General features: G+C 70.8%; 50 protein-coding genes, 1 tRNA gene and 2 rRNA genes. 35 read left to right on the forward strand and 18 right to left on the reverse strand.

Annotated features, from left to right (window positions below; genetic code table 11):
- The 21 genes from AC5L3X_RS35565 to AC5L3X_RS35665 form a co-directional block, all read left to right on the forward strand.
- A 23S ribosomal RNA gene (locus AC5L3X_RS35565) occupies positions 1-79 on the forward strand; the annotation flags it as partial.
- Positions 80-235: 156 nt separating this feature from the next.
- A 5S ribosomal RNA gene (gene rrf, locus AC5L3X_RS35570) occupies positions 236-352 on the forward strand.
- A gap of 272 nt (positions 353-624) precedes the next feature.
- Entirely contained in the window at positions 625-1,914 is a 1,290-nt protein-coding gene (locus AC5L3X_RS35575) for a bifunctional folylpolyglutamate synthase/dihydrofolate synthase (protein WP_494863022.1), read from the forward strand.
- Positions 1,911-2,255 carry a DUF4233 domain-containing protein gene (locus AC5L3X_RS35580; protein WP_494862934.1) on the forward strand — a complete coding sequence of 115 codons (345 nt, stop codon included), beginning with the start codon at positions 1,911-1,913 and terminating at the stop codon, positions 2,253-2,255. Before AC5L3X_RS35575 ends, AC5L3X_RS35580 begins: the two co-directional genes overlap by 4 nt.
- Positions 2,256-2,341: 86 nt before the next feature.
- Entirely contained in the window at positions 2,342-4,411 is a 2,070-nt protein-coding gene (locus tag AC5L3X_RS35585; protein ID WP_494862936.1) for an ICP22 family protein, read from the forward strand.
- Between the two features lie 242 nt (positions 4,412-4,653).
- The gene (gene ndk / locus AC5L3X_RS35590; RefSeq protein ID WP_189129154.1) at positions 4,654-5,064 is read left to right on the forward strand and encodes a nucleoside-diphosphate kinase; all 411 of its coding nucleotides are present in this window, start codon (positions 4,654-4,656) and stop codon (positions 5,062-5,064) included.
- 257 nt (positions 5,065-5,321) lie between these two features.
- A complete protein-coding gene (locus AC5L3X_RS35595; RefSeq protein ID WP_189129155.1) occupies positions 5,322-6,353 on the forward strand; it encodes a rod shape-determining protein in 1,032 nt (343 codons plus the stop codon).
- Positions 6,353-7,240, forward strand: coding sequence for a rod shape-determining protein MreC (mreC, locus tag AC5L3X_RS35600; protein WP_494862937.1), 888 nt, complete (start codon positions 6,353-6,355; stop codon positions 7,238-7,240). Before AC5L3X_RS35595 ends, mreC begins: the two co-directional genes overlap by 1 nt.
- Positions 7,237-7,701, forward strand: a complete 465-nt coding sequence (gene mreD, locus AC5L3X_RS35605) for a rod shape-determining protein MreD (RefSeq protein ID WP_189129157.1) — start codon at positions 7,237-7,239, stop codon at positions 7,699-7,701. Before mreC ends, mreD begins: the two co-directional genes overlap by 4 nt.
- Positions 7,698-9,743, forward strand: a complete 2,046-nt coding sequence (gene mrdA / locus AC5L3X_RS35610; RefSeq protein WP_189129158.1) for a penicillin-binding protein 2 — start codon at positions 7,698-7,700, stop codon at positions 9,741-9,743. Before mreD ends, mrdA begins: the two co-directional genes overlap by 4 nt.
- Positions 9,740-10,906 carry a rod shape-determining protein RodA gene (gene rodA, locus AC5L3X_RS35615; protein ID WP_494862938.1) on the forward strand — a complete coding sequence of 389 codons (1,167 nt, stop codon included), beginning with the start codon at positions 9,740-9,742 and terminating at the stop codon, positions 10,904-10,906. The genes mrdA and rodA overlap by 4 nt, the downstream gene beginning before the upstream one ends.
- 54 nt (positions 10,907-10,960) lie before the next feature.
- Positions 10,961-12,871, forward strand: coding sequence for a TIGR03960 family B12-binding radical SAM protein (locus tag AC5L3X_RS35620; protein ID WP_494862940.1), 1,911 nt, complete (start codon positions 10,961-10,963; stop codon positions 12,869-12,871).
- A 151-nt stretch (positions 12,872-13,022) separates the two neighbouring features.
- Positions 13,023-13,799 (forward strand): TIGR03936 family radical SAM-associated protein, encoded by a 777-nt coding sequence (locus AC5L3X_RS35625; protein ID WP_494863024.1) that lies wholly within the window; start codon positions 13,023-13,025, stop codon positions 13,797-13,799.
- Between the two features lie 144 nt (positions 13,800-13,943).
- Positions 13,944-16,664, forward strand: coding sequence for an Rne/Rng family ribonuclease (locus AC5L3X_RS35630; RefSeq protein WP_494862941.1), 2,721 nt, complete (start codon positions 13,944-13,946; stop codon positions 16,662-16,664).
- A 227-nt stretch (positions 16,665-16,891) separates the two neighbouring features.
- Complete coding sequence (gene rplU / locus AC5L3X_RS35635; protein ID WP_049575732.1) at positions 16,892-17,194, forward strand: 50S ribosomal protein L21; 303 nt, start codon at positions 16,892-16,894, stop codon at positions 17,192-17,194.
- A gap of 15 nt (positions 17,195-17,209) precedes the next feature.
- The gene (gene rpmA / locus AC5L3X_RS35640; protein ID WP_012893687.1) at positions 17,210-17,467 is read left to right on the forward strand and encodes a 50S ribosomal protein L27; all 258 of its coding nucleotides are present in this window, start codon (positions 17,210-17,212) and stop codon (positions 17,465-17,467) included.
- Positions 17,468-17,640: 173 nt separating this feature from the next.
- Positions 17,641-18,993, forward strand: coding sequence for a GTPase ObgE (obgE, locus tag AC5L3X_RS35645; protein WP_494862943.1), 1,353 nt, complete (start codon positions 17,641-17,643; stop codon positions 18,991-18,993).
- 30 nt (positions 18,994-19,023) lie between these two features.
- On the forward strand, positions 19,024-20,142 hold the full coding sequence (gene proB / locus AC5L3X_RS35650; RefSeq protein ID WP_225264254.1) for a glutamate 5-kinase: 1,119 nt from the start codon (positions 19,024-19,026) through the stop codon (positions 20,140-20,142).
- Between the two features lie 124 nt (positions 20,143-20,266).
- Positions 20,267-21,547 (forward strand): glutamate-5-semialdehyde dehydrogenase, encoded by a 1,281-nt coding sequence (locus tag AC5L3X_RS35655; RefSeq protein WP_494862945.1) that lies wholly within the window; start codon positions 20,267-20,269, stop codon positions 21,545-21,547.
- A gap of 67 nt (positions 21,548-21,614) precedes the next feature.
- Positions 21,615-21,791 carry a hypothetical protein gene (locus AC5L3X_RS35660; RefSeq protein WP_494862947.1) on the forward strand — a complete coding sequence of 59 codons (177 nt, stop codon included), beginning with the start codon at positions 21,615-21,617 and terminating at the stop codon, positions 21,789-21,791.
- An 81-nt stretch (positions 21,792-21,872) separates the two neighbouring features.
- Complete coding sequence (locus AC5L3X_RS35665) at positions 21,873-23,825, forward strand: serine/threonine-protein kinase (protein WP_494862949.1); 1,953 nt, start codon at positions 21,873-21,875, stop codon at positions 23,823-23,825.
- Between the two features lie 19 nt (positions 23,826-23,844).
- Here AC5L3X_RS35665 and AC5L3X_RS35670 read toward each other — a convergent pair whose 3' ends face one another.
- Entirely contained in the window at positions 23,845-24,876 is a 1,032-nt protein-coding gene (locus AC5L3X_RS35670) for a M48 family metallopeptidase (protein ID WP_372459761.1), read from the reverse strand.
- Between the two features lie 87 nt (positions 24,877-24,963).
- Here AC5L3X_RS35670 and nadD point away from each other — a divergent pair, with 87 nt between their 5' ends.
- The 4 genes from nadD to AC5L3X_RS35690 all read left to right on the forward strand — a co-directional run bounded on the left by nadD (position 24,964) and on the right by AC5L3X_RS35690 (position 26,882).
- The gene (nadD, locus tag AC5L3X_RS35675; protein ID WP_189128906.1) at positions 24,964-25,584 is read left to right on the forward strand and encodes a nicotinate-nucleotide adenylyltransferase; all 621 of its coding nucleotides are present in this window, start codon (positions 24,964-24,966) and stop codon (positions 25,582-25,584) included.
- A gap of 91 nt (positions 25,585-25,675) precedes the next feature.
- The gene (rsfS, locus tag AC5L3X_RS35680) at positions 25,676-26,071 is read left to right on the forward strand and encodes a ribosome silencing factor (protein WP_494862952.1); all 396 of its coding nucleotides are present in this window, start codon (positions 25,676-25,678) and stop codon (positions 26,069-26,071) included.
- The gene (locus AC5L3X_RS35685; protein ID WP_189128908.1) at positions 26,068-26,697 is read left to right on the forward strand and encodes a histidine phosphatase family protein; all 630 of its coding nucleotides are present in this window, start codon (positions 26,068-26,070) and stop codon (positions 26,695-26,697) included. Before rsfS ends, AC5L3X_RS35685 begins: the two co-directional genes overlap by 4 nt.
- 112 nt (positions 26,698-26,809) lie before the next feature.
- A tRNA-Ala gene (locus AC5L3X_RS35690) sits at positions 26,810-26,882 on the forward strand.
- 160 nt (positions 26,883-27,042) lie between these two features.
- Here the strand turns inward: AC5L3X_RS35690 and AC5L3X_RS35695 are convergent.
- Positions 27,043-27,450, reverse strand: coding sequence for a MerR family transcriptional regulator (locus AC5L3X_RS35695; protein WP_494862954.1), 408 nt, complete (start codon positions 27,448-27,450; stop codon positions 27,043-27,045).
- A 49-nt stretch (positions 27,451-27,499) separates the two neighbouring features.
- Here AC5L3X_RS35695 and AC5L3X_RS35700 point away from each other — a divergent pair, with 49 nt between their 5' ends.
- Entirely contained in the window at positions 27,500-28,384 is an 885-nt protein-coding gene (locus AC5L3X_RS35700; protein ID WP_494862956.1) for an NAD(P)-dependent oxidoreductase, read from the forward strand.
- Positions 28,385-28,444: 60 nt separating this feature from the next.
- On the opposite strand, the gene AC5L3X_RS35705 is transcribed toward AC5L3X_RS35700, so the two are convergent.
- Positions 28,445-29,077 carry a pyridoxamine 5'-phosphate oxidase family protein gene (locus tag AC5L3X_RS35705; RefSeq protein WP_494862958.1) on the reverse strand — a complete coding sequence of 211 codons (633 nt, stop codon included), beginning with the start codon at positions 29,075-29,077 and terminating at the stop codon, positions 28,445-28,447.
- 131 nt (positions 29,078-29,208) lie between these two features.
- On the opposite strand from AC5L3X_RS35705, the gene AC5L3X_RS35710 reads away from it, so the two are divergent.
- The 5 genes from AC5L3X_RS35710 to AC5L3X_RS35730 all read left to right on the forward strand — a co-directional run bounded on the left by AC5L3X_RS35710 (position 29,209) and on the right by AC5L3X_RS35730 (position 34,249).
- Positions 29,209-29,982 carry an AraC family transcriptional regulator gene (locus AC5L3X_RS35710; RefSeq protein WP_494862960.1) on the forward strand — a complete coding sequence of 258 codons (774 nt, stop codon included), beginning with the start codon at positions 29,209-29,211 and terminating at the stop codon, positions 29,980-29,982.
- A gap of 260 nt (positions 29,983-30,242) precedes the next feature.
- On the forward strand, positions 30,243-31,256 hold the full coding sequence (locus AC5L3X_RS35715) for an iron-siderophore ABC transporter substrate-binding protein (protein ID WP_494862962.1): 1,014 nt from the start codon (positions 30,243-30,245) through the stop codon (positions 31,254-31,256).
- Entirely contained in the window at positions 31,253-32,296 is a 1,044-nt protein-coding gene (locus tag AC5L3X_RS35720; protein ID WP_494862964.1) for a FecCD family ABC transporter permease, read from the forward strand. The genes AC5L3X_RS35715 and AC5L3X_RS35720 overlap by 4 nt, the downstream gene beginning before the upstream one ends.
- Before the next feature lie 46 nt (positions 32,297-32,342).
- The gene (locus AC5L3X_RS35725; RefSeq protein WP_494862966.1) at positions 32,343-33,395 is read left to right on the forward strand and encodes a FecCD family ABC transporter permease; all 1,053 of its coding nucleotides are present in this window, start codon (positions 32,343-32,345) and stop codon (positions 33,393-33,395) included.
- On the forward strand, positions 33,392-34,249 hold the full coding sequence (locus AC5L3X_RS35730; RefSeq protein ID WP_494862968.1) for an ABC transporter ATP-binding protein: 858 nt from the start codon (positions 33,392-33,394) through the stop codon (positions 34,247-34,249). The genes AC5L3X_RS35725 and AC5L3X_RS35730 overlap by 4 nt, the downstream gene beginning before the upstream one ends.
- Positions 34,250-34,304: 55 nt before the next feature.
- Here AC5L3X_RS35730 and AC5L3X_RS35735 read toward each other — a convergent pair whose 3' ends face one another.
- The 12 genes from AC5L3X_RS35735 to AC5L3X_RS35790 form a co-directional block, all read right to left on the reverse strand.
- Positions 34,305-35,351 carry an agmatinase family protein gene (locus AC5L3X_RS35735; RefSeq protein WP_189128912.1) on the reverse strand — a complete coding sequence of 349 codons (1,047 nt, stop codon included), beginning with the start codon at positions 35,349-35,351 and terminating at the stop codon, positions 34,305-34,307.
- A gap of 25 nt (positions 35,352-35,376) precedes the next feature.
- Complete coding sequence (locus AC5L3X_RS35740; RefSeq protein ID WP_189128913.1) at positions 35,377-36,162, reverse strand: amino acid ABC transporter ATP-binding protein; 786 nt, start codon at positions 36,160-36,162, stop codon at positions 35,377-35,379.
- Entirely contained in the window at positions 36,159-37,130 is a 972-nt protein-coding gene (locus AC5L3X_RS35745) for an amino acid ABC transporter permease (RefSeq protein ID WP_494862971.1), read from the reverse strand. The genes AC5L3X_RS35740 and AC5L3X_RS35745 overlap by 4 nt, the downstream gene beginning before the upstream one ends.
- On the reverse strand, positions 37,117-38,022 hold the full coding sequence (locus tag AC5L3X_RS35750) for an ABC transporter substrate-binding protein (RefSeq protein WP_494862973.1): 906 nt from the start codon (positions 38,020-38,022) through the stop codon (positions 37,117-37,119). Before AC5L3X_RS35750 ends, AC5L3X_RS35745 begins: the two co-directional genes overlap by 14 nt.
- A gap of 260 nt (positions 38,023-38,282) precedes the next feature.
- Entirely contained in the window at positions 38,283-39,578 is a 1,296-nt protein-coding gene (locus AC5L3X_RS35755; RefSeq protein ID WP_494862975.1) for a PucR family transcriptional regulator, read from the reverse strand.
- A 57-nt stretch (positions 39,579-39,635) separates the two neighbouring features.
- Positions 39,636-40,745 (reverse strand): L-2-amino-thiazoline-4-carboxylic acid hydrolase, encoded by a 1,110-nt coding sequence (locus tag AC5L3X_RS35760; protein ID WP_189128917.1) that lies wholly within the window; start codon positions 40,743-40,745, stop codon positions 39,636-39,638.
- Positions 40,742-41,980 carry a metal-dependent hydrolase family protein gene (locus AC5L3X_RS35765; protein WP_494862977.1) on the reverse strand — a complete coding sequence of 413 codons (1,239 nt, stop codon included), beginning with the start codon at positions 41,978-41,980 and terminating at the stop codon, positions 40,742-40,744. Before AC5L3X_RS35765 ends, AC5L3X_RS35760 begins: the two co-directional genes overlap by 4 nt.
- Positions 41,980-42,855 (reverse strand): dimethylsulfonioproprionate lyase family protein, encoded by an 876-nt coding sequence (locus AC5L3X_RS35770; protein ID WP_494862979.1) that lies wholly within the window; start codon positions 42,853-42,855, stop codon positions 41,980-41,982. Before AC5L3X_RS35770 ends, AC5L3X_RS35765 begins: the two co-directional genes overlap by 1 nt.
- 178 nt (positions 42,856-43,033) lie before the next feature.
- Entirely contained in the window at positions 43,034-43,624 is a 591-nt protein-coding gene (locus AC5L3X_RS35775) for a TetR/AcrR family transcriptional regulator (RefSeq protein WP_494862981.1), read from the reverse strand.
- A gap of 24 nt (positions 43,625-43,648) precedes the next feature.
- Positions 43,649-44,374 carry an ABC transporter ATP-binding protein gene (locus AC5L3X_RS35780; protein ID WP_189128921.1) on the reverse strand — a complete coding sequence of 242 codons (726 nt, stop codon included), beginning with the start codon at positions 44,372-44,374 and terminating at the stop codon, positions 43,649-43,651.
- The gene (locus AC5L3X_RS35785) at positions 44,371-45,513 is read right to left on the reverse strand and encodes an ABC transporter permease (protein WP_494862983.1); all 1,143 of its coding nucleotides are present in this window, start codon (positions 45,511-45,513) and stop codon (positions 44,371-44,373) included. Before AC5L3X_RS35785 ends, AC5L3X_RS35780 begins: the two co-directional genes overlap by 4 nt.
- A 67-nt stretch (positions 45,514-45,580) precedes the next feature.
- On the reverse strand, positions 45,581-46,597 hold the full coding sequence (locus AC5L3X_RS35790; protein ID WP_494862985.1) for a helix-turn-helix transcriptional regulator: 1,017 nt from the start codon (positions 46,595-46,597) through the stop codon (positions 45,581-45,583).
- A gap of 34 nt (positions 46,598-46,631) precedes the next feature.
- Between AC5L3X_RS35790 and AC5L3X_RS35795 the strand changes: the two genes are divergently transcribed.
- The gene (locus AC5L3X_RS35795; RefSeq protein WP_494862987.1) at positions 46,632-47,084 is read left to right on the forward strand and encodes a hypothetical protein; all 453 of its coding nucleotides are present in this window, start codon (positions 46,632-46,634) and stop codon (positions 47,082-47,084) included.
- Here the strand turns inward: AC5L3X_RS35795 and AC5L3X_RS35800 are convergent.
- The gene (locus tag AC5L3X_RS35800) at positions 47,062-47,814 is read right to left on the reverse strand and encodes a hypothetical protein (RefSeq protein WP_494862989.1); all 753 of its coding nucleotides are present in this window, start codon (positions 47,812-47,814) and stop codon (positions 47,062-47,064) included. The two genes, AC5L3X_RS35795 and AC5L3X_RS35800, sit on opposite strands and share 23 nt — an antisense overlap.
- An 84-nt stretch (positions 47,815-47,898) precedes the next feature.
- Positions 47,899-49,728, reverse strand: coding sequence for a Na+/H+ antiporter NhaA (nhaA, locus tag AC5L3X_RS35805; protein WP_494862991.1), 1,830 nt, complete (start codon positions 49,726-49,728; stop codon positions 47,899-47,901).
- A 208-nt stretch (positions 49,729-49,936) separates the two neighbouring features.
- On the opposite strand from nhaA, the gene AC5L3X_RS35810 reads away from it, so the two are divergent.
- A complete protein-coding gene (locus tag AC5L3X_RS35810) occupies positions 49,937-51,502 on the forward strand; it encodes a M28 family peptidase (protein WP_494862993.1) in 1,566 nt (521 codons plus the stop codon).
- 13 nt (positions 51,503-51,515) lie between these two features.
- Here the strand turns inward: AC5L3X_RS35810 and AC5L3X_RS35815 are convergent, their stop codons facing one another.
- Positions 51,516-52,097 carry a TetR/AcrR family transcriptional regulator gene (locus tag AC5L3X_RS35815; RefSeq protein WP_494862995.1) on the reverse strand — a complete coding sequence of 194 codons (582 nt, stop codon included), beginning with the start codon at positions 52,095-52,097 and terminating at the stop codon, positions 51,516-51,518.
- A 97-nt stretch (positions 52,098-52,194) separates the two neighbouring features.
- Between AC5L3X_RS35815 and AC5L3X_RS35820 the strand changes: the two genes are divergently transcribed.
- Positions 52,195-53,037, forward strand: a complete 843-nt coding sequence (locus tag AC5L3X_RS35820) for an SDR family NAD(P)-dependent oxidoreductase (RefSeq protein ID WP_494862997.1) — start codon at positions 52,195-52,197, stop codon at positions 53,035-53,037.
- Positions 53,038-53,232: 195 nt separating this feature from the next.
- Positions 53,233-56,847: a S8 family peptidase gene (locus tag AC5L3X_RS35825; RefSeq protein ID WP_494862999.1), complete on the forward strand. Its 3,615-nt coding sequence runs from the start codon at positions 53,233-53,235 to the stop codon at positions 56,845-56,847.
- The last annotated feature ends 110 nt before the right edge of the window (positions 56,848-56,957 follow it).

The raw sequence follows: 56,957 nt of genomic DNA on the forward strand, positions 1-56,957 counted from the left end.
GACCGGGTTGATAGGCCGGAGGTGGAAGCATGGTAACGTGTGGAGCTGACCGGTACTAATAGGCCGAGGACTTGACCACAAAGCATTGTGCTTGTGTCGTGTGTGTGCTGCGTTCCGTTACTCTTCGCCGGGTCCGGAACAGCGCCGCGCGCGAAGTTCGCAGGTGTGTTGCTCGCGTCCACTAGGCAATTCTGAGACTGCAAACAGCGTTTGTTGTTTGTGTGTTTCGTAGGGTTACGGCGGTTATGGCGGGAAGGAAACACCCGGTTACATTCCGAACCCGGAAGTTAAGCTTCCCAGCGCCGATGGTACTGCACTCGGGAGGGTGTGGGAGAGTAGGTCACCGCCGGACAATTGTTTGAGAAGGGCTCCACCGTTGGGTGGGGCCCTTCTCGCGTTTCCAGAGCTTTTCAGAGATGGACTCCTGTGAGGGCCTCTTGGGTTATGGGAGGGCACTCTCAAGAGTCTGTCCGGGCCCGGGAAGCTGATGCTGCCGAGGCGTTTCCGAGTCTCACGATCAAGGGCCGTACGGCCATATGTCGCGCCGACTGGCGTGGGGTGGGGAGCGGTCTGTGCTGTCAGTAGGGTTGAGGGGTGGACTATCGTGCGGTTGAACGCGCGATCATGGAACGAGGCGTCGAGTGGCAATTCGAGCCGACGCTCGACAGGATCGCGGCTCTCATGGATCTGCTCGGCTCGCCCCAGCGTGCGTATCCTGTCATTCACATAGCGGGCACCAACGGCAAGACGAGCACGGCGCGACTCACGGAGGCGCTGCTCAAGGAGCGCAATCTGCGCGTGGGGCGCTTCACCAGCCCTCACCTGGTCTCGATGCGGGAGCGCATCACGGTCGACGGCACGCCGTTGAGCGAGGAGCAGTTCGCCCAGGCCTATGAGGAGCTCGCCCCGTACGTCGACCTGAGCGACACGCAGGGGCGGCGCATCCAGTTCTTCGAACTGCTCACGGCCATGGCGTTCGCCGTGTTCGCCGACACTCCGATCGATGTCGCGGTGGTCGAGGCGGGCATGGGGGGATCCTGGGACGCCACGAACGTCGCCGACGGCACGGTCGCCGTCATCACCCCCATCTCGCTCGACCACACCGACCGGCTCGGACCCGATGTGGCCAGCATCGCGGGGGAGAAGGCCGGCATCATCAAGCCTGGTGCCACCGCGGTGCTCGCCCAGCAGGAGCTTGAGGCGGCGGAGGTGCTGATGCGGCGGGCCGCCGACGTGGGCGCGGTCGTCGCTCGGGAGGGCCTGGAGTTCGGCGTGCTCAACCGCGAGATCGCGTTGGGCGGTCAGCTGATGACGCTGCGCGGCCTCAAGGGCGTCTACGACGAGGTGTACCTGCCGCTCCATGGCGCGCACCAGGCGAGCAACGCGGTCACCGCACTGGCCGCCGTGGAGGCGCTGAGCGGCGGTGACGACCCACTCGACATCGAGCTGGTACGGCAGGCGTTCGCGGAGGCGTCGTCGCCGGGGCGGCTGGAGGTCGTGCGGCGCAATCCCACCGTCGTGGTCGACGCCGCGCACAATCCCGGTGGGATGCAGGCCACGCTCGAGGCGATGCACGAGGCGTTCGACTTCGCCAAGCTGATCTGCGTCGTCGCGGTCATGCGCGACAAGGACGTCCACGGGCTGCTCGAGCTGCTCGAGCCCATGGTTGACGAGATCGTCGTCACCAGAAACTCCTCACCGCGGTCGATGACTCCCGAGGAGCTCGCCGCGCTGGCCAGGCCTCTCTTCGGCGAAGATCGTGTACACCTCGTCGAACGCCTCGACGACGCCATCGACAGAGGCATCGCGATCGCCGACGCGCAGGGCGAGTTCAGTGGCACCGGGGTGTTCATCGTCGGCTCCGTGGTGACCGCGGGCGACGCCCGTCATCTGCTGAAGGCGGAAGGCTCATGATGAACTTCCAGGTCACACCCGGTATGCGGCGGCTCGGCGCGAGTGTCCTCGGTATGGAGGCCATCGTCGCCGGCCTGATCACACCGGTGGCGATCAGTGTCGGTGGCGTCGAGCCCGCTCTGGCGGCGACGGTCGGCCTGGGGCTCGCCGTGCTCTGCGTCGTCGCGGCAGGGATGCTCAAACGGCCGATCGGTTACATCGTGGGCAGCGTCGTACAAGTCCTCGCGATCTGTACGGGGTTCCTCGTACCGGCCATGTTCTTCCTCGGGGCGATCTTCACGGCGCTCTGGATCACCGCGATATTCGTCGCTCGCCGTGTCGAGGGCGTGACTTCCCGCTAAAGTCGGCCTACATGGCCGTCCCCCCGATTCAGCGGTCCCCCAGAGCGACAGCCCCGGGACCCACCGCGGGCGTCACGTTCCCGTGGTTGCTCGACACCGTGCTCGCGTTGCTCATCGTGGCGGCGCTCCCGTTGGCGATCGTCGCGATTCCCAACACCGTCTCCGTCGTCGGTGCCCTGCTGCCGGAGGGCTTCGACCGGCTTGAGCTCATGCGGGCTCACGGGCTGGCGCTGCCGGCGATGATCCTGACGGTGCCGCTCGCGTCCGTGGCGCTGGGGCGGATGAGAGTCGCCTACGTCCTGGTCGGCGGGCTCGCGCTGTTGGCGGTGGCCGATGCCGCCGGCGGCTACGCCGGGTCGACCTTCCTGGTCGGCGTCCTGCGCGTGCTCCACGGCATCGGCGCGGGGTTGCTCATTCCGGCCACGCTGGTCGCCGTCTGGCAGCGTCCGCCGGTGCTGCGGGCCATCTGGACCGGCATGCTCGCGTTGAGCCTGCTCGCGGCCCAGGCGCTCGCCCTGTGGCCGCTCGACGGCATCCATGACTGGAAGGTCACCCTCCAGCCGTACCCCATGCTGACCGGCATCGCGCTGGGGCTCGCGGCCGCCTACCTCGTCGTCTGGCAGTTGCACGGCCGCCAGCCCGCGGCAGCACCGCGAGCCAGCGAACGCAGCCGGCTGCTGCTCGCGACCGTGCCCGCGGCGGGCATCTCGGTCCTGGCCATCAGCACCGCGACCGACGACTGGCGGGCCAACCTGGTGATCCTGGTGGCGGTGCTGGCGGTGGGCGCGCTGCTCGCGCTGGCGTCCACCGGCACCCGGGAGGGCCGCACCTTCGCCTACACGATGGTCGCGGTCGGCACCGTGCTGCTGCCCAGCGTCGCCCAGGTGACCTATGTCGAGATGAAGGGGCTGGGCGGGCCGGGGCTGAAGGGGCTGTGGATCCCGTTCGTGGTCGCGGGTTTGCTCGCGGTGGCCGCCGCCGTCGTGGTCCGGCTGTTCGCGGGGGCGGCGACGCGGTGGCTCACGCCCTTGGGGTTGCTGACCATGGTCGTCGGTCTCTGTGCGGTTCGCGTGGTGGTGCCCGCCCAGCAGGGGCTGGTGATGGTCGTGCCGCTCACCTTGCTCGCGGTCGGCGCCGCCGTGGCCGTCACCGCCGCGCTCGGCAGGGCAGGGCTCGGGTCCGCCCTGTTCGGTCTGGCGCTGTGCTTTCCCGGGGTGCTCGCGGGCTATCTGCTCGGCACGGGAGTGCAGATGGCGATGCTGAGAGGGGTGACGTCGACGCAGGAGCTGGTCGACCGGTTCGTGGGCGCTCTGCACCTGTGGGCGTTGATCGGTGGCTTCGTCGTGGTGGTGGTGATCCTCCTGGCCTCGCTTCTGGCACGCCGCGCGTCCGTCTCGGACGACGGCTCCTCTGCCGCCGGCGGCCGGGCGGACGAGATCGATCCCGTACCGGTGCCGGACGAGGCGGTGGCCGTGCCGAGCGGTGAGGACGCCGCGGGGCGGGACGCCTCGGCGTCCGGCGGTCAGCCGGGTATCGGGGTCTCCCGGCGCGGGAAATCGCCGTCCACGGCGGCTGATGCCGCCGTGGAGCCCGCGCACGCGCCAGAGGGTGACGAGTCGACGGGAGTGTTTCCTCGTGTTTCCCCTCCCGTGATCAGCGAGGCCCTCACCTCCAAGGCCGCCGGGGCCGGGATGCCCGCTGGAGGTGGGCGATCGGGGGCCGAGACGTCGCAGGTGGGCGGGACGGAGTCGTCGTCTCAGGGCGAAGGCGGCGTGGGTCATGGAGGCCCGGAAGCGGGCGGCTCCGATGTGACTGATGGTGGTAAGAGGACCGGCGGAGACGCGGAGGCTCGCGGACGCGAGGGAGTGGATTCTCCTGGGGACGTGAAGGCTGGTGCGTTCGCTGACGGGCGTGAGGAGATGCCTCCGGCGAGGTCAGGGGATGAGGAGCCCGGGTCGACCTCTGAGGGCAAGCGGGTTGGGCGGTCCGGAGCCGGGCGGGGAAACGCCGAGGGTGGACGGGGAGCACGCCCGGGGTCTGAAGCGTCGGTGCCGCGCCAGGGTGGACCCGAGCAGGGGGACGCGCCTGAGTCCACGGGCCCGCTGCCGCCGGTGCCACCTCCGACGCCATCGCCGGAGGACAACGGATCTCCGTAGGTCGCGCCGGTCAACGATGATCGTCGCTTCTCAGCGGGGTAATCCTCGTGCGGGACGTGGTGCCTTGGGCGCGGTTGCCGATGCTGGTTCCGGGAGATCGGGGTGCCGTTGTGGACGGTAAGCTGAGCCGCAGCTACAGCCGATGCGAGGTCCTCCGTGCCGCGGAGCGTTCTCACTGGAGTGATCCCGGCGCCCGGTAGCAGCATTCGCGACCCCAGACCCTGTTCGAAGGAGAACCTCAAGTGTCCGAGCGCACTCTTGTCCTGATCAAGCCCGACGGGGTGAAGCGCGGCCTCATCGGTGACGTGATCGCCCGCGTCGAGCGCAAGGGCCTCAAGGTCGTGGCGATGGACCTGCGCACCCTCGACGTCGACACCGCCAAGGCGCACTACGCCGAGCACTCCGAGCGCCCGTTCTTCGGTGAGCTCGTCGAGTTCATCACCTCGGCTCCGCTCGTCGCCATGGTGCTGGAGGGCCCGCGTGCCGTCGAGGCGTTCCGCGCGCTGGCCGGGCTCACGGACCCGGTCAAGTCGCCTCCCGGAACGATCCGCGGCGACCACGCCCTCGAGATCGGCGAGAACGTCGTCCACGGTTCCGACTCGGCCGAGTCCGCCGCCCGCGAGATCAAGATCTTCTTCCCGGACCGTTTCTAGCCGTTCCGGAGGTTCGTCCCTCCCGACCAGGCTTCACAGGTGCCCGCCGGCCACAGTGCCGAGCGGGCACTTCTGCGTTCAAATGGCACTTCTGGGGCGCAGGGGGCATTCGGCCGTAAAAGCGGACTTTACGGAGGGGCGGAAGTTTTTTGCAGGGCGCGTGGGCTCATTCCAAGTACCCCGGGGTACGTACCGTTACGATTCGAATTCGATCCGTAGTCATTATGCGTACGACATTACGGAAGGCTCCGTTCCCCATGGGCAGCAAGCTCGCTTTTCTCGGCCGGGACATGGCCGTCGACCTCGGCACGGCCAACACCTTGGTGTACGTGCGCGGTCGGGGCATCGTGCTGAACGAGCCGTCGGTCGTCGCCATCAACACCGCGACCGGCAAGATCGTGGCGGTGGGGATCGAGGCCAAACGCATGATCGGCCGGACCCCTGGAAACATCGTGGCCGTTCGACCGCTCAAGGACGGCGTGATCGCGGACTTCGACGTCACCGAGCGGATGTTGCGATATTTCATCCAAAGGGTGCATAAGAGGCGCCACTTTGCCAAGCCCCGCATCATCGTCGCGGTGCCCAGCGGCATCACCAGCGTCGAGCAGCGGGCCGTGAAAGAGGCCGGTTACCAGGCCGGTGCCCGCAAGGTCTACATCATCGAGGAGCCGATGGCCGCGGCGATCGGCGCCGGCCTGCCGGTGCACGAGCCGACCGGCAACATGGTCGTCGACATCGGAGGCGGCACCACCGAGGTGGCGATCATCTCGATGGGCGGCGTGGTGACCAGCCAGTCGATCAGGGTCGGCGGCGACGAGCTCGACCAGGCGGTGATCACCTTCGCCAAGAAGGAGTTCTCCCTCATGCTCGGCGAGCGCACCGCCGAGGAGATCAAGATGGCGGTCGGCTCGGCCTGCTCCCTCGGTGAGGAGCCGCACGCCGAGGTGCGCGGCCGTGACCTGGTCAGCGGCCTGCCCAAGACGATCGTGGTGTCCGGCGGGGAGATCCGCAGGGCCATCGAGGAGCCGCTCAACACCATCGTCGACGCGGTCAAGACCACGCTCGACAAGTGCCCGCCCGAGTTGTCCGGTGACCTGATGGACCGCGGCATCGCCCTGACCGGCGGCGGAGCCCTGCTCAAGGGCATGGACGAGCGGATCAAGGCCGAGACCGGCATGCCCGTCCACCTGGTCGAGAACGCCCTCGACTCGGTCGCGCTCGGCTCCGGCCGGTGCGTCGAGGAGTTCGAGGCGTTGCAGCAGGTGCTCGTGCCGGAGTCGCGCCGCTGATGGGAGAGTCGCGCCGCGCCCGGCTGATCCTAGGCACGCTGCTCACGGTGGCGCTGATCATTCTGACCGTCGACCATCGCACCGGTGAGGGGTCGCCGTTCCAGCCGGTGCGGACGGCGGGCGCGTGGTTGTTCGGCGGGGCCGAGCAGGTCGTCGGCACCGTGGGCCGCCCGGTGAGCGGCTTCCTGCACGCGGTGGCGAGCGCCCCCAGCGCCCAGAACGACATCAAGCGACTCCGGGCCGAGAACTCCAGGTTGCGCGCCGGGCTCGACGCGAACCGGCTCGACGCGGCCCGATCCGCGCAGCTCAAGCGGATGCTCGGCCTGGCCGGACGCGGCGGCTACAAGGTCGTGTCGGCCAACGTGATCGCTCGGCGCGGCGCCCCCGGTTTCGAGGACGCGGTCCAGCTCGACGCCGGCACCGACGACGGCGTACGTCCCGAGATGACCGTGCTCAACGGTGACGGCCTGGTCGGCCGCGTCATCCAGGCGTCCCGCAGCACCTCGACGGCGGTGCTCATCAGCGACCGGGCGTCGGCCGCGGGAGCCCGGCTGGAGGGCGGCGAGGAGATCGGGGTCGTCCACGGGGTGGGGGAGAACGGACGCCTCGTGCAGTTCAGGCTGCTCGACTCGACCGCGCCGATGACCCGTGGAGGGCGGATCGTCAGCTTCGGCTCGCAGCGGGGCGCTCCGTACGTGCCGGGGGTGCCGATCGGGGTGATCGAACGGGTCGAGGCGACGCCGGGCGAGCTGACCCGGGTCGCCTTCGCCCGGCCGTACGCCGATCTGACCGCGCTCGACGTCGTCGGCGTGGTCGTGGGCGCGCCCGCGCGCGACCCGAGGGACGCCGTGCTGCCGGAGCGCGGGCGTAAGGAGGGAGCGCGATGATGGCCGTGCTGATCGTGCTGGTCACGGTGCTGGTGCAGGTCATCGTGGTCAACCGGCTGGGTTTGCCCGGCGGTGCCGCGCCCGACCTGGTGCTGCTGGCCGTGGTGGGCGTCGCGATGGCACGGGGGCCGGTCGCCGGCACCGTGATCGGGTTCTGCGCCGGCCTGCTGGTCGACGTGGTGCCCCCGACGGCGCATCTGCTCGGGCAGTACGCGTTTGTGCTGGCCCTGGTCGGTTATCTGGCCGGGCGCGGGGTCGGCAGTCCCGTCACCACCGTCATCGTGTGCGTGCTGATCGCGCCGCTGCTGGCCGCCGGGCTGGGCGGGCTGATCTCCGATCCGCGGGTGACGGTCGCCACGTTGACCGAGCAGATCCCGCTCACGATCGTCTACACGCTGATCGCCTCGCCTGTGGTGATGTGGCTGAACGGGCGTGGCGGGCAGCTGAGGTACGCGGCATGACGCGGATGCGGACCCGGCTGTTCATCCTGCACGTGCTTGTGCTGGCGCTGCTCGTGGTCCTCGCCGTACGCCTCTGGCAGGTGCAGGTGGTGCGCGGGGAGGAGTTCGTGACCAAGGCCACCGAGACCAGGACCCGCGCGGTGATCGTGCCCGCCGTCCGCGGCCAGATCCTCGACTCGTCCGGGCGTCCGCTGGTGCGCAACCAGACCTCGCTGGTGGTCTCGGTCGACCGCAACGCCCTGCTGCGGATGAAGGACGGCGGAGTCGAGGTGCTGCGGAAGCTCAGCACGGTGCTGAACCAGCCGGTCAAGCAGTTGCAGGACCGCATCAGACCGTGCGGGCCGGGCATCTCCAAACCGTGCTGGACCGGGTCGCCGTACCAACCGGTGCCGATCGAGCGCAAGGCCGGCACCCGCCAGGCGCTGCAGATCCTGGAGCGGCAGGAGGAGTTCCCGGGCATCACCGCGGAGATCCAGTCGGTCAGGCAGTATCCGGGCGGCAAGGCCGGCGCGCAGATGCTCGGCTACCTGGGGCCGGTCACCGAGGCCGAGCTGGAGAAGCGCGAAGGGCTGAAGGCCGCGTTCTCCGGGGTGGACCTGGCCGGGCGCGACGGCCTGGAAGAGGTCTACGACGAGGTGCTGCGGGGCAAGTCGGGGCTGCGCAGGGTGCAGGTCGACCGGATGGGCAAGGCCATCGGGGTCGAGCAGCAGGTGCCGTCGCTCGCCGGCGATCACCTGATCACCAGCATCGACGCGCGCCTGCAGGAAGTGGTGGAGGGGGCGCTGCACAAGGCGATGAAGGGCGCGCCGCAGGCCGACGGCGGCGCGGCCGTGGTGCTCGACGCGCGCACGGGGCGGGTGCTGGCGCTGGCCAGCGCGCCGAGCTACGACCCCGCCGTCTGGGCCCACGGCATCACCACGACCGGCTACAAGCGCCTGCTGTCGGAGGAGTCGGGCAAGCCGCTGGTGTCGCGGGCCATCAACGGGCAGTTCGCGCCCGGCTCGACGTTCAAGGTGTCGTCGGTGGCGGCGATGCTGCGGGCCGGCTATCCGCTCAACGGCACCTACGACTGTCCCGGCTCCTACATGGTGGGCGACCGGGCGTTCAACAACTTCCGCGGCATCGGTCTGGGCACCCTCTCGCTGCACACGGCACTGGTCAAGTCATGCGACACGATCTTCTACCGGTCGGCGTACGAGCAGTATCTGCGCGACGGCGGACGCAACCCGAAGAAGAACGCGAAGGAGGTGTTCGCCAACACCGCGCGGGCGTTCGGATTCGGTAAGCCGACCGGCGTCGACCTGCCGGGAGAGTCGTCAGGGCGCATCCCCGACCGGGCCTGGAAGAAGAACATGTGGGCCCTGACCAGCGCCACCAACTGCAAGCGGGCGCAGACGGGCTATCCGGAGGTGACCGACGCCGCACGGGCGGCGTTCCTCAAGCTGCTGGCCCAGGAGAACTGCGCCGAGGGGTTCGTGCTGCGGCCCGGCGACTCGGCCAACTTCTCCATCGGGCAGGGTGACGTGCTGGTGACGCCGCTCCAGCTGGCCAGGGCGTACGCGGCGCTGGTGAGTGACGGCAAGGTGCGCAGCCCGCGCATCGGATGGGCGCGGGTGCGGCCCGACGGCACGCTGGTCGAGAGGTACGACGTGCCGGTGGTGGGCAGGCTGCCGATCAGCGAGAAGGAGCGCCTCTACATCAAGAACGCGCTCAGCCAAGTGCCCTCCGACGGCACCGCGGCCGGCGCGTTCAGCGGGTTTCCGATGGACAAGATCAGCATCGGCGGTAAGACTGGCACCGCGGAGGTCTGGGGCAAACAGGACACCTCCTGGTTCGCCTCGTTCGCGCCCACCGGCAATCCCCGGTTCGTCGTGGTCGCCATGGTCTCCCAGGGCGGGATGGGCGCGCAGACCGCGGCACCGGCCGTACGGGAGATCTATGAGGGGATCTACGGCATCAAGCGGCAGGCCGTGCTGCCCGACGGCAAGCCCGCCGCCAAGCTGCCGAAGTTCTCGCCGGACGGGACGGTGGCGGGCGGATGACCACGCGGGCGGTGGCGGGCGGGCGGCGGTCGTTCGCCAGGCGGGCGGTGGGAGCGCAGTCGGCGGTCTGGCGGCTCGACGGCGTGATGCTGGTCGCGGTGGCCGCGCTCTGCGTGATCGGCACGCTGCTGGTGTGGTCGTCGACCAGGACCTGGGCGCCCGGCTCGACCGGACTGGTCAAGAAGCACATTCTCAACCTGCTCATCGGCACGCTGCTGTGCGGCGCGGCGGCGATGATCGACCACCGGGCGATGCGCGCCTATTCGCCGCTGGTGTTCCTGATCAGCCTGGCCGGTCTGGTCATGGTGGTCACCCCGCTGGGCGCCACGATCAACGGGTCGCACTCGTGGATCCTGCTCGGCGGCGGGTTCGCGGTGCAGCCGTCGGAGTTCGCGAAGCTGGGCCTGTTGTTGATCATCGCGATGCTGCTCGCGCAGCCCGCCGAGGGCAGTGACCGGCCGCGCGACCTCGACGTGATGCTGGCGCTGGTGGCCGCGCTGCTGACGATGGGGCTGGTGATGTTGCAGCCCGACCTCGGCACCGCGCTGGTGCTCGCGGTCATCACCGCCGCCGCGCTGATCATCGGTGGGGTGCGCAAGCGGTGGATCGCCCTGCTGGTGCTGGTCGCGAGTGCCGGGGTGTTCTCGGTGTTCCACTTCCAGATGCTGGAGCCGTACCAGGTGGCGAGGTTCACGGCCTTCATCGACCCGGGAGTCGATCCGCGCGGCGTCGGCTACAACAGCACGCAGTCGCTGATCGCGATCGGCTCGGGGCAGTTGTTCGGCAAGGGGTTGCTGGGCGGCGGGCAGACCACCGGCAGGTTCGTGCCCGAACAGCACACCGACTTCATCTTCACCGTCGCGGGGGAGGAGTTCGGATTTCTCGGCTCGGTCACCATCGTGCTGCTGCTGGGCGTGGTGCTCCTGCGCGGCCTCAAGATCGCGAGGCAGTGTGACGACCGGTTCGGCATGCTGGCCGCCGGGACGATCGTGTGCTGGTTCGCGTTCCAGACGTTCGTCAACGTGGGGATGACGATCGGGATCATGCCGATCACCGGCCTGCCGCTGCCGTTCGTGTCGTACGGCGGCACCGCGACCTTCGCCAACCTGATCGCGGTCGGGATCCTCCAGTCGATCCGGATCAGGGAGCAGTCGTTTGACTAGAAATGTCCGAGTCCTCGGACCTGCCATGCTCTGACCGCCGCTACGCTGGGTTTCATGCCTGTCGAGTCGATATTCCACCGCCTGGAAGCGCTCCTGCCCAAGGTGCAGAAGCCCATCCAGTACGTCGGGGGTGAGCTCAACTCGACCGTGAAGGACTGGGACTCCGCCGACGTTCGCTGGGCGCTGATGTATCCCGACGCCTACGAAGTCGGGCTGCCCAACCAGGGTGTCGCGATCCTTTACGAGATCCTCAACGAGCTGCCCGCGACCCTGGCCGAGCGCACCTACGCCGTCTGGCCCGACCTTGAGGCGCTGATGCGTGCCGAGGGCGTGCCACAGTTCACCGTCGACGGCCACCGCCCGGTGCGGGCCTTCGACGTGCTCGGCGTGTCGTTCTCCACGGAGCTCGGCTACACCAACATGCTGACCGCGCTCGACCTCGCGGGCATCCCGCTGATGGCCGTCGATCGCGGTGAGGACGACCCGATCGTGCTGGCGGGCGGCCATGCGGCCTTCAACCCCGAGCCGATCGCCGACTTCCTCGACGCGGCCGTGCTGGGTGACGGCGAGCAGATCGCCATCGCCATCAGCGAGGTCATCCGCGAGTGGAAGGCCGAGGGCAGGCCGGGCGGTCGCGACGAGCTGCTCATGCGGCTCGCCGAGTCGGGCGGCGTCTACGTGCCCAAGTTCTACGACGTCGACTACCACCCCGACGGCCGGATCAAGCGGGTCGCGCCCAACCGGCCCGAGGTGCCGTGGCGGGTTCACAAGCACACCGTCATGGACCTCGACGAGTGGCCCTACCCGAAGAAACCGCTGGTGCCGCTGGCCGAGACCGTGCACGAGCGGTTCAGCGTGGAGATCTTCCGCGGCTGCACCCGGGGCTGCCGGTTCTGCCAGGCGGGCATGATCACCCGGCCGGTGCGCGAGCGGTCGATCACCACGATCGCCGCCATGGTCGACAACGGCGTCAAGGAGTCCGGCTTCAACGAGGTTGGCCTGCTGTCCCTGTCGTCCGCCGACCACTCCGAGATCGGCGAGGTGGCCAAGGGCCTGGCCGATCGTTACGAGGGCACCAACACCTCGCTGTCCCTGCCCTCGACCCGGGTCGACGCCTTCAACATCGACCTGGCCAACGAGTTCTCCCGGAACGGCCGGCGCTCAGGGCTGACGTTCGCGCCCGAGGGCGGGTCCGAGCGGATGCGCAAGGTGATCAACAAGATGGTCACCGAGGAAGACCTGATCCGCACCGTCACCACCGCCTACTCCCAGGGCTGGCGGCAGGTGAAGCTCTACTTCATGTGCGGGCTGCCCACCGAGACCGACGAGGACGTGCTCGGCATCGCCGACCTGGCCAAGAAGGTCATCAAGGCGGGCCGCGAGGCCACCGGCTCGCGCGACATCCGCTGCACCGTGTCCATCGGCGGTTTCGTGCCCAAGCCGCACACGCCGTTCCAGTGGGCGAGCCAGGCCGACCACGAGACCGTCGACCGGCGGCTCAAGGCACTGCGCGACTCGTTCAGGGGCGACCGCGAGTACGGCAGGGCCGTCGGGTTCCGCTACCACGACGGCAAGCCGTCCATCGTGGAGGGCCTGCTCTCGCGGGGCGACCGCAGGGTCGGCGCGGTGATCAGGGCCGTCTGGGAGGACGGCGGTCGTTTCGACGGGTGGAGCGAGCACTTCTCCTATCAACGCTGGATGACCTGCGCCGAGAAGGCCGGCGTCGACATCGACTGGTACACCGTGCGCGAGCGGGCGGAGAACGAGATCCTGCCCTGGGACCACCTCGACGCCGGGCTCGACCGCGAGTGGCTCTGGCAGGACTGGCAGGACGCCGTCTCCGGGGGCGAGGTCGAGGACTGCCGGTGGACACCGTGCTACGACTGCGGGGTCTGCCCGACCATGGGCACGGAGATCCAGATCGGGCCCACAGGGCGCAAACTGCTGCCTCTCACGGTGGTCTGACCGCGCTCGGTGGCCGGTCCGTGCCCCGCCGTACATGATCCTGGTCCTGCGGGCCCGGGAGCGGCATATCCTGAGACGAAGGAACTCTGAACACGGGAAGGACGACACCGCTCTGAAACCTGTTCCCGATGGGCCTCCGCCCGCGCCTACGGTGCAGCGCCTGCGTGTGCGCTACGCCAAGCGCGGCCGCCTGCGCTTCACCAGCCACCGCGACATCTCGCGAGCCGTCGAACGGGCGGTTCGTCGGGCCGGCATTCCGGTGGCCTACAGCGCGGGATTCTCACCTCATCCGAAGATCTCCTACGCGGGGGCCGCGCCGACCGGCGTGGCCAGCGAAGCCGAATACCTCGAGATCGGCGTCACCACGCCGTGCGACCCCGAGCGTGTCCGGGCCGACCTGGACGGCTCGCTGCCGCCCGGTCTCGACGTGCTCGTCGTGCTCGACGCCGCCGAGGCGGGCCCCGGGGGGCTGGCCGACCGCCTGGAGGCTTCCGAGTGGGAAGTCCGGCTGCCTGGTGCGGATCGCGAGCTCGCGGAGGTGGCGGTCGAGAAGTTCCTCGCCGCCGACACCGTGGAGGTCGAGCGCCTCACCAAGAAGGGCCCGCGCCGTTTCGACGCGCGCGAGGCCGTGCTGAGGCTCGTGATGCCCGAGGGGACAGAGAGAACCGCAGCTCAAGTGCCCGGACAGTCGTGTGTCATACTGCGCATGGTTGTTCGGCACATGACTCCTGCCGTTCGACCCGACGATGTGCTCACAGGGCTGCGCCTTGTGGCCGACTTCGCGCCGCCGGTCCCCCCCGAGGTGACCAGGCTGGCGCAGGGGCCGCTCGACGCCAGCACTGGTGCGCTTGCCGACCCGTTCGACCTTGACCGCGAGACCACGCGCGGCGGCGAAGCGGGACCGGCGGGTGAGCACGTCGTCGGCTAAGGGAGTGCCTTGCGTGAGCCGGGCACGACCGCTGACAGGACTTGGCGCCCATGCCCCCCTGGCGGGGGCGCGGGCGAACAACGAGACACGATGGCTCCTGCGCGGCGCGGCGACGCGCCCGGGGGCTGACGGGAGAGCGCCCGCATGCTCGAGAACGAGCCCAACACCGGGGCCACTGGCCCCGACGGCGAAACATCTGAACAGAACAAGGTGACCAGGCGTCGCCGGGCCGCGAGCCGGCCGGCGGGGCCGCCACCGGAGATCTCCGACGAGCCCGTTCCCGCGCCCGTGACCGTCACGGCGGCGCAGGCGGTGTCCGCCCCGGCGGAGCAGCCGGTCCAGGCTCCACCTCAGGGTCCGGCCGAACCGGCCGCGGCCGTCGAGAGCCCGGTCGAGGCCGCGGTCGCGGCGGCAGTCGAGGAGGCGCCCAAGCGCACGCGGACGCGGTCGACGGCCACCACGCCGCGCCGCCGCGCCACCAAGAAGGCAGCCGAGTCCGAGGTGGCCGAGTCCGAGGTCGCCAAGCCTGAGGTCGCCAAGCCTGAGGTCGCAGAGCCCGAGCCGGTGGCCGAGCCCGAGGCGGCCACCGTGGTGACGGAGGTGGCCGAGCCGGCTCCGCGCCGCCGTAGCCGCAAGAAGGCCGAGCCCGTCGCGGCCGCCACGGTCGAGGAGAGCCCGCCGGAGGAGGACATCCTGGAGGTGCTGCCGGAGGACGAGCCGCTCGACGACGAGCCCGCCGGCGAGGACCTCGACGAGGACCTCGACCGGCCCAGCCTGCTGTCCGACCCGTTCGGCCTGTCGGTGCGCCGCCAGGACCAGCCCGGCACCGCCTTCCAGCGCCCGGCGGCCATCTTCGCGCCGCTGTTCCAGGCGCCCGACCCGACCCAGGCCAAGCCCGTACGCCCCGAGCCGGAGCCGGTCGCCGAGCAGGAAGAGGAGCCCGCCGACGAGACCGTCACCGACGACGAGGGCGCGGAGGACGAGGACGAGGGCGAGGGCGGCAGCCGCCGCCGGCGCCGCCGCCGTGGCGGCAGGGGACGCGGCAAGGCGCGTGAGCGTGACGAGTCCGATGAGTCCGACGAGTCCGAGGACGAGGGCGAGGGCGACGAGGAGCAGGCCGAGGAGTCGCGGGAAGAGGAGACGACCGGGTCGCGCCGCCGTCGCCGCCGTCGCCGTCGCGGTTCCGAGGAGGTGGCCGAGCCCGCGGTCGACGACCCGCCCAACACGGTCGTGCGCATTCGCGCGCCCCGCGCCGGCCGGGCCGCCTCGCACGACGTCTCCGCCGACGGCGTGCAGAGCGTGCGCGGCTCCACCAGGCTGGAGGCCAAGAAGCAGCGCCGTCGTGAGGGCCGGGAGCTGGGCCGCAGGCGTCCGCCGATCATCACCGAGTCCGAGTTCCTGGCCCGGCGCGAGTCGGTCGACCGGATGATGGTGGTGCGCCGCCAGGGCGACCGCACGCAGATCGCGGTGCTGGAGGACGGCGTCCTCGTCGAGCACTACGTCAACCGCGAGGCCAGCCAGTCCTACGTCGGCAACGTCTATCTCGGCAAGGTGCAGAACGTCCTGCCGTCGATGGAGGCGGCGTTCGTCGACATCGGCAAGGGCCGCAACGCCGTCCTGTACGCCGGCGAGGTCAACTTCGACACCGCGGGCCTGGAGGGCCAGCCGAAGCGCATCGAGGTGGCGCTGAAGTCCGGCCAGTCGGTGCTCGTCCAGGTCACCAAGGACCCGATCGGTCACAAGGGCGCCCGCCTGACCTCGCAGATCAGCCTGCCCGGCCGCTACCTCGTGTACGTGCCGGACGGCTCGATGACCGGGATCAGCCGCAAGCTGCCCGACAAGGAGCGCACCCGGCTCAAGAGCATCCTGAAGAAGGTCATGCCGGAGAACGCGGGCGTGATCGTGCGCACCGCTGCCGAGGGCGCCTCGGAGGACGAGCTCGCCCGTGACGTGGCCCGGCTGTCGGCCCAGTGGGAGAACATCCAGAAGAAGGCCAAGTCGGCCAGCCCGCCCGAGCTGCTCTCGGCCGAGCCCGACCTGACCGTCCGCGTGGTGCGTGACGTCTTCAACGAGGACTTCACCTCGCTGGTCGTGCAGGGTGAGGGGGCCTGGGAGACGGTCGACGAGTACGTCAACTACGTCGCGCCGCACCTGGCCGAGCGGCTGACGCGCTGGGACTCCGAGCAGGGCGACGTGTTCGAGGGCCACCGGATCGACGAGCAGCTGGCCAAGGCGATGGAGCGGAAGGTCTGGCTGCCGAGCGGCGGCTCGCTGGTGATCGACCGCACCGAGGCGATGACCGTCGTCGACGTCAACACCGGCAAGTTCACCGGGCAGGGCGGCAACCTCGAGGAGACCGTCACCCGCAACAACCTGGAGGCGGCCGAGGAGATCGTCCGCCAGCTCCGGCTCCGCGACATCGGCGGCATCATCGTCATCGACTTCATCGACATGGTGCTGGAGTCCAACCGCGACCTCGTGCTGCGGCGGCTGCTGGAGTGCCTGGCCCGCGACAGGACCAAGCACCAGGTGGCCGAGGTGACGTCGCTGGGTCTCGTCCAGATGACCCGTAAGCGGGTCGGACAGGGCCTCCTGGAGGCGTTCTCGACGCCGTGCGAGTGCTGCAACGGCCGGGGGCTCATCGTCTCCACGGAGCCGGTGGAGGCCAAGCCGGAGCCGCGTGGCACGCAGGGCAAGATGGCGGTCGAGAAGGCGGTGTCCGAAAAGGTCTCCGCGGCGAAGGACTCGGCCGGTCGTGATACTGTGACCGATGCGCTTGAAGACGTCCCGGTCGAGGACGACCAGGCCAGTCAGACTTCCGGCAGAGGGCGGCGACGCTCCCGCCGAGCCAAGTCCGCCGACTAGCCAAGCGCTGCTTGGCGGACTGTCCGACGATCCGCCGGTTCGCCTAGGGCACCGTTAATCCGGTATTCTAGGGGATCGGTGCGTCAGGTGACGTGCCCTGTTGGCGCGCCCACTAGGTTCGTTGGGTTTTCAGACAGGACTCGGGTGTGGGCGCAGCACTCGGCGGTCAATGGCCGTTCCTCCGGGATGGCCGAGGTTGCAACAGCAGACAGCAGAAGGGTTCCGCGGTGTACGCGATCGTTCGTTGCGGCGGCAGGCAGCAGAAGGTCTCCGTCGGTGACGTCCTCGAGGTGGACAAGGTCGCCGGCGAGGTCGGCTCTTCGGTTTCGCTGCCGACGGTGCTCGTCGTCAACGACGGCGATGTGACCACGGAGGCGGGTAAGTTCACGGTCAGCGCCGAGATTCTCGGCGAGACCAAGGGCCCCAAGATCCGCATTCTCAAGTACAAGAACAAGACCGGTTACAAGAAGCGCCAGGGGCACCGCCAGCGGTACACCCAGGTGAAGATCACCGGTATCGACCAGGCCTGATTCGGAGTTTGAGAGATGGCACACAAGAAGGGCGCGTCGTCCACCCGGAACGGCCGTGACTCCAATGCTCAGCGCCTGGGCGTCAAGCGCTTCGGCGGCCAGCTGGTCAACGCGGGCGAGATCATCGTCCGTCAGCGTGGCACCCACTTCCACCCCGGCGACAACGTCGGCCGTGGTGGCGACGACACGCTGTTCGCGCTGGCCGCGGGTCACGTGCAGTTCGGCGTCAAGCGCGGCCGCAGGGCCGTGAGCATCGTCCCGGTCGCGGAGTAATCCGCCACCGGAGAGCGTTGACAAGGGGTGGATCGGTGCGATCCACCCCTTTTCGCGTTCGTAGTCCCCTTTGCGTGGTTCGGAGACCGGCGGGTTCGCGGTCCGAGACGGGCGGACGTGGGGCTGAGGCATCAGAGGAGAAGCCCCGTCAGGGGCGTAAGGGAGAGGCGGAAATGCCGGACTTCGTGGACCAGGTGGTTCTGCATGTCAGGGCCGGTGACGGAGGAAACGGCTGCGCCTCCATCCACCGCGAGAAGTTCAAGCCCCTCGGCGGCCCCGATGGAGGCAACGGCGGGCGGGGCGGTGACGTGATCCTCGAGGTGGATCCCAACACCGCGACCCTGCTCGACTACCACCGCCGCCCGCACCGCACCGCCCACAACGGCAAGCAGGGGCAGGGGTCCAACCGCGACGGCGCCAATGGCCCCGACGTCGTCCTGGCGGTGCCCAACGGGACCGTGGTCAAGGACGCCACCACCGGGGAGGTGCTGGTCGACCTCATCGGCGTCGGCACCCGCTACGTGATCGCGCAGGGCGGGCACGGCGGGCTGGGCAACGCCGCGCTGGCCTCCACCAAGCGCAAGGCGCCCGGGTTCGCGCTGCTCGGGGAGCCCGGTGACGCGCTCGACGTCATGCTGGAACTCAAGAGCGTGGCCGACGTGGCCCTGGTCGGCTTCCCCAGCGCGGGCAAGTCGTCGCTGATCGCCGCGTTGAGCGCCGCCCGGCCCAAGATCGCCGACTATCCGTTCACCACCCTCATCCCCAACCTCGGCGTGGTGACGGCGGGCGAGACCGTGTTCACCGTCGCCGACGTGCCGGGGCTGATCCCGGGCGCCTCCCAGGGCAAGGGGCTGGGGCACGAGTTCCTGCGACACGTCGAGCGGTGCGACATGCTCGTGCACGTCATCGACTGCGCGACCATGGAGCCCGGCCGCGACCCCGTCACCGACTTCGAGGTGATCGAGGCCGAGCTGCACGCCTACGGCAAGCTCGAGGGCCGGCCGCGGATGGTCGTGCTGAACAAGGCCGACGTGCCCGACGCGCGTGAGCTGGCCGACCTGGTCAAGTCCGACTTCGAGCAGCGGGGGCTGCGGGTGTTCACGATCTCCGCCGCCACTCACGCCGGGCTGCGCGAGCTGACCTACGCGATGGGCGAGTGGGTCGCCGCGGCCCGGGCCGCCAAGCCGGTCGAGGAGCCCACGCGGCTCGTGATCAGGCCCAAGCAGCTGGGCGAGGCCGGGTTCTCGGTGCGCCGGGTCAACGACAACCTGTTCCAGGTCACCGGCGAGAAGCCCGAACGCTGGATCAGGCAGACCGACTTCAGCAACGACGAGGCCGTCGGTTACCTGGCCGACCGGCTGGAGCGGATCGGCGTGGAGGAGGAGCTGGTCAAGGCCGGCGCCACCGCGGGGGCCGAGGTGGTCATCGGGCCCATGGAGGGCGGCTACGTCTTCGACTGGCAACCCACTCTCAACGCCGAGTCCGTACGCCAGGGGCCACGGGGTTCCGACAGCAGGCTGGCGTAGGAGTTTCGAGGGTTAGGCAGGGGTTTCGTCGTGCGAGATCGGATCAGTGCAGCGTCGAGGGTGGTCGTCAAGGTCGGCTCCTCGTCGCTCACCACACCCCAGGGCGTGATCGACGTCGACCGGGTCGACGCGCTCGTCGACGTCCTGGCCGCGCGCCGGCGGGCCGGGACGCAGATCGTGCTGGTCTCCTCGGGAGCGATCGCGGCCGGTCTCGGCCCGCTGGGGCTGTCCGCACGGCCACGCGACCTGGCCACACAGCAGGCCGCCGCCTCGGTCGGCCAGGGCGTGCTCGTCGCGCGCTACACCTCCTCCCTGGCCCGCTACGGCCTGCGTGTCGGCCAGGTGCTGCTGACCGCCGACGACATGATGCGGCGCGCCCATCACGCCAACGCCCAGCGCACCCTCAACCGGCTGCTCGAGCTCGGCATCATGCCGATCGTCAACGAGAACGACACCGTCGCCACCGACGAGATCCGGTTCGGCGACAACGACCGGCTGGCGGCACTGGTCACCCACCTGATCCACGCCGACGCCCTGGTGCTGCTGTCCGACGTCGACGCGCTCTACGACGGGCCGCCGAGCCGGCCCGGGGCCCGGCGGCTGGCCGAGGTCCGCGGGCCCGAGGATCTCGCCGGGGTCGAGCTGGGCAGGAACGGCGCCGCCGTGGGCACCGGCGGGATGGTCACCAAGGTGCAGGCGGCGCGCATCGCCACCGGCGCCGGGGTGCCCGTGGTGCTGACCGCCGCCGCCCACGCGGCGCAGGCGCTGGCCGGAGCCGACGTCGGCACCTATTTCCATCCCGGCGGGCGCCATCCCGGCACCCGGCTGCTGTGGCTGGCGCACGCCACGACCGGGCGCGGGCGGCTGCTCCTCGACCACGGCGCGGTCGAGGCCATCGTGGGCCGGCGCATGTCGCTGCTGCCGGCCGGGGTGACCTCGGTGGAGGGCGAGTTCGCCGCCGGCGACCCGGTGGACCTGTGCGGCCCCCACGGCGGCGTGGTCGCCCGGGGCCTGGTCAACTTCGACGCGGGTGAGATCCCCGGGCTGCTGGGACGGTCCACCCGCGAGCTGGCCAGCGAGCTCGGTCCGGAATATGAACGCGAGCTGATCCATCGTGACGACATCGTCATACTGGAGTCCCACAGCTAGCCGCTCGCCTAGGCGAGACCAGGAGAAGCCTGTGCGGCCGTTCTGGTCGAGGAGCGGAGCGGCCCGAGAGACAGAGGCCAGAGCGGGGCTCGGAGAGCCCTGAGCAGCGGAGCGGAGCGAAGCGATGAGTACAGAGTTCCTGAAGGTGGCCCATGCGGCACGAGAGGCCGCCGCCGAGCTGGCCCCGCTGCCGCGGGCGCCCAAGGACCGGGCGTTGCGTGCCGTCGCCGACTCCCTGGTCGCGCGGGCCGCCGAGATCGTCGAGGCCAACGCCGCCGACGTCGAACAGGCCAGGGAGCGGGGCACGTCCGAGGCGATGATCGACCGGTTGCGCCTCGACGAGGCCAGGGTGGCGGTCATCGCGGAGGCCGTGCGCCAGGTGGCCGACCTGCCCGACCCGGTGGGCGAGGTGATCCGCGGGAGCACCCTGCCCAACGGGCTGGAGCTGCGCCAGGTCAGCGTGCCGCTGGGCGTGATCGGCATCATCTACGAGGGCCGTCCCAACGTCACCGTCGACGCCGCCGCGCTCTGCCTCAAGAGCGGCAACGCCGTGCTGCTGCGTGGCTCGTCCAGCGCCTACTCCTCCAACACCGCGCTGGTGCGGATCATGCAGGAGGCGCTCCAGGAGACCGAGGTGCCCGCGGGCGCCGTGCAACTCGTCCCGGGCCTCACGCGTGACTCCGTCAAGGAGCTGATGCGGGCTCGCGGGCTGGTCGACGTGCTGATCCCGCGTGGCGGCGCCTCGCTGATCAACTCGGTGGTCGAGGAGTCCACGGTGCCGGTGATCGAGACCGGCGTGGGCAACTGCCATGTGTACGTCGACGCCGACGCCGATCCCGACCTGGCCGTGCAGATCCTGGTCAACGCCAAGGCGCAGCGGCCGTCGGTGTGCAACGCGGCCGAGACGTTCCTGGTGCACGCCGACATCGCGGAGACGTTCGTGCCCAGGGCGCTCGCGGCGCTCGGGGAGGCCGGGGTGACCGTGCACGGCGACGAGCGGATCGGCCGGTTCGGGGAGGTCGTGCCCGTCACCGAGGACGACTTCTACGCCGAATACCTCTCGCTCGACATCGCGGCCGCCGTCGTCGGCTCGCTGGAGGAGGCGGTGGCGCACATCCGGCGTTACGGCTCGGGGCACACCGACGCCATCGTCACCCGGTCTCAGCGGGCCGCCCGCAGGTTCGTGTCGATGGTCGACTCGGCGGCCGTGGCCGTCAACGCCTCCACCCGGTTCACCGACGGGGGTGAGTTCGGGTTCGGCGCCGAGATCGGCATCTCCACCCAGAAACTGCACGCGAGGGGCCCGATGGGGCTGCCCGAACTGACCTCCACCAAGTGGATCTATACCGGTGAGGGACATCTGCGCACGTCCGAGGGCACGGTCATCGCTCGGTCAGCCGACTGACCGGATTGGGAAAGGCGGCGGTGTGTCGGTCCCGTCCGATGGCCGCCGCCCGGTTTCACTGGCCCGCATGCAGATCGTCATCGCTCTGGCCTTCGCGGCCGTCGTCCTGTTCGGTGCTGATCGCCTGATGCTCTGGCTGGAGAGCCATGGCCACGTCCGCTGGCGCAGGAAGGGCCGCAGAGACCTGTCACAGGAGCCGAGGGCCACGCTCGACAGTCTGCTCGCGGAGTCGTCTCGCCGGTAAAGTCTCGGCGCGCCTCAGACGTAAGCCGCTGTCCCACCGCTAGAGTTGTGTCCTTATGGGTGCGCCGAGCAGGGAGGGACGGTGACCAAGCTCGGCAAGGTCGGACCTTATACCTTGCTCGAGCGGCTTGGCCGGGGCGGCATGGGCGAGGTCTATCTCGCCAGTGCCCGACGGGGCGAGCGGGTCGCGCTCAAGGTGCTGCATGACCTCGTAGAGGATGACTCGTCCCGCATCCGGCTGGAGCGCGAGGTTCGTGCGCTTCGCCGCGTCGAGAGTCCCTACGTCGCGAGAGTGCTCGACGCCGACCTCGACAGCGCCCGTCCCTACCTCGTCATGGAGCACATCGAGGGTGCCACGCTGCTCGACCGGGTACGGCACAGCGGCCCGCTCAACCTCGCGCAGCTGGTCGAGCTGGCGCAGGGCATCGCCACCGCGTTGGCGATCATCCACGCGGCCGGGGTCGTCCACCGTGATCTGAAGCCGGCCAACATCCTCATGGGGGCCGAGGGGCCCGTACTGATCGACTTCGGCATCGCCCAGGTGCTCGACGCCACCCGGCTGACCATGACCGGCACCTTCCTCGGCACCCCCGGCTACACCGCGCCCGAGATCTTCGCCGACGAGCAGGTCGAGTCACCCGCCGACGTGCACGCCTGGGCCGCGACCGTGGCGTTCGCCGCGACCGGGCGGCCGACGTTCGGGCGGGGCACCGCCGAGGCGCAGATGTACGCCGTGCTCAACGGGCAGGCCGACCTCAAGGGCGTGCCCGTGGCGCTGCTGCCGCTGGTGCGGGCCGCCCTCAACCGCGAGCCCGGCAAGCGTCCCACGGCCGCGCTGCTGGCCGATCGGCTGGCGCGGCTGGCCAAGGCGACCGGGGCGCCCGACCCCGACCAGCCGGGTCAGCGCGCCGCGCCGGCCGACGGCCGCACGGGTGAGGAGGCCGCGGCCCGCTCGACGGGCGGTGACGGCACGCCGCGCCCCGGGCGGGGGCGCGTGGCCGAGGGCAAGGTGCCGGCGCCGCGCGGCCGGGCCAACCCGGATGGGGCGGCGCGGAGCCGTACCAATGCCGATGGGCGGGGCGCGGGGGAGGCGCGTGGCCGGGGCGTGGCCGAGGCGCGCGGCCGTGCGTCCGCGGACGAGCCGGGGCGCGGGAGTGGCACCGACGCCCGGGGCCGGGCGGCCGCCTCCGCCGACGACGTGGGGCGCGGACGTGGCGCCGCCGACGCGCCCGGCCGGAGCAGGGGCGCCGCCGCCGAGGGAGCGCGCGGCCGTGCGTCCGCCGACGGAACGGCGCGGAGTCGCGCCGCCGCCGAGGGGCCGGCGCGGAGCCGTACGGCGACCGAGGGGGCGGCGCGGACGCGCACGGCCGCCGAGGGGAAGGTGCCCGCGCCACGCGGACGGGTCAATGACGCCAGGGTCCGGGCTCGTGCGGCGGAGGCCGCCAAAGCAGGACGGGCCCGGACCAAGGCCGCGACCGGCACCGCCAAGCAGCGCCGCGCGGAGTCGGGCGCCACCACGCTGCCGGCGGGCAACACGGCGCTGCTGCTGCTGGCCGTGCTCGCCGTGCCGTGTGTGGTGGCGTCCGTGATCTGGCCGATCGCGACCATCGTCATCACCGCGGTGTTCGTGGTGCTCATCAGGCTGGTCTGGATGAGCCACTGGATGGTGCGGAAACGCGCGTCACGGCGGTGGCGGACGGCACTGCGGGTGCTGTTGTTCCCGTTCGCGCTCGCCGGGTCGGCCGTGACCGCGGTGGTCTGGCCGGGTGTGCCCGTCTCGGTGGCGGCCGGCGGAGCGCTCTGGCTCATCGGCGGCGGTCAGATCGCCGCCGACTGGTGGCTGCAGCCCGCTCCGGTCACCGCCGCGGGCGTGGTGTTCGGCATGCTGTGCGGCGGCATCACCGGCCGCGAGATCGAGCGGATCGGCGAGCACCTGCCGGAGCTGCGCCGGGAGGGGCTGCGCGCACTGGCCGTGCTGGGCGGGTTCGTCGCCCTGTGCGCGGCTGCCGTACGCGCGATCGCCCTGCTGCTCTGACCCCTGCTGCTCGGACGGATCAGCCCTGGCCGCCGTCACGGCGGGAGAAGCGGTTGAAGATGCGCTCGCCCGCGTTGACCGCGCCCTCGGCCACGTCGCGCAGCACGCCGATGAACGGGTCCTGCGACTGTGACCACGACTCGCGGTAGGACTCGGCCGCCGCCTTGACCTCGTCGGTGACCCTGGCGTTGGCGTCGTCCTCCCTGCGCGGGTAGTCGCCGCCGAGAATGCGGTCGTAGTCGCCGCTGCGGTGCCACTTGTCCAGCTCGGCCACGCGCACCACGGCGAACGGGTGGGTGGTGCCAAGCAGGTTGAGGACCTTGAGGAAGCCGTCGCGCAGGTCGCCCGCGGTGTCGTACTCGTGGTACTGCTCCAGGAACGCCTCGATGTTCATCTCGTGCGTGTAGTCGCCACCGGCGAGCTTCATCAGCGCGCGCTTGGCCGCCTCGGGGTCCTGGCCGGTGAGCAGGCCGCCGCGGTCGGAGGACAGCTCGGACTTGCGATACCACTCTTCGAGCCCCGCGACGATCGCGCGCAGGCCGATGTAGCCGAGCGGGATCCAGGCGACGCGGGTGGCGAGGCGGGTGAGGATGTCGAGCATCGTCCGGTAGACCGCGTGACCCGACAGGATGTGCGAGGTCTCGTGGCCGATGACGAAACGCTGCTCCTCCTCGTTCATGAGGTTGAGCAGGCCGGTGGTCACGACGATGAACGGGTCGTCGAAGCCGATGGCCTTCGCCTGCACCTGGGGGTCCTGCTGAACGTAGATCTCGGGGATCCGGTGCAGGTCGAGGGTGTAGGCGGCGTCGCGGCCCATGTCGTAGAGGGAGCGGAACTGGGTCTCGCTCACGCGCACGGCCGACGCGAGGTACATCAGGCGCAGCCGGCGCTCGCTGATCAGGCCGGACATCTGCTTGAGGACCGTGTCGAACCCGCTCAACTTACGCAGAGCGACCAGAGCCGACCGGTCTGCGGGGTGTTCGTAGGCACGGGACGAGATGCCGGGCAGTTGGACGCGGTTGCGGTCCGGGGTGGTCGTCATGCCCGGCATGCTACGTCCGCCGGGGAAGGGATGCGCGTTCATCACGAAGGGGGGTGCCATCATGTTGGGTCGCGGCTTCCGCGTAAGGTCCGTTTCATGATGAACGCGCCTGGCGCTCAGGGGAAGCGACGCGTTGGTGTCATGGGCGGGACGTTCGATCCCATCCACCACGGCCACCTGGTCGCCGCCAGTGAAGTGGCCCATCACTTCGACCTCGACGAGGTCGTCTTCGTGCCCACGGGGAGGCCGTACCAGAAGGCGGAGCGCGAGGTGTCGGCGCCCGAGGACCGCTATCTGATGACGGTCATCGCGACCGCGTCGAACCCGCGTTTCTCGGTCAGCCGGGTCGACGTCGACCGACCCGGGCCGACCTTCACCATCGACACCCTGCGCGATGTCTCGGACATCTACCGGCACGACTGCGAGCTCTACTTCATCACCGGTGCCGACGCGCTCGGCGCCATCCTCACCTGGCAGGACGCCGACGAGCTGTTCGAACTCGCCCACTTCGTCGGCTGCACCAGGCCCGGGCACACCCTGCACGATCCCGGGCTGCCCGAGGGCAAGGTCACGCTGCTGGAGATCCCCGCCCTGGCCATCTCGTCGTCGGAGTGCAGGCAGCGTGTGGCCAAGGGGGAGCCGATCTGGTACCTGGTGCCCGACGGCATCGTCCAGTACATCAACAAGCGCGGGCTCTACCGGGCCGCGGGCGCCTAGGGTCTTCGAGCCGTACGTGAGGTGTCTGTGCCGGGAAGGGTAGGCTCGGGGGCAAGGGCATGCTGCCGACACAGGAGGACAGACCCGCATCGTGACCGCATCTGAGAGAGCCGTCCAGCTGGTGCAGATCGCCGCCGAAGCCGCGGCCGACAAGCTGGCCGATGACATCCTCGCCTACGACGTGAGCGAGCAACTCGTCATCACCGACGCGTTCCTGCTCTGCTCCGCCACGAACGACCGCCAGGTACGCGCCATCGTCGACGAGATCGAGGACAAGCTGCGCACCGAGGCCGACGCCAAGCCGGTGCGCCGCGAGGGCGAGCGCGAAGGCCGCTGGGTGCTCCTCGACTACATCGACATCGTCGTGCACGTCCAGCACGAGGAGGACCGCACCTTCTACGCGCTCGAGCGCCTGTGGAAGGACTGCCCGGCCATCGCGCTGCCGGAGAGCGTGATACAGGCCAACATCCAGCGGGCCCGCACTTGAGCAGGCGCATCGTCTGCCTGCGGCACGGCCAGACACTGTGGAACGTCGAACAGCGCTTCCAGGGCCACTCCGACATCCCGCTCGACGAGACCGGCCAGGCCCAGGCGGCCAGGGCGGCCTCCCTGCTGGCGTCGCTGCGTCCGACGCTGATCGTCTCCTCCGACCTGCAACGGGCCAACGACACCGCGCTCGCGCTCGGCCGGATCGCCGGCCTGGACGTGCTGGTCGACAAGGACTTCCGGGAGCGGGGCGGCGGCCAGTGGGAGGGGCTCACCCGCGAGGAGATCGCCGCCCGCTGGCCGGAGGAGTACGTGGCCTGGGAGGCGCCCGACGGCGAGCTGGTCGGTGACGTCGCCCTGAGGGTCGCCGCGGCCATGCGCCGCTGGGCGTCCCGGCTGGAGGATGACGGCCTGCTGGTCGTCGCCTCGCACGGCGCCGCGCTGCGGCTCGGCATCTGCGAGCTGCTCGGCCTGCCCGAGCAGCTCTGGCCGGCCCTGGGCGGGCTGGGCAACTGCTCGTGGTCGGTGTTGCAGGAGGGGCGCAAGGGGTGGCGCCTCCTGGAGCACAACGCGGGCACGCTGCCGGAGCCCGTCAACAGCGACGACCGTCCCGACGCCGTGGCCTGACGACACCATGAGCACGGGCCGCATGGTGCGCGGCTCGTGCGATTAGGCGAATCCCCGGGTTGGATATATGCTGCCGGAGCGCCGCGCGCGAGCAGACTCGTGGCGGTGACCAGGGGCTATGGCGCAGTTGGTAGCGCGCCTCCATGGCATGGAGGAGGTCTGGGGTTCGAATCCCCATAGCTCCACATCAATCCACCAGGTCGAAAGCTCGGTTCCAGAACATGGAGCCGGGCTTTCGTCGTATCGGGGCGAGCTCGGTGTCGGACAAGCTGAGCGGCAGGCGGAGGTGTCGGCACTCTGCTGGTGCAGTTGGTCCGGGCGGCAGGCGCCGGGTCAACAGATGGCTCAGGCGGAGACGGGTTCCTGATCAGCGTCGTCAAAGGGTGGGTAGCTTTCGCCGGCCATTCGATCGGCTGCGTCAATGTAGTGGGTGAGCGCCTCGCGGGACTGGGCGAGCCTTGCCATCTGATCGTCCAGTCGCTGCAGCCGTGACCGCATCGCGGCCAGCAACTCGGGACATCCGAGCAGCTCCGGGGCCTCACCGACCGCGCAGGGCAGCAGGTACGCGATGTCCTCAGAGGACAAGCCCGCACCAAGCAGGTGCCGGATCTGCTTCACCCGCAGCACGGCGCTCTCGTCGTACTCGCGGTAACCGTTCGCGCCCCGGTCCGCCTCCAGCAGGCCCTGGGCCTCGTAGTAGCGCAACTGGTGGGCGTTGACGCCCGTCCGACGACTAAGTTCCCCGATCAGCATCGAACCCTCACTTGACCTTCACACCGGTATCAACGTTGACGATGCTGCCATGAACCGCGAAACCGATACACCCGTGACAGTCATCGGACTCGGACTGATGGGCCGGGCACTCGCCGGCGCGTTCCTGAAAGCCGGGCATCCCACCACCGTGTGGAACCGCACCACCTTCAAGGCCGACCAGCTGGTGGCCGAGGGGGCACGGCTGGCGCCAACGGTCGGCGACGCGCTCAGGGCCGGTTCCCTGACGATCGTCTGCGTCACCGATTACCAGGCCGTGTACGAGCTGCTCGGTGTGAGCGACAGCGAGCTGGACGGCAAGATGTTGATCAATCTGACCTCGGGCGACTCGGCCCAGGCCCGGGAAGCCGCCCAATGGGCCGAGCAGCGCGGTGCCCATTACCTGGACGGCGCCATCATGGCCATCCCGCCGGCGATCGGGACCGCCGAGGCGGTGATTCTGCACAGCGGGCCGCGGTCGGGCTTCGAGGCCCACAAGGCAACGCTCGACGCGCTCGGCACCGTCACCTACCTTGGTGCGGACCATGGGCTGGCGTCCCTGTACGACGTGGCCGGCCTCGCCATGATGTGGAGCGTCCTGAACGCCTGGCTCCACGGCACGGCCCTGCTCAGGACGGCCGGTGTTGACGCCGCAACGTATGCGCCGTTCGCACGGCAGATCGCCGCCGGTGTGGCCGAATGGCTTCCTGGATATGCCGAGCAGATCGACAGCGGCTCCTTCCCGGCCGAGGTGTCGGCCCTGGAGACCGACGTGCGGGCGATGGCACACCTGATCGAGGAGAGCGAGACGGTGGGGGTCAACGCCGAACTGCCGAAGTTGATCAAGGCGATGGCCGACCGCTCGATCGCCGCCGGACACGGTGGGGAGCAGTATCCGGTGCTGATCGAAGAGTTCGGCAAACCCCGCGACGACTGACCGGTCCCGGGTGCCGGGATCTCGGCGCCGTCGGTGAAGTCGTCTCCGTGGTGGGGGACGTCAGTACTGGTTCGTCCTGGCGTCCAGGTCGAGCCCCTCGTCGAGCTCCTTCGCGGATACCCCCTTGAGGCGCAGCTGGTCCTTGGCGATCCGGCCGAGCGTGGGCAGGCCGCCGCGGTCCGGCCAGGTCTCGGGCTGCCACAGCGACGAGCGCAGGAACGCCTTCGCGCAGTGCATGTACAGCTCTTCGACGTCGACGAGCACCGCCAGCCGCGGCCGCTTGCCCTGGACGGTCAGGTCGTCGAAGAACGGGGCGTCCGACACGAGCGTCGCGCGGCCGTTGACGCGCAGTGTCTCGTTCATCCCCGGCACGATGAACAGCAGCCCGACGTGGGGGTTGTGCACGATGTTGCGGAGGCTGTCGAGCCGGTGGTTGCCGGGCCGGTCGGCGAGCACCAGCCGGTGGTCGTCGAGGACCAGGACCGATCCGGCGGGGTCCCCTCGCGGCGAGAGGTCGCAGGCTCCGTCCGTGTTGGAGGTCGCCAGCAGTACGAACGGAGAGTGGGCGATGATCGTGCGCGCGTGCTCGTCGATCCGGCCGATGTCCTTGTCCCAGGCGTTCTGCCTCGGCTCCACTATGATCTCCCGGAGCTCGGCCTCGGTCGCCACCGTACGGATTTCAGAAGGGTTCACCCCCCAAGCCTAGTCAAGCCGGGCGTTTCAGAATCTTCCCCGGCTGGGGAGCACGAGGGTGCCGCCCGGTCGTCGTGCTGCCGCGCTCACTAGGGTGGGGGAATGCCGCTCGCGCTCCACCGTGTCCTCCCATGACCAGAGAGGCCCGCATCCTGCCCGCCCTCGCGGCGGGGTCGGTCGAGACGCCGTTCGTGATCCTCGGCTGGAGCGAGACCATCGCCCGCGACACCACCTGGAACGAGCACTCCCACCCCTTCCACGAGCTGCTCTGGAACGAGCGGGGCGCGTCCACGGCCGTGGCAGGGGCGAAGGTCTGGACGGTCACCCCGTCCCTGGGGCTGTGGATGCCCGCGGGCACGCCGCACTCCGGCTCGGCGATCGCCGGCACCTGGTGCCGCGCCAGCTTCTTCGGCTTCGGCAGCATGACCGCGATCTCTCCCACGCCCATCGGCGTCGAGATCACCCCGCTGCTCAGGCTGCTGCTGGAGCGGCTCGCCGACCCGGAACTGCCCGCCGGCTCACGGGCGGTGACCGAGGCGATGGTGTTCGACGTGCTCACCCCCTCCCCGCGCGAACTGCTCCTGCAGGTGCCGACCTCCGGCCTGCTGCGCCCGATCGTCGACGCGGTCCGGGACGATCCGAGTGATCAGCGGACGCTGACGGACTGGGCGTCCCACCTCGGCGTGAGCGCCCGTACGATCACCCGTGCCTTCAACGCGGAGACGGGCACCAGCTTCGCGCGCTGGGTCGCGGCGGTGCGCGTGCAGCACGCGGTCGCGCTGCTCACCCGGGGGTGGGAGGTCGACGCCGTGGCCGAGGAGGTCGGCTATCGCTCGGCGAGCGCCTTCGGCGCGGCCTTCCGGCGGACGACCGGGCTGACCCCTGGAGCGTTCCGCGCGCGTTGAGGCTCCGGTGCGCCCCACGCCGCCTTCCGGTTCGGCTGCCGTGTCCCGATCTCGACAACGGGTGTCTCAAACGGATGATTGCGACAACTCGGTCATTTCGCCTAAGGTCCCACCAAGGCAAGCCTTACCTAACCAAGGGCTTGCGGGTGTACCGCTCCACGGACGCGGACCGCGATCCAGACGTGCGAGGGCCGGCACCAGCGGACCTGATGAAAGTGGAGTACGGATTGAAGCGTCCACGTAGCCTTCGCATCCTCGCCGTGGCAGCCGTTCTGCTGGGCATCGCGGCCTGCGGCAGCCCGTCGGAGACGACGAACCAGAGCGCGGGCGCCGGCCCGAGCAGCAGCCCGAGCGCCTTCCCCATGACGGTCGAGCACGCGCTGGGAACGACCACCATCCAGGCGAAGCCGGCGCGGGTGGCCACGGTCAACTGGGCCAACCACGAAGCGCCGCTGGCCCTCGGCGTCGTCCCGGTCGGCATGGCCGCGGCGAACTTCGGCGATGACGACGACGACGGGCTGCTGCCCTGGGTGAAGAAGCGCCTGGAGGAGCTCAACGCCAAGACGCCCGTGCTGTTCGACGAGACCGACGGCATCGACTTCGAGGCCGTCGCCGACACGAAGCCGGACGTGATCCTGGCCGCCTACTCGGGCCTGACCCAGCAGGACTACGACACCCTGAGCGAGATCGCCCCCGTGGTGGCCTACCCGGACGCCGCCTGGGCGACCCCGTGGCGCGAGATCATCCGGATGAACAGCAAGGCCATCGGGCTCGCGGCCGAGGGCGAGAAGCTCATCGGCGACATCGAGGGCGACATCAAGGCGGTCGTCGCGAAGTACCCGCAGCTCAAGGGCAAGTCGGCGATGTTCATGACGCACGTCGACCCCAACGACGTGAGCGAGATCGGCTTCTACACGACGCACGACACCCGCACGCTGTTCTTCGAGGACCTCGGGCTGACGATCCCGGGCAGCATCGCCGACGCGTCCAAGGGCACGGACAAGTTCGCCCTGACGCGGAGCGCGGAACAGATCGACGTGTTCGACGACGTCGACATCATCACCGGGTACGGCGACGAGAAGGGTGAGCTGCTCGCGAAGCTCGGCAAGGACCCGCTGCTGTCGAAGATCCCCGCGGTCCAGCGCGGCACGGTGTACCTGCTGCCCGGCAGCACGCCCCTGGGCACCGCCGCGAACCCGACCCCGCTGTCGATCTCGTGGGTGCTGGAGGACTACGTCAAGGCGCTCGCCGAGGCCGCGGACAAGGTCAAGTGACGTCGGTCGACACCGACCGCCTGCCGGACGCCGCCCTCGTGCGGCGTCCGGCGCGCGTCCGGAGCCTGTGGCTGCTCGTCGTGGTCCTGGTCCTGGGCGCGCTCATGGTGCTCTCCGTGGCCCTCGGCTCGCGCGACGTCGCCTGGTCCGACGTCTGGGCGGCCCTCGGCGGGGCGGACGACTCCCTCGAACAGGCGGCGGTCGCCAAGCGGATCCCGCGTACCCTGCTCGCGGTGCTGGTCGGCGCCGCGCTCGGTCTCGCCGGCGGCGTCATGCAGGGCGTGACCCGCAACCCGCTGGCCGACCCCGGGATCCTGGGGGTCAACATGGGCGCGTCGCTCTCCGTCGTCACCGCCGTCGCGTTCTTCGGGCTCACGTCGCCGACCGGGTACATCTGGGTCGCGATGGCGGGGGCCGCCGCCTCGGCCGGGTTCGTCTACACCGTCGGGTCCCTCGGGCGGGGCGGGGCCACGCCGCTCAAGCTCGCGCTCGCCGGCGCCGCCACGTCGGCGGCCTTCGCCTCGCTGGTCAGCGCCGTCATCCTGCCCCGCAACGACATCGCCGGAAGCTTCCGGCTCTGGCAGATCGGCGGGGTCGGCGGCGCGTCCTACGAGCGCATCGGGCACGTCCTGCCGTTCCTCGCCGTCGGCTTCGCCGTGTGCCTCCTGTCCGCCCGCGCGTTGAACTCGCTCGCCCTGGGCGACGAGCTCGCCGCCGGGCTCGGTGAGCGCGTCGCCGTCATCCGGGTCACGGCCGCCTTCGGCGCCGTCGTGCTGTGCGGCGCGGCGACCGCCGTCGCCGGGCCGATCGCCTTCGTCGGACTCGTGGTCCCGCACGCGTGCCGCCTGCTCGTCGGCGTGGACCAGCGCTGGTTGCTGCCGTTCTCCGCCCTGGCCGGCGCGTCGCTGCTCACGGCGGCCGACGTCGTCGGCCGCATGGTGACGCGCCCCGCGGACGTCGAGGTGGGCATCGTGACGGCGCTGATCGGCGCTCCGTTCTTCATCCACATCGTCCGCCGTCAGAAGGTGCGTGAGCTGTGAGCGAGCACAGCGGTGCGGTGTTCGCGGGCCCCGCGAAGGAGGAGCCGTGAGCGCTCCCGCCGCCACCCGGCCGCCCGTCGTCCAGATCGTCGCCCGAGGGCGCCGCCGGCGGGCCTCCCGCCGCCGCCTCGTCCTGCTGACGCTGGCGGTGCTCGTCGTCGCCGGGTTCGCCGTGACCCTGGTGGCCGGGCAGACGTTCTACCCGCCCCGCGACGTGATCCGCGTCATCCTGGGTGAGCAGATCCCCGGGGCGTCGTTCACGGTCGGGCGGCTCCGGCTGCCGCGGGCCGTGCTCGCCGTGGTCGCGGGATTCAGCTTCGGCCTGGCCGGCGTGACCTTCCAGACGATGCTCCGCAACCCGCTGGCCAGCCCCGACATCATCGGCATCAGCTCGGGGGCGAGCACCGCGGCGGCCATCGCGATCGTGTCGCTGTCTCTCGGCAGGGCCCAGGTGTCGGCCGTCGCCATCGTCTCGGCCCTCGTCGTCGCGCTGCTCGTGTACGTGCTGGCGTTCCGGGACGGCGTCGCCGGCACGCGGCTCATCCTGATCGGCATCGGGATCGCCGCGTTTCTGGACAGCGTCACCTCCTACGTTCTGTCCCAGGCCGCCGAATGGGACCTCCAGGAGGCGCTGCGCTGGCTGGCCGGCAGTCTCAACGGAAGTACCTGGGAACAGGTCCTGCCCGCCCTCGTCGCGCTGGTCGTCCTCGCCCCCGTCCTGCTGTCCAGGGCGCGCGACCTGTCGGCGATGCAGCTCGGCGACGACACCGCCGCCGCCATCGGGGTCCGCGTCGAACGCACCCGCATCACGGTGATCGTCGCCGCCGTCGGCCTGATCGCCTTCGCCACGGCGGCGGCCGGGCCGATCGCGTTCGTGGCGTTCCTGAGCGGCCCCATCGCGGCCCGGCTCGTCGGCGTGGGCGGCTCCCTGCTCGTGCCCGCCGGGCTCGTCGGCGCCCTCCTGGTCCTCGTCGCCGACTTCGCCGGCCAGTTCGCGTTCGACACCCGCTATCCGGTCGGCGTCGTCACCGGTGTCCTCGGCGCGCCGTATCTCGTCTATCTGATCGTCCGCACCCATCGGGCCGGAGGCTCGCTGTGACCACGTCCTTCTCCCCGGCGTCCTTCTCTCCGGAGGCTCACTCTCTCGCGGCCGAGGGCCTCACGCTCGGCTACGGTGACCGCGTCGTCGTCGAGTCCCTCGACCTGCTCGTGCCGCCCGGCGAGATCACGGTCATCGTCGGCGCGAACGCCTGCGGGAAATCGACGCTCCTGCGCTCCCTGGCGCGGCTGCTCAGGCCGCGCGCGGGCCGGGTCGTCCTCGACGGCAAGGAGGTGCACCGCATGCCCACCAAGGAACTGGCCCGCACCCTCGGACTGCTGCCCCAGTCGCCGGTCGCGCCCGAGGGCATCGGCGTGCTCGACCTCGTCGGCCGCGGCCGCCACCCCCACCAGGGGATCTTCTCCCGGTGGAACGACCGGGACGACGCCGCGGTGGCGGCCGCCCTGGAGGCCACCCGGACCACGGACCTCGCCGAGCGCGCCGTCGACGAGCTGTCAGGCGGTCAGCGCCAGCGGGTCTGGATCGCCATGGCGCTGGCCCAGGAGACCGACCTGCTCCTCCTCGACGAGCCCACCACTTTCCTCGACGCCAGTCACCAGATCGAGGTCCTCGACCTGCTGACCGACCTGAACCACGGCCGAGGCACCACCATCGTGATGGTCCTGCACGACCTCAACCTGGCCGCCCGCTACGCCGACCACCTCATCGCCCTGGCCGGCGGAGGACTGCACGCCTGCGGCACTCCGGCCGAGGTCCTCACCGAGGACTGTGTTCGGGCCGTCTTCGGCCTCGACAGCCGCATCACCGAGGATCCCGTCTCCGGCCGCCCGCTGATGCTCCCCATCGGCCGCCACCACGTCCGGCCACAGCACACCGCCTCCCCTTCGCGCTGACGAGGGGGAGGCGGTGTGTGTTCCGCCGCGCGGCGGTGACCCGTACGGCGGATCGTCAGTCCTCGTGGGTGATGGGAGTCGGGTCGTAGCCACGCCAGCCGTCGTTGCGGCGCAGGAAGAGGCCGGCCAGGAAGCTGAGCAGGCCCCCGGTCATGGTGCGGCCCGTCATCGCCGAGACGTCCCGGGACGGGTCGTGCTCCACGAAGTCGATCGCCGCCACCTTCGGGTGCTGGCCCAGCGCGTACAGCGCCTCGTACAGGTCGACCGGGTGCAGGCCCTCCGGGGTGGCCGCTCCGGTGCCCGTCGCGTAGCCGAGCTCCAGCACGTCGACGTCCACGGTGACGTAGATCGCGTCGGTGCCGTCGCCGGCGATCCGCACCATCTGCTCGATCACGGCGTCGATGCCCGTCCGGCGCACCTGGCGGCCGGTGATGATGGTGCCGCCCTGTCCCTCGACCCACCGCTTGTAGTAGCTGGCGTTCATGAAGCCGTGGATGCCGACCTGCACCAGGTTCTTGCCCGAGAACGGGAGACCGGATTCGAGGAGCTGGCGGATGGGCGTGCCGTTGGTCGGGCCGTGGTCCATGACCCGTACGTCGTTGTGCGCGTCGAAGTGGATGAGGCCGAGCTTCTGCCCGGGGTGGGTGCGGGCGAAGGCGCGCGCGGCCGGCGCCGTGATGGCGTGGTCGCCGCCGATCAGCACCAGGAACGAGTCACCCGAGGCCCGCCACAGCGCGGACATGGTGTCCTCGATGCGCCGCAGGCCCTCGTACTGGTCCAGCACCGGTACGGCGATGTCGCCGAGATCCCGGGCCGTCATGCTGGCCAGGTCCACGTCGAAGTCGGGGCTGTAGGTGGTGAAGGACGGCGTGGACAGCCGCAGCGCGTCCGGCGCCGCGAAACAGCTCGTCGGCAGGATCGACGTCGTCGACAGGCCCACACCCACCAGACCGACGTCGAAGGACGAGTCGAAGTCCCAAGGACGCAGCCAGTTCCACACCCGGGGCTCGAAGCGGTCCTCGAACCTGCCGTTGAGCACGATGCCGGGCTCCTTGAGGTGTGCCACGTCGTGCGCGCGCAGCCATTCCTCGCGTGCGGTCATCCTTGTCTCCTTCCTGTGTCCCGAGCTAGAGGACCCGGCGCAGGAAGGCCTGGGTCCGTTCGTGGCTCGGGCGCTCCAAAATCTCGGACGGGTGGCCCTGTTCGACGAGCCGCCCCTGGTCCATGAACACCACCCGGTCGGCGACCTCGCGGGCGAACCCCATCTCGTGGGTGACCACGATCATGGTCATGCCGTCCCGGGCCAGGTCGCCCATCACCGCCAGGACGTCGCCCACCAGCTCCGGGTCCAGCGCCGACGTCGGCTCGTCGAAGAGCATCAGGCGCGGGCGCATGGCCAGCGCGCGGGCGATCGCCACCCGCTGCTGCTGGCCCCCGGAGAGCTGCCTCGGGTACGCCGACTCCTTCTCCGCGAGACCGACCCTGGCCAGCAGCTCGCGGCCGGCGGCCTCGGCCTCCCGTTGCCGCATCTTGCCGAGCCGTACCGGCGCCTCGACGACGTTGCCGAGGACGGTCATGTGGGGGAAGAGGTTGAACTGCTGGAAGACCATGCCGATCTGCTCGCGCTTGCGGCAGATCTCGCGGTCCTTCAGCTCGTAGACCTTGTCGCCCTTGCGGCGGTAGCCGACGAGTTCGCCGTCCACCTCGATCCGGCCGCCGTCGACCTTCTCCAGGTGGTTGACGCAGCGCAGCAGCGTGGACTTGCCCGAGCCGGACGGCCCGATCAGGCAGACGACCTCGCCGGGCCACACCTCCAGGTTGATGCCGCGCAGCACTTCGAGCCGGCCGAAGGACTTGCGGACGCCGCGGATGCGGACCGCGGGCGGGGACGCGGACGCTTCGGATGTCGTCATGGGCGTTCCCTCCCCGCGGTCACCCGCGTGTCGTGCGGCCGGAGCCGGCGCAGCAGCCCGCCGGCGAAGGTCTCGGTCGTCCGCCGGTGGCGGGACGTCCTGCGTTCCAGATAGGTCTGGCCGAGGGTGAGCACGCTGGTCACGATGAGGTACCAGAGGCTGGCCACCATCAGCAGCGGGATCGTCTCGTACGTCCGCGAGTAGATGACCTGTGCCGAGTAGAGCAACTCGGGCATCGCGATCACGCTGATCAGCGAGGTGTACTTCAGCATCGAGATCGTCTCGTTGCCGGTGGGCGGCAGGATGACCCGGATGGCCTGCGGCAGCACGATGCGCCGCATGATGACCGAGCGGCGCAGGCCGAGTGCCTGGGCGGCCTCGGTCTGGCCGTGTTCGACGGAGTTGATGCCGCCCCGCACGATCTCGGCCATGTAGGCGGCCTCGTTGAGCGACAGCCCGATGATGGCGACCAGCGCCGGAGTGAGGATGTCGTTGGCCGGGATGTCGAAGAACTCGGGGCCGAACGGCACGCCGACGGTCAGCACGGGATACAGCGCGGAGATGTTGAACAGGAAGATCAACTGAACCAGCAGCGGGGTGCCGCGGAAGAACCACGTGTAGAGGTTGGCGCCGCCCTTCAGCACCGGATTGGGCGACAGCCGCATCAGCGCGATGACGATGCCGAGGACCACCGCGATGGTCATGGACACCGCGGTCAGCCAGAGCGTGGTCCACAGGCCGGACAGGATCGCCGAGGAGAAGAAGTACTCCCCGACGACGTCCCACTGGAAGCGCTCGTTGGTGACGAGGGAGGAGGCGACCGCCACCGCGACGACGAGCACGAGTGCCGAGGCGACCCAGCGGCCGGGGTGCCGCAGCGGCACGGCGCGTACGTCGTCGCCGTGCCCCTGCGGGTCCCCTGCCACGTTGCCGTCGTCCAGGGAGGTCGTACGGTCAGCTTCGGGCATCGTTCACAGTGATCTTGGTCAGCGCGCCGTCCGCGACGCCGTACTTCTCCAGGATCTTGAGGTAGGCGCCGTCGTCGACGAGCTTCTGCAGGGCCTTCTGCAGGACCGGCACGAGCTTGCTGCCCTTCGGCAGGGCCATGCCCACCGGCGCCTCGTTGATCGCCTCACCGACCTGCTTGATCTTGGAGTCGGGCTTGGCCTCCAGGTAGGAGTTCTGCAGGCTGTCGCCGCACAGCGCCTCGATGCGGCCGCTGGTGACGGCCAGCATGGCCTGCTGGAGCTGCTGGAACACCTGCAGCTTGACGGCGGGCTTGCCGTCCTGCTCGCACTTGGTGCTCTGCTCCGACAGGTACATCTCCTCGGCGCTGCCCCGCACCACGCCGATGGTCCGGCCGCAGCTGGTCTCCAGCGTCAGATCGTCGATGTCGCTGTCGGCGGTGACGACGAAGCCGGAGGAGTCGATGATGAAGTCGACGAAGTCCACCTGCTCCTGGCGCTTCTTGTTGTCCAGCATCGCGGAGATCGTCACGTCGTAGCGGCCCGCCGCCAGCCCGGGGATCAGGCTGTCGAAGCTGGTGTTCTGCAGGTCGATCTCGGTGCCCAGCACATCGCCCAGGGCCTCGCCCAGGTCGATGTCGAGCCCGGCGGGCTTGCCGCCCTCGTCCACCGCCCACGGCATGCCGATCGTGAGGTCGGTCGCGCCCTTGAGCGGGCCGGTGAACCCGGCGGCCTTGAGCTCCTCGGCCAGCGCGGGATCGGCGCTGGCCCAGGTGCCGGCGGGCTTGGCGGTGGTCTCGCCCGCGCCTGAGCCGGCGTCGCCGGAGCCACCGCACGCGGTCAGCGCGAGCGTGGCGGTCAGCGCGAGGGTGTGCAGTTTCGTCGTCCGGTTCATCGTCCGCCCCCCTACCTGGAACACGACAGTGGAGCGCGGAGTGCCCGCCGGGGCGGGATCCGGTGGAGAGCGGTCATCGAACCTCCAGGGAAGGGGTGGGATTGCCGGAATCTTCGCAGAGTGACCTTCCGCTGACTGCCGACAGATGTTGCACGTCGCTACGGGTGGAGCGACATTTGTCAACGCGACGCGAACCGGCGGGCGCGTCGAGGGCGGGGATCATGACCGGCGGGCGTCTCCGGCCGTCGGCGTACGGTCGCCTACGTGTCGCCTAACGCGGGGGAGCCGGTGCTCGTGGCGCCGGCCGCGTCCACGCCGTACGGCTGACGCAGCCGCAGGAGCCGGGCCAGTTTCAGCTCCAGATGGGCGACCAGGCGATCGTGGCCGTTGCCCAGGTCCAGGCCGGTGAGCTCCTCGATGCGGCGCAGCCGCCCGTAGAGCGAGGCGCGGTGCAGGTGCAGCCGCTGGGCGGAGCGCGCCACGTCTCCGGCGTTGTCGAGGAAGACCTCCAGCGTCTCGGCCAGCGGGGCGCCCACGCTCTCCCGGTCGATCAGCAGGCGGATGCCGGGATGGAGGACGACCTCCTCCGGCTGGTCGTTCACGAGCTGGGCGATGCGCGCGTACACGCCGAGGCCGCTGTGGTGCACGGTCCGGGCCATGCTGCCGAGGGAGGCGGCCACCTGGGCGCCGCGCAGCGCCTCGCGGTAGGAGGCGACCAGCTCCGTGAGCTGCGGGCACGCGTTGCCCACGCCGGCCCAGACGGTGAACGGACCGGTCGCCGACAGGGCCAGCTCGATCTTCTCCCGGGCCGTCTCGGCGAGTCTCTGGTCCAGTGTGTGCCTCGGCACCGCCCCGTCGTCCGGCCTGGCCATCACCAGGAGGCCGTGGTTCTGGCGTACCAGGCTCAGGGTCTGCCTCGCGGGAAGGGTCATCCGCACCGATTCGAGGGCCGCCGACAGGCTCGACCGCTCCGCCTCGTCCAGCCCCGCCCCAGTGCTGGAGACGGGCAGGAACACCGCCACGGCGGCCGGCCACTCGTGCCGGAAGATGTCCGCGTCGGCGATGCGCTCGACCGCGCGGACGCGGGCCTCGATGTCGTCGGACAGCAGCCGGATCAGGCTCTCCCGCTCGCTGAGGCTGCGCAGCTCGTCGATGTGCCGCTGGCGCTGGAACACCTCGGCGACGCTCTCGGCGGCGGCCTCGATCCGGCGTCGCCGCGACTCGGCCAGCTCGGGATCGTCGACCTGCACCCAGATGTAGGCGACGGCCTTGCCGCCGACGCGGGCGACCGCGGCCCAGCGCGGGCAGGTCATCCCGATGGCGGGGTTGGCGGGGAGCAGGAAGGCGCCCTTGCGTTCCGGGGCCCGGTGGACGGTGATCCAGCGCAGGATGTCGGGGCCGGCGTGACGGCGCAGGATGGCCTGCTCACGGGCCGGGTCGTTGCCGCTGGGATGGTAGGTGTAGACGTACTGCCGGAGCTGCGTGTCGTCGATCGCCACCGGCCGGTCAAGGGCCGCCCCCAACCGGTCGGCGATGCGTTGCAGCTCGGCAATCATGCCGCCATCGTAGGGGCAAAACCCCCTTACCTGGGCAAATAGCTATTAAAGCGATATTTAGCCCAGACGGTCGAACTCCTCAGGGGTGGGATCGTCCTCGGTGAGCAGCCCAGGAACGGTGAAGCGGAACCTGCAGACCTGGTCGCCGCGCGACTTCACCGACGTCCAGCGCACCTCGGTCTCCGGGTTGTAGCCCTGGAAGAGCCCCCGATGGTTGGAGGAGTCGAACAGGTAGCCGAGCCGCAGTCCCTCCTCGCCCTCCGACGCCCAGACCTCCGCCAGGGGGCAGTAGGTGCAGTCGAGGTAGTAGGCGCCGTCGCTGATGTGCTGGCGCTCCTTGAAGACGAAGACCGCCTCGCTCGGGTCGCGCTCCTGCAGGCCGTCGGTGCTCGCGAAGTTGGCCATGGTCAGCGGCTTGCCCAGGGCGAGCATGCGGTCGCGGATCGCGCCGCCCCGGTCGGCGCCGAACCGGTAGGCCGCCTGCCGGATGGTCTCCTCGCCGGAGGCGTCGTAGGCCCGTACCAGCTCTCGCGAGATGTACATCTGCATCGCCGCGAGCAGGCCGGTGGTGCGCCGGTTGACCTCGATCAGCCGGACCGGATCCGCCGCCAGGGCGCCGAGGCGCGGCGCCCGCTGCGCCGGATCGGCCCCCGTGACGCGCAGGCGCCAGGGACGGGCGGCCACGTCGTCGGCCTCGATGCCCACCCCGGCGCCGTAACCCGTCGCGATGCCCGCCGACAGCTCAGGCCAGTAGAGGCGCAGGGCGGACAGCGCGGCGGTCTCGCCGATCTGCTCGGTCAGGTACGCCCGGCCGGGAGCCTCCGGCAGGGTCAGCACGACGGCCGGCCCGTCGGTGGCGACCGAGAGCTCGCCGTCGGCGGCGGCCAGCTCCCATTCGCCGCTGTCCCAGTGTTCGAGCAGCGCGGCCGGATCGCGGCCGGTGACGAACGAGGCGGCCTGATCGCGCATGGCGGTGCCGCGGAAGACGCCCTCCTGGCGGACTCCCCGGGCGATCGCCTCCAGGCCCGGCGCGCCGTGCTGGCGCTCGACCGCCTGGTAGAACACCTTCAGCTTCAGCCAGTGGTAGTCCTGGAAGGACCGCAGCGACGCGAGAGACGACGCTCCCGTCTCCTTCGTCCCGGACGCGGTGGCGTGGTCGGCGGTCATGAGCGGTTGCCGTCCTCTCCTCGGTTGTACACGCGGCGGCCGGCCTGCCACGTCTCGGTCACCCGGCCGCGCAGGTCGGACAGATCGGTTAGTTCGCCTTCGAGCAGCACCAGGTCCGCCGTCAGGCCCGGCGTGACGCGGCCGATCCGGTCCGAGAGGCCGAGCAGCTCCGCCGCCCGGGAGGTGGCCGCGGCCCACACCTCGTAGGCGGGCAGCCCGCACTCCGCGAGCAGCGGAAGTTCGCGCAGGTTGTCGCCGTGCGGGCCGATTCCGGTGTCGGTGCCGAGCGCGATGTTGACGCCCGCCTCGATGGCTTTGGCGACGGCGTCACGGTGCACGGACGCGACTTCGAGCGCCTTGTCGAGCACGGCGGGCTCGTGCAGCTCGCCGCGCTGGGCCGCCTCGATGACCGACGTCGGCGCGATCAGGGTGGGAACCAGCCAGGTGCCGTGCGCCAGCATGAGCTCGATCGCCTCGTCGTCGAGGAAGATGCCGTGTTCGATGGAGCGGACCCCCGCGCGTACGGCGTTCTTGATGCCCTCCACGCCCTGGGCGTGCGCCATCACGTGCACGTGCGCCGCGTTGGCCTCGGCGACCAGTACGGCGAGCTCGTCGGGGCGGAAGTGGGCATGGCGCGGATCGTCCGAGGGCGACAGCACGCCGCCCGTGGTGGCGACCTTGATCACGTCAGCGCCGGCCCGCAGCATGGTGCGGACCGTCCTGCGCATCTCGTCGGGGCCGTCGGCGATCCCCGATGGCACGCCCGGATGCTGGGCGAAGAGGGCCAGGTCCACGCCACAGCTCAGGTTGCCGTCGTTGTGCCCCCCGGTCTGGCTGATCATGTTCACCGCGATCAGGGTGCGCGGACCCTCGATCAGGCCCTGCGCCAGCGCCTGCTTCAGGCCGAGGTCGGCGCCCGCCGCGTCCCGCACGGTGGTGATGCCGGTCTCCAGCGTCTTGCGGCAGTTGACCACCGCCTGGAAGAAGTGCAGCGAGAACGGGTTGGAGACGCGGTTGACCAGGTTGATGTCGGAGAGCGTCAGGTGCACGTGCGTGTCGATCAGGCCGGGCAGGACGATCCGGCCGGTCGCGTCGACCACCCGGTCGCCGTCGCCGATGGCGAGCTCGGTGCCCACCGCGACGATGACGCCGTCCTCGACGAGTACGTTGGCGGCTTCGGGAGCGGTGCCCGTGCCGTCGAAGACCCGGCCGCCGGTGAAGAGGGTGCGGCCCATCAGACGTGACATCCCCGGCGGGGGCCCGTCTCCAGCGGACGGCGCGGCGGCGTGGAGTAGACCGGCTCCAGCGGCTCCCAGGCCCAGGTGCCGTCGCACGCGTCGAGTGTGTAGAACCAGTACATGCGCAGCTCGGAGTCGCCGGTGTCGATGCCGTGCGGAGCCCACGCCGGCACGTACACCGTGTCGCCCTGCGCCACCTCGTAGGCGTCGTCGCCCACGTAGATCGTCGCGGTGCCCTCGAGCACGTGGTAGATCTCCGCCGGGGCGTGGCGGTGGATCGTGTAGTGCAGGTGCGGGTCGACGCCCGCCGTGCCGATCACGAACTCCTTGGTGCCGGACGCCGGCTCCAGCAGATAGCGGCAGCGCAGCCGCATCCCCTTCGACGGCTCGACCGGGACCCACGAGACCATGTCCTCGGCGACCGCCCACCGGTCGAACAGTCCCGTGGACGGGGCGGTGTTCGGGTTCGCGCCCGATTCGAGCGCCGTGTCGGGCAGCAGCCGGGAGGTCACGGTCTTCTCGTGGCCGCCGGTGGCGTAGGCGACGAAGAAGCGCGCGGGCTCGGCGCCGATGTTGGCGATGGAGTGCGCCTCTCCGGGCGGGAAGTAGGCGGCGCCGGGAGCCGACAGCTCCACCGAGCCGCCCGGTCGCCACAGCCGCAGCGTGCCCTCGGCGATGAAGATCGCCTCGGCGTGCCCGTTGCTGTGGGTCGGCACGACCTGGCCGGGCGCGAGCGTGACCTCGCCGAAGGTGATGTCCGCGTCGGCCCCGAGGGTGTCCGGCAGCAGGCCGAGCACCTGCGTGTCGCGGAATTCGGGCAGTTGGTGGAGGTTGTCTCCGGAACGCGAGGCGACAGACCGCGGAAAGTGCATCGAAGCGGGCAACAAAGCTCCCAGTGCGACAAAAGCCGTTTTCGGGCATAGAGCCCGTTTCGCCGACGATGCTAGGCGGGGGCGGGATCTCACGGACCGGGTATTCGTCGCGTGCATCCGGCGGGCGGCGCAACATCTGTCGAGCCGTCTCGTCCTGGTGGAGACGAGGCGGCCCCGCTCAGGCCGTCGTCTCGCCCGCGGCGCGTACGAACGGCTCCAGCAGGGCCCGCGCGGACTCCCAGACGGTCTCCAGCTCGGTGCCGGACTCGATCAGCCGGGATCCGGCGAACACGATGGCGTTGATCATCTCGGCCGTCTCGGGCACCGCGGGGACGCCGAGGTGGCGCAGCGCATCCACCAGCGGCTCCAGCAGCTGCTCGTGCATGGCACGGCTCTGCTCGGCGACCGCGTCGCCCGGCGCGACCTCCGCCAGGACGGTGGCCAGCGCGTGCTCGCCCTCGGTGATGAGCTCGAAGTTGGTCAGCACGTAGGCGAGCACGCGGTCGGCGGGGGTCGCGGCGGCCTCCATCGCGGCGGCGACCCGGGCCGACCAGCGAGGGAAGACGTCCTCCACCAGCGCGTTGAGCAGGTCCTCCGATGACCGGAAGTACTGGTAGAGGCTGGGCCGGGCCAGCCCGGCGCGGGCCGCGACCCGGGTCAGCGTCGGTGGCCGGCCGGTCTCCGCGAGGATCTGCCTGGCCGCGTCGAGCAGCGCCCTGTGCTGGGCGGCCCGATGCTCGGCGACGGTCGGCGCCTGGATGCGTGGCACCTGCCCTCCTCCACCATGGTCGGCCTACTCCGACAGTCTCCCATCCACCATCGACAGGACGCGGTCGCAGTGGCCGAGCACGTCGTGATCGTGGGTGACCATGATCGTCGCCACGGCGGACTCGTGCGTCTCGTGCGCGAGCAGCTTGACGATGTCGTCACTGCGGGCGCGGTCGAGCGCGGCGGTCGGCTCGTCCACCAGCAGCACGGCCGGGCGGGTGACGAGCGCGCGGGCGATGCCCACCCGCTGCCGCTCGCCGCCGGACAGCTGGTGGGGGCGGTGCCCGGCGCGGTGCCCCATGCCGACCCGGTCGAGCAGCTCTCGCGGGTCGTGCCCGTCACCCGCGCGCTTGCCCGCCACGTCGAGCGCGAAGCGGAGCTGGTCGAGCGCGGTGAGGGCGGGGATGAGGTTGCCGGACTGGAAGACGAACCCGATCCGCTCGCGGCGGTGGCGCGCCTTCTCGCGGGAGCTCGCCCGGGAGATGTCGACGCCGTCGAGCAGGACCCGGCCGGTGTCGGGCGTGGTGAGCGCGCCGGCGACGGCGAGCAGGCTCGACTTGCCGGAGCCGGACGGCCCGACGATGGCGACGAACTCGCCGGACGCCACGTCGAGGTCGACGTCGTCGAGCGCGGTGACCGTGGCGTCGCCGTCGCCGAGGGACAGGGTGACGCCCTCCACCAGCAGGCCACCCCGTTCCTGGGCGCCGGCCCGGCGGGAGTCCGGGTGCGGGGACGTGGAGCGGGTGGTCATCGTTGCCCTCCCAGGGCTGCGAGCGGGTCGACGCGGACGATGCGGCCCACGGCCGCCGCGGCACCGGCGAGGCCGAGGCCGACGAGGAGCAGGGCGGCGAAGACGAGCGGGCCCGCCTCCAGCGCGAACGGCATGGGGGTCGTGGTGAGCAGCGTGCCGCCGCCCACCCCCAGCAGGAAGCCCACGGCGGTGGACACGGTCAGGATCACGGTCGCCTGGATCATCGTGTCCCGCATGAGATAGCCGGTCGAGGCGCCCATGGCCCGTACGACGGCGAGCTCGTGCTTGCGCTGGATCGTCCACACGGTGAAGAACGTTCCGACGACGAGCGCGGAGATGGCGTACAGGAAGACCTGGATGAGCGTGAGGGTGGAGGTCTCGGCGGAGTAGCCGGGGGAGGCGCTGAAGGACTCGTCGAGCGTCATGCTCGTGGTGCCCGCCGCGGCGTCGCCGCCGGACAGGTCGATCCGGTCGCCGTCCCGGGCGCGCAGGGCGATGGCCGTGGCCTCCTCGTACGCCCCCTCACGCGCCTGGTCGTCCGGCCCGGCGCCGGCGTGCACCTGCTGCCAGGCGCGCAGCGGCAGGTACGCCACGTCGACGTGCCCGAAGGTGCGCTGGTCGCCCGTGCTGCCGACCACCTTGAGCCGGGTGCCCAGGCGGTCGATGACGACGGTGTCGCCGATGGCCAGGCCCTCGTCCAGGACGGTCTGGCTGACCACGATCCCGTCGGGGTCGCCGAGCCCGGCGCCGTCGGAGACGGCGGGCGCGAGGAACGAGCCGGGCTCGACGCCGAACAGGGCCAGATCGATCGGCACCTGACTGCCGGCGGCGGTCGTGGCCTTGGCGTTGACCAGCATGTTGCCGAACGGCGCGGCGTCGGCGACGTCGTCGCGGCCCTTCCACGCCTCGGCCTGGTTCAGGTTGACGGTGCTGCGGGAGAACGCGGAGTCGGTCTTGGTGCCCTCGGCGAAGGCGAACGCGGTGACGGGCAGCCGCTGGAGCCCGGAGACGCCGTCGTTGACGAGCCCGGAGGACAGGCCGGACAGCAGGACGACGAGGATCGCGATGAGGGCGACGACGCCGCCCATCAGGCCGAAACGTGCGCGGGCGAAGACCAGCTCGCGCCAGGCCAGGAACATGGCACTCCTTTTACGGGGACGGACGAGCGCCCCGACTTGCCGACGCGCCGTTGGCAAGATACCAACATTAAGTCGGAAAGATGGAATTCCGGATGTGAGCGGCGCGATAGAGCAGGGCCACCTGCTCGGCGGCGGCGAGCACCCGTTCGCGCAGCTCCGGCGGGGAGATCACCTCGGCGTCGGCGCCCAGCCTGAGGAACTCGCCCACCGCGTGACCGATCGACTCGATCGGCACCGTCACCCGCGTCCAGCCTTCCGCGTCGGCCGGCTCGGCGCTGGCCCGCGCCGCCGTGACCACGCCGGGCGTCATCAGGTCGGCCAGCCGGCGCAGCCCGTCCGGCGACAGCCGCACCACCGCCTGCCCCCAGCGCAGCCGGGCCTCGAACTCCGCGAGGTAGTGCTGCCAGTAGGCGGCCAGGTCGAAGTCCTCGGGCCGGGTGAAGCGCTCGGCCAACGGCCGCAGGCGGAGGATCTGCGAGACCCGGTAGGTGCGCACCTGCTCGCCGGACCGCGCCACCAGATACCACCGCCCCGCCTTGACCACCAGCCCGTACGGCTCCAGCCGCCGGTCCACCTCCTGGGGAGCCTTCCACCGGCGGTACCTGATCTGGAGCGCGTGCTCGTTCCACACGGCGTCGGCCACGGCGGGCAGATGGGGGACAGGGTCCTGGTCGCGGTACCAGGAGGGGGCGTCGAGATGGAAGCGCTGCTGGATCCGTCCGGCCCGGTCGCGCAGCTCCTCGGGCAGCGCGGCCATCAGCTTGAGCTGCGCGGCCGTCACCACCGCGCCCAGCCCCAGCTCGGCCGCGGGCCCCGGCAGCCCGGCCAGGAACAGCGACTCCGCCTCGTCGGGGGTCAGCCCGGTCAGCCTGGTGCGATAGCCGTCGAGCAGCTGGTAGCCGCCCCTGGGGCCGGCGTCGCCGTACAGCGGGATGCCGGCCGCGTGCAGCGACTCGACGTCACGGTAGATCGTCCGGACCGAGACCTCGAGCCGCTCGGCGAGGGCCTGCGCGGTCATGCGGCCGCGGGTCTGCAGAAGGAGCAAGATCGAAACGAGGCGAGATGCGCGCACATTCACTGACATTACCTGTCAGTGACCCTGCCCTACGGTCTCGCTCATGAACGGCTTCGACTTCCTCATCGGCACCTGGAACGTGACCAACACCCGGCTCGTCAAGCGGCTCGCGGGCAGCGACGAGTGGGAGGAGTTCCCCGGCAGGTCCGTCATCACCCGGCACTTCGACGGCGCCGCCAACTTCGACGAGATCGTCTTCCCGACCAAGGGCTACGCCGGGCTGACGCTCCGGATCTACGACCCGGCCACCGAGCTGTGGTCGATCTACTGGGCGAGCAGCGTCACCGGTGTGCTCGGCCTGCCGCCCATGGTCGGCCGCTTCGAGGGGCGCCGGGGCGAGTTCTACGCCGACGACACCGACGAGGGGAGGCCCGTGCGCTGCCGCTTCATCTGGACCGTCCTGGGGGAGGACGCCTGCCGGTGGGAGCAGGCCTTCTCGGTGGACGGCGAGCAGACCTGGGAGACCAACTGGATCATGGAGTTCGTGCGGGCGTGACGCTGTCCAGGATCGCGTCGAGCGCCTGGCGGGCCGCCTGTCCGTCGGGCTCGGCGTTGCCATAGACGTAGGAGATCGCGCCGTCCGCCTGCACCGCCACCAGGCGGACGTAGGCGGGATCCTGGCCGGCGCCGGCGAAGACCACCCGGAACGACGCCGTCGCGGCGGGCAGGCCGCCGAGCTCCAGCGGCCGCGTGCGCGTCTCCTCGCCGCTGTCGATGGCGGGCAGCAGGCGCCGGGCGGTCTCCATCGCGACGGTGCGGGCCCTGGCCTGCAACTGCTCGGGGCTCAGCGCGGGCCCCTCCTGACGGAACGCGACCACGGTCGTGCCGCCGTGCGCGATGCCCGAGGTGAACGCCGGGTCGCCGGTCTTCGCCCAGCCCGCCGGGAGGAGGTAGGAGACCTGGGCGCGCGTGTCCGTGACGCGCGGCGGCCCCGTGGGCGCTCCCGCCGGCCCGGCCGGCGCCTGGGCGTCTGCCTGGGCCCGCATCCAGAGGATCGCGGCCACGGCCAGCGCCGCCACGAGCACCGCGATGCCGCCCACCACGATCGCCCACCACCAGCCGGACCTGCTGGGCTTGGTCTCGTACTGGGGGACGTCGGGCAGCATGTCGGGGGTGTAGGGCAGGCGCTGCGTGCCGGGGTTCTCCGGCGGGGCGGGACGCGGCCAGCGGTGCCTGACCGTCCGGCTGGGATCGGGGTCCTGCGGGCCGGGACGTTCTGAAGTCATGAATCCTCGGAACACGGGCAGGGGGCGGGCTACAAGGCCATTGTCACATCCGTACGCTACGTCCAGATCAGCGGGAAATATCGGTTAACTGCCGGGATCGGATTCGGCCGTGGCCACGTTCACCCGAGCGTGGGCCTCGTCGATGGCCCGGGAGAGCGAGACGCGGTCCAGCTTGCCCTGGTAGCGGACCCCGTTGACGAACAGGGTGGGCGTGCCGCGCACCCCGCTCGCGTGGCCCGACTGCTCGTCGGCGGCGATCCGGGCGGTCTGCCGGGCGGGGTCGGGCCAGGGGTCCACGCCCAGGTCGGCGGCGTAGCGCGCCAGGTCGGCGTCGGTCAGGGCCCGCTGGTTGGCGAAGAGGACGTCGTGCATCTCCCAGAACCTGCCCTGCTCGGCCGCCGCCTCGGCGACCAGCGCGGCGGGGAAGGCCCTCGGGTGGATGGCGCGCAGCGGGAAGTGCCGGAACACGTGCCGCACGTCGCGCCGCTCGTCGAGCAGTTGCCGCAGGACCGGGTGCAACCGGCCGCAGTAGGGGCACTCGAAGTCGCCGTACTCGACGATCGTCACCTTCGCGCCGGCCGGGCCGCGCACGTGGTCGCCGGGGCCCACCGGGACGCTCAGCCGGTCGGGCAGCTCCTCCTCCGGCTCGGCCTCGGGCGGCGCGCACACCCCGCCGCGGTCCCAGGCCATCCGGAAGATGATCCAGCCCGCCAGCGCCGACATCAGGGAGCCGGCCAGAATGCCGATCTTGGCCTGGTTGTGCAGCGAGGTGTCGTCGAAGGCCAGGTCGACGATGAACAGCGACACCGTGAAGCCGATGCCCGACACGGCCGCGCCGCCGAACACCTGCCCCCACACCAGGTTGCCCGGCAGCACGCCCCAGTTGAGCCGCAGCGGCAGCCAGGTGCCGAGCGCGATGCCGGCGAACTTGCCGAACAGCAGGCCGAGGGCCACGCCGATGGCGATGGGCGAGGTCGCGGCCTGGCGCAGCGTCTCGGCGTCCAGCCGCACCCCGGCGTTGGCCAGCGCGAACACCGGCACGATCACGTACGCGCTCCACGGATGCAGCCGCAGCTGCAGCCGCTCGTTGACCGAGACGGCCCGCTGCACCCGCCGCGTCACCTCGCGCGCCGCGCGGGGATTGGGGTCGTTGGTGAACTCGTGCACCGCCTCGCCCGCGGCCAGCAGTTTGTACTCGCTCGGCGCGTACACGAAGACCAGCACCCCCAGCGCGATGCCGACCAGCGTGGGATGCACGCCGCTCTCCAGCGTCGCCACCCACAGCCCGAACCCGAGCACGATGTACGCGGGCGCCCGCCAGATCTTCAGCCACCGCAACGTCATGATCGCCGCCAGCAGCGCCGCGGCGATGAGCAGCGCGACGACGGACAGGCTCTCGGTGTAGAAGATCGCGATGACGATGATCGCGAGCACGTCGTCCACGATCGCCAGGGTGAGCAGGAACGCCCGCAGCGGGTCCGGGCACCTGGCTCCCACGATGGCGAGCAGCCCCAGCACGAAGGCCGTGTCGGTGGCGATCGGGATGCCCCAGCCGCCCGCGCCGGGCCCGCCGGCGTTCAGCGCGAGGTAGACGCCGGCGGGCAGCAGGATGCCGCCGAGCGCGGCGACGGCCGGGACGGCGATCAGCCGCCGGTCCCTGAGCTGCCCCAGCCGGACCTCGTAGGAGATCTCGAGACCGATGAGGAAGAAGAAGATCGCCATCAGGCCGTCGTTGACCCAGTGGCGCAGGTCGAGGGAGAAGTCGGCGGTGCCGAACGACAGGCCCATCGGGGTGTGCCAGAAGGCGTCGTAGGTGTCGCCCCAGGGCGAGTTGGCCCAGAGGAGGGCCAGCAGGGTGGCGCCCAGCAGCACGCTGGTGCTCCCCGCTTCGGTCCTGAAGAACGCCCGCAACATCCTCAAACCTCCGATGTCCGTTGATACGGAAGTTGAACGTGAAGCCGCCCGCTCTGATTTCCGGCCGGCCGGACATTTATGGGTCTTCTCAAGATGAGCGTGGCTCGTTACGTTCGGGCGGCGCGCAGATAGGCCAGGACGGAGCGGCGCACCCCCGGCCGCCCCCTTGGCGAGCACTCCTCTGTCCTACCCCCCAACGGAGGAAGTCATGAAGCTGCTCCACACCACGTTAGGCGCACTGGCGCTGATCGTCCCGCTCGCGCTGACCGCACCGGCGGCGGCGTCCCCAGCGGCGTTCCCAGCGGCGTCAACAGCGGCAACGGCGGCGTCCCCTGCGACGGCCATGGCCGTGGCGCCGCCCAACATCCCGCTGGCCAACGTCAAGGCCCATCTCACCCAGTTGCAGACGATCGCCACCGCCAACGGCGGCAACCGGGCGCACGGCCGCCCCGGCTACCTGGCCTCGGCCAACTACGTCAAGGGCCGGCTCGACGCCGCCGGGTACACCACCACGCTGCAGTCCTTCACCTACAACGGCGCCACCGGCTACAACGTCATCGCCGACTGGCCCGGCGGCGACCCGAACGACATCCTGATGACCGGCGCCCACCTCGACAGCGTGACGGCCGGGCCCGGCATCAACGACAACGGCTCCGGGTCGGCCTCGATCCTGGAGGTCGCGCTGGAGGTCTCGCGCCAGGCGCTGCAGCCGTCCAAGCACCTGAGATTCGCCTGGTGGGGCGCGGAGGAGCTGGGGCTGCGCGGCTCGCAGTTCTACGTCAACAACCTGCCCGCCACCGAACGCGCGAAGATCAAGGGGTACCTGAACTTCGACATGGTCGGCTCGCCCAACGCCGGCTACTTCCTGTACGACGGCGACAACTCCGACGGCGTCGGCGCGGGCCCCGGCCCGGCGGGATCGGCAGAGCTGGAGCAGACGCTGCAGTCGTACTTCGCCTCCATCGGCGTGCCCACCCGGGGGACCGACTTCGACGGCCGCTCCGACTACGGCCCGTTCATCGCGGTCGGCATCGCGGCCGGAGGCACGTTCACCGGCGCGGAGGGGATCAAGTCGTCCGCCCAGGCCCAGCTCTGGGGAGGCACGGCGGGGCAGGCGTTCGACCCCTGCTACCACCGCGCCTGCGACACGACCGCCAACATCAACGACACGGCGCTGGACCGCAACGCCGACGCCGTCGCCCACGCGGTGTGGACGCTCGGCACCGCCGTGCCGCCGGTCACCGTGTGGTCGGACACGTTCGAGACGAGCACCGGCTGGGTCACCAACCCCGACGGCACCGACACCGCGACCGCGGGCCTGTGGGAGCGGGGCGACCCCGAGGCGACCACCTCCAGCGGCGCCAAGCAGCTCGGCACCACGGTGAGCGGGACGAACGACCTGGTCACCGGGCGCACGGCCGGTTCGAGCGCGGGCGCGAACGACGTCGATGGCGGCCTCTCGTCGATCCGCTCGCCGGCGATCACGCTGCCCTCCAGCGGGGTGCTGAAGGTCTCGATGTCGTGGTACCTGGCCCACGGCAGCAACTCCTCCAGCGCCGACTTCTTCCGCGTGCGGGTCGTGGGCTCCTCCAGTGCCACGGTGTTCACCCAGGCCGGCGCGGCCACCGACCGTGACGGGGCCTGGGGCACGGCCAGCGCGGACATCTCCGCCTTCGCCGGGCAGAGCGTCCGCATCGTGATCGAGGCCGCCGACGCCTCGGGCGCCAGCCTGGTCGAGGCGGGCGTGGACGACGTCAAGATCACCCAGCAGTGACGTGGAGGGTCCTTCAGCCGGCGGCTGGGGGACCCGCCTCCGTCAGGGCGGTCACCACGCGGGCGACCAGCTCGCGGGTCTCCTCGAAGCCGGCCGCGGCCAGCGCGGGAGTGCCGGCGAGCGAGCGCATCACGCCGAGGCCGAGCAGCAGCGCGCCGACCATCTCGGCCCGCAGGGCGGGATCGTCGCCGCCCATGCGTTCGGTGAAGTCCTTCAGGTAGCCCTCGCAGAGCTCCTGGCGCAGCCGGTCGCGTACGGCGGCGCGGCCCGAGGAACGCAGCATCACCAGGAGCGGATGCTCGCCGTCGAACTGCTCCCAGTCGGCGAAGACCACGTCGTGCAGCAGGGTGGCGGCCAGGTCGGTGAGCGGTCGCCCGGGCGCCGGCCCGGCGGGCAGCTCGGTGCGCACCGCTTCGGCGTAGAGCCGGTCCTTGGACTCGAAGTAGCGGAACACCAGGGCGGGGTCCACGCCCACGTCACCGGCGATCTCGCGCACTCCGGTGCCGTCGTAGCCCTGCCGGGCGAACCTGAGGCGCGCGGCGTCGAGAAGGGCCGCGCGGGTGGCCGCCTTGTCGCGGCGTCTGGGTCGCTGCATGAAGTCAGCATAAGTCATCAGTTGTTGACTTAGTCTGCCGGGGCACCTAGAGTCTCCTTGTCATCGACCGATGACTTATTGACTCGGAGGCTCCTGCATGCGTACGTATGTGATCACCGGCGGTACTGACGGGATGGGCAAAGGGCTGGGCCTGCACTTCCTGGAGCGCGGCGACCGGGTGATCGCCGTCGCCAGCGGGGAGCCGAAGGGCAGGGCCTTCCTCGCCGAGGCGGAGGCGCTCGGCGCGGGCGAGCGCGCGGTGTTCCTGCGGGCCGACCTGAGCACCGTGGCGGGCATGCGGCGGGTGGTCGAGGAGGTGACGGCGACCACGGAGGCGGTGGACGGGCTCGTCTTCGGGGCGCAGCGCTTCCGGCCCGTCCGCGAGGAGACCGCAGACGGGCTCGAGTTCACCTTCGCGCTCAGCTACCTCAGCCGGGTCGTCATCGGCGAAGGACTGATGGAACGCCTGGAGCGCGCGGACGCGCCCGTCATCATGAGCCTCGCCGGGTCCGGCGGCCTCCCCGGCCAGATCTTCTGGGACGACCTCCAACTGCGCGAGGGCTACAAGGGGATGCGCGCGTCGATGCAGTCCTCCCGCTGTCTCGACCTGCTGGGGGCCGGCTTTCCCGCCCGCCACCCCGGAGCCCGGACGAGGTACGTCCTCTACAACCCGGGGTTCGTGAACACCGGCATGGCCGACCCGCTCCGCCAGCCGATGCGCTCCCTGACCAAGGTGCTCGCCAGGTTCTTCGCCATGCCCGTGAGCAAGGCGATCGTGCCCATCGCGCGGCTTCTCGACCACCCGCCCGAGGCCGCCGCCACGGCGTTCATGCGCGGAAAGCCGCTCCCGCTGACCGGCACCGCCTTCGACCCGGCCGCCGCGGACCGGCTCCACCGGGTCACCGCCGACCTGCTGGCCGGCCTGCCCGCCACGCGATGACCGCGACCGGTGCCGCTCCGTGGCCGGCGACGGAGCGGGTGGGCGCGCGCCACGCGTGATCGGGCGCTTTGGCTGTCATGTTCGCGACATGTCGCTGTTTGCCCATGCGAAAATCCCCTATGAGCAGGCGTGATCCTCCATCGTCTTGGACGACTGAAGTTTGGGGCCAGCCCCCACCGACAGATCGGTTCGTTCATGCGATGGATCCCCCGCCTCGCCGCCATCGGCGCGGGCCTGGCGATGATTGCCGTACCGGTGCCCGCGCACGCCGCGGCGCCCGAGCCAGCGGCCGGCTCAGACCCGCACCGGGTGACGCTGATCACCGGTGACGTGGTGACGGTTCAGGAGTTCGCGGGCGGCAAGCGAGCGGCGACCGTGCGGCCCGGCAAGGGCCGCGAGAACATCAGGTTCTTCACCAGGGAAGAGAACGGCGACCTGGTGATCACCCCCGCCGACATGGTCCCCTACCTCTCCCGGGGCCTCATGGACGAGCGGCTGTTCGCGGTCAGTGACCTGATCGAGCAGGGCTACGACGACGAGAGCAGCGACGTCCTGCCGCTGATCCTGGCCTACAAGGAGAGCGGGCAGGCCGTCACGCTGAAGAGCGTCAACGCGCGCACGCTGCGGGCGGACAAGGACGCGCTGCCCGTGCTCTGGGCCGCCGAGCGCGCGGGAGGCGAGCCGCGGCTGCGCGACGGGCTGGCCAAGATCTGGCTCGACGGAAAGGTCACCGCGTCGCTGGAGCACAGCGTCCCGCAGGTGGGCGCGCCACAGGCCTGGCAGGACGGGTACGACGGCAAGGGCGTGAAGGTCGCCGTCCTCGACACCGGGATCGACGAGACCCACCCCGACGTCGCGACCAAGGTCACCCAGGCCCGCAACTTCACCGACGACCCCTCGGCCAAGGACGAGCACGGCCACGGCACCCACGTCGCCGCCACCGTGGCGGGCACCGGCGAGGCGTCCGGCGGGCTGCGCAAGGGCGTCGCGCCCGGCGCCGAGCTGATCAACGGCAAGGTGCTGAACGCCGAGGGCAGCGGCACCGAGTCGCAGGTGCTCGCCGGCATGGAGTGGGCCGCCAGGGAGAGCGGGGCCGACATCGTCAACATGAGCCTCGGCGGCGGCCCCACCGACGGCACCGACCCGCTCAGCACGGCGGTGGACATCCTGACTGAGGAGACCGGCAGCCTGTTCGTCATCGCCGCGGGCAACCAGGGCGGCGACTACACGGTGGGCGCGCCGGGAGCCGCCGCCTCCGCGCTGACCGTCGGCGCGGTCGACGCGAACGACGCGCTGGCGCCCTTCTCCAGCCGCGGCCCGCGTCTGGACGAGGCGCTCAAGCCGGACATCACCGCCCCAGGCGTGAGCATCACCGCCGCACGGGCCGCGGGCACCGGGCTGGGCACGCCCGTCGACGACCGGTACACGAAGCTGTCCGGCACGTCGATGGCCACGCCGCACGTGGCGGGCGCGGCGGCGGTGCTGGCCCAGCGCCATCCGGAGTGGAAGCCCGGGCAGCTCAAGGACGCCCTGGTGTCCACGGCGAAGACCGTCGCGGGCCAGACGCCGTACGAGCAGGGCGGCGGCCGCCTGGACGTGGCGCGCGCCGTCCGGCAGGGTGTCACGGCCACCGCGTCGCTCAGCATGGGCGTGCACGAGGAGGGCGGAACCGGCACCCCCGGCGGCACCGTCACCTACACCAACACCGGCCAGGAGCCCGTCTCGCTGACCGTCGCCGCCACCCTGACCAACCTGGACGGCGCCGCCCCCGGCGAGGGGGCGGTGAAGCTGTCGGCGACGACCGTCACCGTGGACGCCGGGGCGAGCGCGGCCGTCGAGACCACCGTGGACCTGGCCAGGCTCGCGCACGGCAGGCACGTCGGATACGTCACCGCCACCACGGCGGACGGCTCGGTGGCCGCGCACACCACGCTCGCGCTGACCCGGCGTGGCAGGATGCACACGGTGCGCTTCACCGGCGTCGACCGGGACGGCAGCCCCGCCCGCGTGCCGCTGATCACCATGTACGGCGCCGCCGCCAGGGACGACGCCCTGGGCCACATCCTGCACGAGCACGAGGGCTGGACGGTGGAGCTGCCGGAGGGCACCTACCACATGCAGGCGATCATGGATGAGTCGAAGGGCGAGCTGCCCGTCGGATCCTTCATCGTCAACCCCGAGCTGCCGGTCACGTCGGACATGGAGGTCGTGCTCGACGCCAGGACCGCCGTGCCCATCGAGATCAGGACCTCTCAGGAGGTGATGCAGGACGGCATCTCCACCTTCTTCACCCATCGCACCTACGGCTCCCGCGAGATCAGCCTGAGCGCGATGAACTACCCCTCGATGGAGACGCTCGCGGTCACCCCCACCGCGCCGGTGCGGAACGGCACCTTCGAGTTCTCTTCGCGCTGGCAACTGGCCGCGCCCCGGGTGACTGCCCGGCTGGGCCGCGATCCGCTGGTGGTCCGCCCCACGATCAGGTCACCGGAGCTCGCCGGCAGGAAGCGCCTGCCGCTGGTCCACGGCGGCACCGGCGACATGACCGGGCTGGACGTCAAGGGCAAGGCGGTGGTCATCACCAGCGAGGCGTTCGACGACTGGACGGACAAGCTGCCGGGCATCGCCGCGGCCGGCGCGGCGGTGGTGTTCGTGGTCGGGCCCGACGGCGAGGTCATGTGGCAGCCGTGGTCGCCGGTGGGCGAGCGCGACCCGCTGCCCACGATGATGGTCACGCACGACCGCGGCCAGGCGCTGCTGGCCAGCGCCCGCACCGGCCGTGCCGTGCTCGACGTGACCGGCCAGTTCGCGACGCCCTACCTGTACGAGGTCATGCAGGTCTCCTCCGGCCAGGTGCCCCAGCGGATCGTGCACGAGGTCAACTGGCGCAACACCGCCCGCGTCGACACGAACTACCAGGAGTCCGGCGGCGGCTCGTACGGCAAGGACCAGCGGTACGGCTGGCGGCCGTGGCAGACCTACGACCTGGCCCTGCAGATGGAGACCCAGCGCGTGATGCGCACCCCGCTGAACAGGGCCGAGTACGTCAGTTCGGGTGACACCCAGTGGCAGCACGTGGTCCAGCACACGCTCACCTGGGAGTCGATGAACCAGCTGCGCGGCGGCCTGACCGACCGGCCCAGGACGTACCGGGCGGGCGAGATCGTCAAGGAGCGCTGGTTCGCCCCCGTCGTACGCCCGGCCGCTCTGGCCGCCACCCGCACGGGTGACGTCCTGTCGGTGCGGGTGCCCGAGTTCGTCGACGCCGACGGTCATTACGGCCACGCGGGCGGGAGCAACGACGAGGACACCACCGCGGCCCGGGTCTATCGCGACGGTGAGCTGCTGGAGGAGCGGACAGGCCTGTGGGCCGACCTCGCCGCCGTGCCGGAGGACGCCGAGTACCGCCTGGAGCTGTCCACGACCCGGACCTCGCAGGAGTGGCGGTACGCCACGGCCACCGAGAGCTCCTGGACGTTCAGGTCCGCCAGGCCGGCGGGCACGCAGCCGCTGCCGCTGCTCGGCGTGGACTACGACGTGCCGGCCGATCTGGAAGGGAAGGTGCGCCGCACGCTGCCGGTCGCGCTGGGCTTCACCGCGCGGGACGCGAAGAAGCTGACCGCGGAGATGTCCTACGACGACGGCAGGACCTGGAAGAAGCTGACGCTCCTGCCTCTGGGGCAGGGCCGGCACAAGGCGGTGGTCTCCCACCGTAAGACCGACACCGGGGTGTCCCTGCGGGTCACCGCGACCGGCGCCTCGGGCCAGCGGTTCGCGCAGACCGTCACCCGGGCGTACGGGGTCGAGTAGCGGGCCGGGGGCCGTACTCAGGATGAAACAGCCCCTCCGCCCCTCTCCCGGGCGGCGGAGGGGCGGATGGGTGGCGTCGGCCACGATCGTCCGGTCTGACGCTAAGATCC

Source organism: Nonomuraea sp. CX421 (genome assembly GCF_059358955.1).

Excerpts from the sequence above, each read along its gene's own strand:
- AC5L3X_RS35630 (WP_494862941.1), top strand. The coding sequence starts at position 13,944 with ATGCTCGAGAACGAGCCCAACACCGGGGCCACTGGCCCCGACGGCGAA.
- AC5L3X_RS35580 (WP_494862934.1), top strand. The coding sequence starts at position 1,911 with ATGATGAACTTCCAGGTCACACCCGGTATGCGGCGGCTCGGCGCGAGT.
- AC5L3X_RS35670 (WP_372459761.1), bottom strand. The coding sequence starts at position 24,876 with ATGCCGGGCATGACGACCACCCCGGACCGCAACCGCGTCCAACTGCCC.
- AC5L3X_RS35815 (WP_494862995.1), bottom strand. The coding sequence starts at position 52,097 with ATGCAGCGACCCAGACGCCGCGACAAGGCGGCCACCCGCGCGGCCCTT.
- mreC (WP_494862937.1), top strand. The coding sequence starts at position 6,353 with ATGGGAGAGTCGCGCCGCGCCCGGCTGATCCTAGGCACGCTGCTCACG.
- rodA (WP_494862938.1), top strand. The coding sequence starts at position 9,740 with ATGACCACGCGGGCGGTGGCGGGCGGGCGGCGGTCGTTCGCCAGGCGG.
- AC5L3X_RS35745 (WP_494862971.1), bottom strand. The coding sequence starts at position 37,130 with ATGCCCGAAGCTGACCGTACGACCTCCCTGGACGACGGCAACGTGGCA.
- AC5L3X_RS35660 (WP_494862947.1), top strand. The coding sequence starts at position 21,615 with ATGCAGATCGTCATCGCTCTGGCCTTCGCGGCCGTCGTCCTGTTCGGT.
- AC5L3X_RS35765 (WP_494862977.1), bottom strand. The coding sequence starts at position 41,980 with ATGGGCCGCACCCTCTTCACCGGCGGCCGGGTCTTCGACGGCACGGGC.
- AC5L3X_RS35735 (WP_189128912.1), bottom strand. The coding sequence starts at position 35,351 with ATGACCGCACGCGAGGAATGGCTGCGCGCGCACGACGTGGCACACCTC.
- AC5L3X_RS35800 (WP_494862989.1), bottom strand. The coding sequence starts at position 47,814 with ATGACTTCAGAACGTCCCGGCCCGCAGGACCCCGATCCCAGCCGGACG.
- AC5L3X_RS35770 (WP_494862979.1), bottom strand. The coding sequence starts at position 42,855 with ATGCACTTTCCGCGGTCTGTCGCCTCGCGTTCCGGAGACAACCTCCAC.
- AC5L3X_RS35790 (WP_494862985.1), bottom strand. The coding sequence starts at position 46,597 with ATGTCAGTGAATGTGCGCGCATCTCGCCTCGTTTCGATCTTGCTCCTT.
- mreD (WP_189129157.1), top strand. The coding sequence starts at position 7,237 with ATGATGGCCGTGCTGATCGTGCTGGTCACGGTGCTGGTGCAGGTCATC.
- rpmA (WP_012893687.1), top strand. The coding sequence starts at position 17,210 with ATGGCACACAAGAAGGGCGCGTCGTCCACCCGGAACGGCCGTGACTCC.
- AC5L3X_RS35820 (WP_494862997.1), top strand. The coding sequence starts at position 52,195 with ATGCGTACGTATGTGATCACCGGCGGTACTGACGGGATGGGCAAAGGG.
- AC5L3X_RS35740 (WP_189128913.1), bottom strand. The coding sequence starts at position 36,162 with ATGACGACATCCGAAGCGTCCGCGTCCCCGCCCGCGGTCCGCATCCGC.
- AC5L3X_RS35760 (WP_189128917.1), bottom strand. The coding sequence starts at position 40,745 with ATGACCGCCGACCACGCCACCGCGTCCGGGACGAAGGAGACGGGAGCG.
- AC5L3X_RS35750 (WP_494862973.1), bottom strand. The coding sequence starts at position 38,022 with ATGAACCGGACGACGAAACTGCACACCCTCGCGCTGACCGCCACGCTC.
- mrdA (WP_189129158.1), top strand. The coding sequence starts at position 7,698 with ATGACGCGGATGCGGACCCGGCTGTTCATCCTGCACGTGCTTGTGCTG.
- nhaA (WP_494862991.1), bottom strand. The coding sequence starts at position 49,728 with ATGTTGCGGGCGTTCTTCAGGACCGAAGCGGGGAGCACCAGCGTGCTG.
- AC5L3X_RS35780 (WP_189128921.1), bottom strand. The coding sequence starts at position 44,374 with ATGACCACCCGCTCCACGTCCCCGCACCCGGACTCCCGCCGGGCCGGC.
- AC5L3X_RS35755 (WP_494862975.1), bottom strand. The coding sequence starts at position 39,578 with ATGATTGCCGAGCTGCAACGCATCGCCGACCGGTTGGGGGCGGCCCTT.
- AC5L3X_RS35595 (WP_189129155.1), top strand. The coding sequence starts at position 5,322 with ATGGGCAGCAAGCTCGCTTTTCTCGGCCGGGACATGGCCGTCGACCTC.
- AC5L3X_RS35575 (WP_494863022.1), top strand. The coding sequence starts at position 625 with ATGGAACGAGGCGTCGAGTGGCAATTCGAGCCGACGCTCGACAGGATC.
- AC5L3X_RS35695 (WP_494862954.1), bottom strand. The coding sequence starts at position 27,450 with ATGCTGATCGGGGAACTTAGTCGTCGGACGGGCGTCAACGCCCACCAG.
- AC5L3X_RS35710 (WP_494862960.1), top strand. The coding sequence starts at position 29,209 with ATGACCAGAGAGGCCCGCATCCTGCCCGCCCTCGCGGCGGGGTCGGTC.
- obgE (WP_494862943.1), top strand. The coding sequence starts at position 17,641 with ATGCCGGACTTCGTGGACCAGGTGGTTCTGCATGTCAGGGCCGGTGAC.
- AC5L3X_RS35810 (WP_494862993.1), top strand. The coding sequence starts at position 49,937 with ATGAAGCTGCTCCACACCACGTTAGGCGCACTGGCGCTGATCGTCCCG.
- AC5L3X_RS35700 (WP_494862956.1), top strand. The coding sequence starts at position 27,500 with ATGAACCGCGAAACCGATACACCCGTGACAGTCATCGGACTCGGACTG.
- AC5L3X_RS35825 (WP_494862999.1), top strand. The coding sequence starts at position 53,233 with ATGCGATGGATCCCCCGCCTCGCCGCCATCGGCGCGGGCCTGGCGATG.
- AC5L3X_RS35795 (WP_494862987.1), top strand. The coding sequence starts at position 46,632 with ATGAACGGCTTCGACTTCCTCATCGGCACCTGGAACGTGACCAACACC.
- AC5L3X_RS35785 (WP_494862983.1), bottom strand. The coding sequence starts at position 45,513 with ATGTTCCTGGCCTGGCGCGAGCTGGTCTTCGCCCGCGCACGTTTCGGC.
- AC5L3X_RS35655 (WP_494862945.1), top strand. The coding sequence starts at position 20,267 with ATGAGTACAGAGTTCCTGAAGGTGGCCCATGCGGCACGAGAGGCCGCC.
- AC5L3X_RS35620 (WP_494862940.1), top strand. The coding sequence starts at position 10,961 with ATGCCTGTCGAGTCGATATTCCACCGCCTGGAAGCGCTCCTGCCCAAG.
- nadD (WP_189128906.1), top strand. The coding sequence starts at position 24,964 with ATGATGAACGCGCCTGGCGCTCAGGGGAAGCGACGCGTTGGTGTCATG.